Genomic DNA, 57,671 nt, shown 5'->3' on the forward strand with positions numbered 1-57,671 from the left:
TCGGCAAACAGACCGTAACCGGCGAGGAAACGGTCTCCGCACCGGTCCGCAAGGAGCGGATCGAATACGAGGGGCCCGAGACCTGAATTGTCTTTTGTGGACACAGTCATCCGGGCCAGTCATTTGACTGATCCACTGCCGCACACGTTCGGGAATCCTGTTCTCGGTACACACCGTGAATGGGAGGAACCCGATGCCGCTCAACCTCTTCGGTATCGCCTTCGGGCTCGCCGGGCTGGCCGGCACCTGGACGGCCGCGGCCGCGGCCGATCTCGTGCCGGCCCTCGTGGGCGACGCCCTGTGGTGGGCGGTGCTCGTGGTCTGGCTCGCCCTGCTCGTCCGCTATGTCACCAAAGCGTCCCGGGACGACCTGCGGCATCCGATTCTCGGCCCGTTCGCCGCGCTGGTACCCACCACCGGCCTGCTGATGGGTGGCCGCCTCGCCGGCACCTGGCTCACCGGCGGCCGCGTCGTCATCGCCGTCATGCTGGTGCTCGCCACCGTCTTCGCCGGCTGGTTCGTCGCGCACCTGCTCAGCGGCGGCCTCGACATCGACACCCTGCACGCCGGATACCTGCTGCCCACCGTCGCCGCCTCGCTCGTCGGCGCCCAGTCCGCCGCGCTCGCCGGCTGGCGCGCGATCGCCGTCGGCGCGTTCGGCGTCGGCATCCTGTTCTGGTTCCTGATCGGCTCGATCCTGCTGGGCCGGCTCGCGCTGCGCCCCGCGCTGCCCGGGCCGCTGCTGCCCACCATGGCCATCTTCTCGGCGCCGCCCGCGGTCGCCGGCAACGCGTGGTTCGCCATCAACGGCGGCCACCTGGACACCATCGACCTGCTGCTGCTCGGCACGATGGTCCCGCTGCTGCTGGTGCAGCTCTTCCTGACCCCCGGCTACCTGCGGCAGCCGTTCGCGCACGGCTTCTGGGCGCTGACGTTCACCATCGCCGCCAGCGGGACGTACACCATCCACTGGCTGGCCGGCGAGCACGCGACGGCCTGGCGGCCGCTCTCCGGGCTGGTCCTGGCGCTCGTCACGGTGCTGATCGGCCTGATCGCGTACAAGTCGTCGTCCCTGGCGCTGCGCAAGCAGCTCCGCCACCGCGCGGCGGCCCCGGCGGCCGTCTGACCGCGCCGCCTCGCCCGCGCCCGCCCGGCCACGCTGCCCCGCCCGGCCACGCCCGGCCACGCCCGCCCGGCCCGGCCACGCCCGCCCGGCCCGGCCACGCCCGCCCCGCCACGCCCGCCCGGCCGCGCTCGTTCGGCCGCGCTCGTTCGGCCGGCCGGCGGTACCGTGGCCCGATGGCGACCGACAAGTGGGCGAGCTGGCTGTTGACCCGGCGCGACGGCGGGTCCGCCGAGCTGCACAGCAGGCACACGCCGGGGCTCGAGGCGTTCCGCGACGGCGTCCTCGACCGGGCCTGCCTGGAGCCCGACGACGTGGTGCTCGACGTCGGGTGCGGCACCGGGCTGATCGCCTTCGGCGCCCTGGAGCGGCTCGGCCCGGGCGGCCGCGTGATCTTCAGCGACGTCTCGCAGGACCTGCTCGACGTGTGCCGCGCGCGGGCCGGCGACGATCCCCGGTGCTCGTTCACCCGCGCCGAGGCGCACGACCTGGCGGGCGTCGGCGACGCCTCGGTCGACGTCGTGACCACCCGGTCCGTGCTGATCTACAGCACCCGCAAGGCCGAGGCGCTCGCCGAGTTCTTCCGCGTGCTGCGGCCGGGCGGGCGGCTGTCGATCTTCGAGCCGATCAACCGGTTCCTCGCCGAGCATCGGCCGGGCGAGCTGTTCGGCACGCCCCGGGCGACCGGCGTGGCGGATCTGGTCGCCAAAGTGGTCGGGCATTTCCGCTCGGCGTCGGGCGACGGCGCGCTCGTCGATTTCGACGAGCGCGATCTGCTCGACTGGGCCGAGGCGGCCGGATTCGGCGCGATCGAGCTCGATTACCGGGCACAGCTCGACGTCCCGGCGGAGCCGTTCGGCGATTGGCGGGCGCTCAAGCGGACGGCGCCCAATCCGCTCGCGCCCACCTACGGCGAGGCGATGGAGGCCGCGCTGACCCGCTCGGAGTGCGAGCGGCTCGACGCTGCGATGACGGCCCTGGAGGGCACCCCGGTGCGCCGGACGATGGCCGTCGCGTACCTGCGCGCCCTAAAGGACCTCAATGCGTGACTGCCCGATTACAGCCAGCCACAATTTCGCCATTCGTCAATGCACCAAGGACTAGCCTCCGAGTACTACGCACACGCGTACTTGAAGGAACGCGAATCCGCGACAGAATCAGTTCATGACGTACGGAAAGAAGGATCTTCCCTACCCATACTGTCTGGATTTTTCGGGAATCGTCACCCGCGTCAAGGGTGTGCGCGAGTCCACCCGGGCCGCCCTGGTGAACTCCCTGAAGGTCGCGTCCTACCTCAAGGCCGGCTCGAACCTGGTGGAGCGCAATCTCGGCTCCGGCCCGCGGGTCACGCCCAACGGGGACGGCCGCAAGCAGTACTGGTCGGGGCTGAGCTTTCTGACCGAGCGCGCGCTGTCGCGTGAGGTGGCCGAGCTGGATCCGCCGTTCCTGCGGCAGAAGGGCGCCGGGCCGTACCGCTCCACCTGGGCGAGTCACGACGACTACCTCAACGACCTGCTGACCTTCCTGCTGCACGCCGCGAGCTACGACCCCCAGTACGGTGCCGAGCTGGAGACCCGTGGCGACTGGCTGGTCGAGGAGGACAGTCTCGTCGACGCCGTCTACCGCTCGGCCTACCACGAGCTCATGACGATCTGCCGCATGCCGCTGTTCCGGCTCCAGCTGATCATGTGCGCCACGGCCGACCGCAACGACGGCATCCACTCCGCGATCGCCAACAACTACCGCGGCGCGCTCGAGCCGTGGATGAAGATCTACGAGTCCACGATCGCCGCGCGCGGCCTCCAGCTGCGCAAGGGCATCACCATCGAGCAGTTCACCAACATCCTCGCCGCGATCCTGGAGGGCTTCGCCGTCCGCCACATGGGTGATCCCGGTGCGGGCGTCGTCGAGGACAACCTGGTGGGGATGGCGATCCTCGGCATCATGAGCAGCTACCTCGAACCGGCCGATGAACCTTCCGGGCTCACCTTGCGTGAAATGTTCGACGGCACGCCGGAGAACGGGGAACCGACATGACAAGCACCACCGAGCCGGCCCCGGCCGCTCGCGAGCCCTCCTGGTGGGACCGCCAGGGCGACCTGATCATGCGCAGGCCGTTCAACGAGTGGACCTTCACCCACATGAACTGGCTGATGCCGACCGAAAGGGTGGCACGCGGCGAGTTCCGCTCCCCGCTGCCGGTCGATCCCCATCCGCTGGACCTGACCTACCGCTTCGACGACGCCGACTTCAGCCTCGCCGACCTGCACCGCCGCACCTTCACCACCGCCTTCGTGGTGCTGCACCACGGCGCGATCGTGCACGAGACCTATCCGGGCGCCTTCGCCGGCCCGCGCACCCGCATGCAATTGTTCTCCATCTCCAAATCGGTCACCTCATTGCTCATCGGCATAGCGCTGAACGACGGCGTGATCGGCAGCATCAAGGATCGCGTCACCGATTACCGTCCCGATTTCGCCGACACCGCCTATGCGGAGAACACGCTCGCCGATCTGCTCGACATGAGCAGCGGGGTCGGCGACCTGGAGACGTGGGAGGTGGCCGACAGCGGCATCAGGCAATTCGAGCAGGCCGTCATGGGCGGCGGCGACGTGGCCCAGGTGATCCGGGCCGCGCGGCGCCGCACCGCGGCCGGCGAGAGCTTCAACTACTCCACCTTCGACGCGCAGATCCTCGGCTGGGTCCTCGAGGCCGCGACGGGCAAGAGCATCGCCTCGTACGCCTCCGAGCGGCTCTGGCGTCACCTCGGCGCCGACCGTGACGCGTACTACTGGCTGACCCGCGCCCGCCCGCGCACCGCCATCGGCGCCGGCTCGTTCAACGCCACCGCCCGCGACATGGCCCGGCTCGGTCAGCTCATGGTCGACGACGGGGTCGCCAACGGCCGCCAGGTGGTGCCGCGCGACTGGGTCCGCCGCAGCCGCGGCAGCCACGAACCGCAGCTCGCGGTGGGCGCGCTCGGCCCGTCCGGCTACGACCACTACGGCTACGCCAACCAGTGGTGGACCCTCGGCAGCGAATGCTTCCACGCGTTCACCGCCCTCGGCGTCCACGGGCAGTACCTCTACGTCGACCCCACCGCCGACGTGGTCATCGTGAAGTGCAGCGCCTGGCCGACCCAGGACGACGAGAGCCGCGACAGGGAGACCATCGCCGCCCTGCGCCGCGTCGCCGACCATTTCGCCATTACGCGCTAGTCCCCTTTTTCTGTTCTTCCGGGCCGCGCCCCTTGCGGCCCGGACCTCGTTCTGCCTTTTTCTCGTCCGCGAAAGGAAAAGCCGATGCACCGTGCCCTGAGACGGGTGGCCGTCGCGGCCGCCGTCATGCTCTCGCTCTCCTTCCTCTCGGCGCCCGCCCACGGGGCCGCGCTGCTGGCCGGAACGGTTCTCACCAACGTCACCGCGACGCTTCCCACCGAATTGTCGCCGCTGGCCACCGGAAAGCGCATCTCCTATGTGACCACCAACGTGAACGGCGGCATCATCACCGCGACCGGGCTGGTGCTCACCCCGAAGACCGGCAAGAACAACAAGACCGTGGCGTGGGGACACGGCACCACCGGCCTCGCCGACCAGTGCACCCCGTCGACCAGCCAGTCCGTCTTCTGGCCCGAGGCGCGCGCCGCCATCGCCGAGCTGCTGCGCCGCGGCTGGACGGTCACCGCCCCCGACTACCCCGGTCTGGGCACCCCGACCGCCCACCCGTACCTCATCGGGCTCAGCGAGGCGCGGTCCATCATCGACAGCGTCAAGGCCGCCCGCCGCCTCGACGCGGCGCTCACCGCCCAATACGTCGTGGACGGCCACTCCCAGGGCGGACAGGGCGCCCTGTTCGTCAACGAGATCGCCCCCTCGTACGACAGCCCGCTGGTGCTGCGCGGCACGGCGGCCATCGCCCCCGTCTCCAACGCCGACCTGTTCGCCCCGCTGATCCCCGGCACGGCGGCGCAGGGCTACCTGGTGATGGGCCTCTACGGCCTGCAGGCGATCGACCCGACGGTCAACCCGAGCACCCTGCTGGCGCAGCCCGCCCGCGACCGCGTCTCGGTGCTCCAGTCCGGCTGCCTCTACCAGATCCTCGACGCCTTCGCCCCGCTGACCGCCGAGCAGCTGCTGGTGGGCGGCGCCCTGCCGGACGCCGTCGTCACGAAGCTGGCCCGCCACCTCAACCCCGGCCAGGCCGCGTCCAGCGCACCCATCCTGCTCGTCCAGGGCACCGCCGACGAGGCCGTCCCGTACGTCATCACCGCCGGCCCGCTCATGTCCCAGCTCGGCGCCTACAGCCAGCCGGTCACCTTCCGCGAGCTCGACGGCGCCACCCACGACGGCGCGGTCTTCCAGAGCACGACCCTGGTCGCCGACTGGATCGCCGTGCGCTTCGCCTGACCGGCCCACCCCACCATGACGGCATCCCGGGCGCATCCGCCCCCCGCCCGGGATGCCGTCGCCGCCGGCTACTTGACGCAGCGCGCGACCAGGAAGACCGGCATCCGGGCCGCCGGGCTGTCCCCCCACTGCGCGGGCGCCGGCGGCTCCGCCATCGCGGTGACGCCCAGCCCGTGACGGCTCAGCGTGTTCACGTACGTGGCGAGCCTCCGGTGGTTGGCCCCGACCTGCCTGCGCAGCGTGGCCCGCTCGTTGTCGGTGATCCAGAAACGCTCGTCCGCGTACGCGCTGCCGAACGGCCACGACCCGGCGACCTCCGCCGTGCCCGCGAAGCACGGGTGCAGGATCGAGAACACGAACGACCCGCCCGCCCGCAGCAGCCGCCCCACTTCCGCGAGTGCCCCGTCGAGATCGTCGATGTCCGACAGCCCGAAGTTGCACACCACCGTGTCGAACGCGCCGGCGGGCAGGACGTCCATCCGGGCCGCGTCCGCGAGGACATAGTGAACGGCCGGCGGGCCGAGCTCGCGCGCCTTGGCGAGCAGCGCGGCCGACACGTCGACGCCGGTCACCTCCGCCCCGCGGGCGGCCAGCTCCCGCGACACCCGCCCGTGCCCGCAGGCCAGGTCGAGGACGCGCAGGCCGCTCACCGGCCCCGCCAGCTCCAGCAGGGACCGCAGCACCGGATCGTCCGGGTCGGAGAAGCCCGCGTCGTAGAAGTCGGCCACCGCGTCGTATCGAGCCATCACCATACGAACGACCGTAGCCGCCCGCTCACTCAGCGGCCGCCCCGCCACACGCCCTCGGCGGTCGGGGTGATCTCGGGGATGCTCACCACCACATCGAACGCGTCGGCGACCGGAACCTCCAGGTAGGAGTCGAGCAGGCGGATGCGGTCCGGGCCGGGGCGGCCGCGCAGGGGACGCAGGTCGGCGATGGCGGGGCGCGGGCCGAGGAAGTCCTCGACGCTGCCGGGCACGGGCGGGTCGAGCGGCACCGTCACCGTCTCGGCGCCGGCGGGGGCGTCGGGGGCCGGGCGGCGGGTCGGGGTGGCGCCGCCGTACGCGGTGAGGCCGATCGCCACGTAGTCGTCGCCCAGCTGCTCGGCGAGGTGGCTGCCGAGCACCCGCAGCCCGGGGAAGACGCGCTGGATGTGCGTGTTGGCGGCGGCGACCACGACACGCTCGTGTCCCTGGGCGCGGACCCAGTCGACGGTCTCGGCCATCGCCGCGTCGCGCACGTTGAGGGCGAAGTCGCCGGCCGCCTGCGCGCGGAGCATCTGGTCGAGCAGGACGAGCAGCCGGAGCTCGTGGCGGGCCTCGGCGGCACCGCGGTGCTCGACGGCGAAGCGGGCGCTCAGCTCGGCCAGGCGCACGGTCAGCGCGTCGCGCTCCGGCTGGGGCAGCGCACGGTAGGCGGCGAGCGCGGGCATCGTGTACGCGCTCGCGAATTTGTCGGCTGTCCGGCGTACGGCATCGATGTCGTGGATCGTCGCCAGATGGTCGAGGGCCGGGGTCATCGACGCGAGGTCGCCGGGAAGGTCGAGGCCGTAATAGGCGACCCCGCGGCGACGGGCCCAGGCGAGCATGTCGCGCATCTCCGCGTTGCGGCCGAAGCGGTACGTGAGAGCACCGTCCGGGAACGCGCCCTCGCCGTCCCACGCGGTGACCGCGAGGCCCTCGCTGAAGCCCGACTCGAGGACGAGCGCCGTGAAGCCCAGCTCGTCCACCAGGTGGTGGAGCAGCTGATGGCGTACCAGATGGTATTCGCGGACGTGGTGGGCCGACTCGCCGAGCGCCACCACCGGGGCGTCGCCGATCAGGTCGCCGAGCCGCGCGGAGGAAATGTTCACCGCACAGACCCTAGCGTTGGTTGATTGACCATGGCCGCTCCGGATAGGACGAACGCATGAGACGACTTCTCGCTACCGCGCTCGCCGCCGCCATGGTGGTGGGACCCGCGACGCAGGCCGCGGCCCACGACCGGCGTGACCTGCGCGTCGCCACCTACAACTTGTCACTCAACCGGCCCGCGCAGGGGCTGCTGCGCGAGCACCTGGCCAACCCCGGCGTCGACGACGTGTACCGCCGGCAGGCCAAGAACGTCGCCGAGGTGATCCAGCGGGCCCACCCGGACATCGTGCTGCTCAACGAGTTCGACTACGACCCGGTGGCCGCGGGCCTGTTCGCCGACAACTTCCTGGCGGTGTCGCAGAACGGGGCGCCCGCGCAGCGCTACCCGTACCGCTTCGTGGCGCCGTCGAACACCGGCATCGCGTCGGGCTTCGACCTGAACAACAACGGGGTCACCGACACGACCCCCGGCGATCAGGCGTACGGGGACGACTCGTACGGCTTCGGCCTCTTCCCCGGCCAGTACGGGATGGCCGTCTACTCGAAGTACCCGATCGACGCCAAGGCGGTGCGCACCTTCCAGCTGTTCAAGTGGAAGGACATGCCCGGCAACCTGATGCCCACCGAGTTCTACTCGCCCGAGGAGCAGGCGGTGCTGCGGCTGTCGTCCAAGAGCCACTGGGACGTGCCGGTCAGGGTGCGCGGCCGGACCCTGCACTTCCTGGTCTCGCACCCGACCCCGCCGACGTTCGACGGCCCCGAGGACCGCAACGGCCGCCGCAACCACGACGAGATCCGCTTCTGGGCCGACTACGTGACCCCCGGCAAGCGCTCCGCCTACATCTACGACGACAAGGGCCGGCGCGGCGGCCTGCGCCCCGGCCAGGACTTCGTCATCGCCGGCGACCAGAACGCCGACCCGCTCGACGGCGACTCCTACGACGGCGCGATCAACCAGCTCCTCGGCCATCCGCTGATCAACACCCGGGTCACCCCGTCGAGCGCCGGCGCGGCCGAGGCGGCGGCCCTCCAGGGCGGCGCGAACGCCACCCACGAGGGCAACCCGCGCTACGACACGGCCGACTTCGCCGACACGGCCCCCGGCAACCTGCGCGCCGACTACGTGCTGCCGCGCAAGGGCCTGAAGGCCACCGGCTCCGGCGTGTTCTGGCCGGTCCAGGCGGACCCGCTGTCCCGGCTGAGCGGCGTGTACGACCCGGTGTGGGCGCCGGTCAACGGCTTCCCCACCTCGGACCACCGGCTGGTCTGGCTCGACCTGCGCTCCTTCTAGCGCGTTTATTACCATCGCCGTCATGGCGACACGGCTCGTGCAGATCACCATGAAGGCTCGCGACGACTCCCGGCTGGGCGCCTTCTGGGCGAAGGCGCTCGGCTGGGAGGTCTCCAGCGAGGGCCCCGGCGTGACCAACCTCGAACCGCCCGGCTTCGTCTACCCCGACCCCGTCGCCGTCTGCGTCGACCTCGTCGTCTCGGCGGAGCCCAAGACGGTGAAGAACCGCGTGCACCTCGACCTCGCCACCCGGTCACCGGCCCACCAGGCCGAGCTGGTCGAGCGCCTGCGAGACCTCGGCGCGACCCTCGCCGACGTGGGCCAGGGCGACGTCCCGTGGGTGGTCATGGCCGACCCCGAGGGCAACGAGTTCTGCGTGCTCGACTGGCACGACCCGGCCCAGGACACCGGCCCGATCGCCTCGGTCGTGGTCGACTGCGCGGACCCGGCCGCCATGGCCCGCTTCTACGCCGAGGCGACGGACTGGACCGTGCACAGGGTGACCGGCCACAACGCGGTCCTGCGCTCGGCGAAGGGCGTCGGCCCGTACCTGCAATTCCTCCGCACCCCCGACCCGAAGACCGTGTGGAACCGCGTCCACCTCGACCTGCGCCCCTACCCGGGCGACGACCTGGAGGCCGAGGCGGCCCGGCTGCGCGCGCTCGGCGCCACCCCCGTCGACCTGGGCGACAGCGACATCCACTGGAAGGTCCTGACCGACACCGAAGGAAACGAGTTCTGCCTCCTCACCCCCGGCTGACGCCCCTCCGCGGAGTCCTCACCCGGCGTCGAACGCCCCTCCGAGGCCCTGTTGCGCCGGTTGGAGGCCCCGGCCGCCGGCCCGGTCATCGAGCCCTACGCCGACGAGCTTGGACGAGCTCCCGCCCCTCATGCGGCGGACCTAGCCACCGGGGCACCGGTTGTCGCCGCCGCTGTGTTCCTGACAGACATAGGGGGTGGACGTGGACGGTGAGGGCCGTGACGGGGCGGGCGAGTTCTGCGCCGCGAACGGAAGGGCGAACACCGCGAGGACGACTGCCAGCACCACGTACACCGTGCCGGCCCGGGCCATCCGGTTGACGAACGCCACGACGGCGATCAGCACCGGCCCGCCCACGGCCACGCCGGCCAGCAGGGCCGCCGCAACCGCCGCGCGATGGTGCAGGGCGTCCAGCCGAGCGCTGTCCGACTGGTCCTCGGCCCACGCCTCCAACCCGATCCCGAAGCAACGCCACAGCAGCGCCAGCACCGCGACGACCCACCCGATTGTCAACAGCGCCACCGCGGCCAGAGCCCGCTGCCGCGTGACCGAAGCATTAGCCATGCGGCCAAGCTATTGCCGCCACAGGGGCCCGGCATGAGCCCGGACACTCAGAACCTCGAAGTGGCGTGGATCGAAAGAGTCGGCCATCGCTCGGCGCTGCCTTCGCCCCGCGCGGAGTCAAGGTTCCTTGTCTCGAAGTCGAGCTTCCTTGACTCTGTGTCGGGGCACCTTGTCATCATCGGATCGGCTGGGCCGTGGTCGACGGCCGGGGCGTCGGAAGGGTCGTTCGCCATCAGGGCGCTTTTACGCGCCGGCGCGGCCCTCCTGGCGGGCCTGTTCCAGCAAGCGCTCCAAGTGGCGGCGCCGGCGGCGGGAGTTCCAGCGCAACATCAGAACGAGGGCAGCGGCGGCGGCCAGAACGAGCAGCTGGGGCCACGGGATGACCCACGTCGGTGCCGAGACGGGGGTGCCCTCCGAGAGGGTGACCGTCGTCGAGACGCGGCCGATGCCCCACACGCCCTCGACGCGGGACGAGGCCGTGGTGGTGCCGCCGGGCAGGAGCTCGCCGATTTCCGCGGTGGTGGTGGAGTGGCCGAGCAGCGAGGAAGCCGACACGCGGGCCTGAACCGGCAGGCGCACGTTGCCGGTGTTGGCGGCCGCGTAGGTGAGCGTCACGGCGCCGGCGCGGAACGGGTTCCACGAGCGCTCGTAGCGTGCCTTCAGCGATGAAGCGGCCGTCGACGAGTGCAGGGTGCCCGAGGCGCGCAGCAGCACGCGGAAGCCGACGCGGCTCTCCACCTGGACGGTGCCCTGGCGGCCGGCGATGGTGGCGGCGATGCCGGCGGGGTGGTCGCCGGGGGTGGCCTTCGCGGGGACGGTGATGGTGAAGGGGACGACCTTTGTCTGCTTCGGGCCGACGGTCACCGTGTCCTGGACGGCGATCCACGTGCCGCCGTCCACCGAAGGCCGGCCGGAGGGCAGCATGGTGAAGCGGCCCTTGTCGGTCAGGTAGCCGTCGGCGGCCTTCAGGGCGAAGACCGCCGTCGTGTCACCGAAGTTGCGGACGGCCAGGTGCTCGGTGACGGTGGCGCCGGGGTGGAGGGTTCGCTCGATCCAGCGGCGGCCGTCGGGCCCGGCCTTCGTGGCGGGCTGGACGGTCCACGTGACTGATGCGGGCGCCGCCACGACGGGAGCAGCCGGAGCGGCGAAAGCGGCGGGAAGGGCGGATGCGGGCGCCGCCGTTGCCGGGGCGGTGGGCACGAGCAGGGCGGCGGCGAGGGCGGCAACGGCGGCGCGGCGCATCGGGTTCTCCTTACTCGAATTACTCGAAGAGGGACAGGGTCAGCTTGGCGTGGTAGGAGCCGGCGGCCACCTCGGCGGGCGTGCGCAGGTTCAGGTCGGCGTTCACGGTGTAGGCGCCGCCGGTGACCTCCGCCGAGTCGTAGGTGGAGACCAGCAGTTCCTGGTCGACCAGGCCGACGTTGTTGCCGGGCTGGGTGGGCTCGTCGAGGACCGTCACCACCTCCTCGCCCTCGGCGACCAGGCCGGTGTCGCCGCCGTCGATGAGGCGGGGCTTCCAGCCGAGGTGGTCGGCGGTGATGGCGGGCTGGCCGGACGGGCCGGTGAAGTCGCTGACGCTGCCCAGGACCGCCCAGGCCGAGCCGTCGGGGATCTCCTCCAGCGTGCGGGTGTCGGTGACCGTCACCGTCGGCAGCGTGCCGGTGAACTGCCGCACCAGTAGGCCGGAGCCTTCCTCCTGCAGGGCCACCGCGTTGCCCGCCACGGTCAGCGCGAGCACCCCGGGCTCCTTGATCTCGGTGATGTCGACGGTGACCTCGACGTCGGCGTCGTCGCCCGGTTCGGCGTGCGCCGCCGCCGGGAAGAGAGCGAGCAGCGAGCAGGCCACGGCCACGCTCAGGCAGGTTCTTCTGTTCACGGTTCTCCTTTTCGAACGGGGTGAGGCCTTACGCAAGGCAGGTGAGGGCGGGATAGGCGGCGGTGACGCCGTTGGCGGACGCGGTGCCCGCGGCCACCGAGGAGGTGCGTGCGGCGAAGGCCTGATAGGCGTTGCCGCCGGCTTCGACGCCGGCGACAACCCTTTGGCCGTACGGGGTGACGAGCGCGATGTCCGTCGCGGCGTCCCCGTCGTTGCGGGCCTGGACGGCCACGTACGCCTTCCCGGCGATGCACCGCGGCTGGGCCGTGACCGTCAGGGTGGGCCGGCTCTCGTCGGCGAAGGCGCGCCATTCGGTGACGGCCACGGCGGAGTACGTGGTGCCGTTGCCGTCGGCGCTGATCGTGGCGCGCAGCCGCGACGTGGTGACCGGGTCGAAGGTGACCTTGTTGAACGCGGTGGTGCTCGTCCCGTACGCCGACGGGTTGACGACGTCATGCCACGCGGAGCCGTCCCAGTACTGGAGTTTCCAGCCGTCCGGTTCGGCGACGCCGTCGCCGGTGCCCTGGTTGCTGTCGCGCCAGAACTTGAGCTCGGCGCCGGTGAACCGGATGGGCCGGGACCAGTCGTACTGGATCCACTGGGTCGCCGGGCGGCTGCCCGACCAGGTGCCCCAGATCTGCGCCTGCGACGGGTTCGCCGGGTCGGCGTCGTCGTTGAGCGCGGTGACGCTGTTCCATCCCGCCGTGTACGAGGCGGTCGGCACCGCGATCGGCCCGACGTTGCCGGTGAGCGGCGCGGACAGGTCGGCCGGGACGACCACCGACTTCGCCGTCTCCGTGTTGCCCGCCCGGTCGACCGCGCGGAACGAGACGGTGTGCTTGCCCGCGTCCGGGGCGGCGATCGGCCCGCTGTACGGGGTCCAGGCGCCGCCGCCGATCGTGTACTCGACGCGCGCCGGCCCCGAGGTGGCGTCGGTGGCGGTGACGGTCACCTTCCGGTCGGCGACCGTGCCGGTGCTGGCCGGCGCGGTCGCGTCGATGTTCACGGCGAGCGTCGAGGGCGCGGACGTGTTGCCGGCCCGGTCGGCCGCGGTCGCGGTGACCGTGTGCCGCCCGTCGCCGGAGACCGTGACGTCGGCCTGCCGCACCGGGCTCGCCTCGACCGGCGCGGCGCCGTCGACCGTGGTGCGGATCGTCATGCGCCCGCCCCGGTCGTCGACGGCGGCGGCCCGCACGCGCACCGCCGACCGGTACCAGCCCTCGGTCCCGGCGCTGCCGCTCGGGGTGAGCGTCAGCGCCGGCGCGGAGACGTCGCCTTCGGTGTCGGAGGGCGAGACGACCGTGACCGTGGCCGTGACCCGCCCCGCCGCGTAGCCGAGCACGCTGCCGGAGACCGTGAAGGTGCCGGGCTGCGCGACGTCCGCCGCGGTGACAGCGTCCCAGGAGACCGGGATCTGCAGCCCGTCGACCGGCACCGTGGCCGGCAGCTCGGTCTCGCCGACCTCGACCGTGATCGGCGGTACGGCGAGCGAGGCCGGTTGCGACGCGAGGACCTTCCACTCCTCCACCGCGACCGCCGAGTACGTCGAGCCGTTGGTGGACGCGTCGAACACCGCCCGTACCTGCGTGGTGGTCACCGGGTCGAAGGTGGTGGCCTGGAAGCCCTGCGTCCCGGTCGGATAGCCGCTCGGGTTGGGCACGTCCGCCCACTGCCCGGTCGCCGCGTTCCAGTACTGGATGCGCCAGCGCGCCGGTGCGGCCACGCCGACCCCGGTGCCCTGCGGCTGGTCGTTCCAGAACTCGATCTGTGATCCGGCGACCCGCATCGGCTGGTCCCACGTGTACTGCACCCACTGCTGCGGCGGGTTGCTGCCGGTCCATGTGCCCCACATGTCGGGCGGCAGTGGGTTGGCGCGCACGATCTCGTCGTTGAGCGCCTTCACCCAGTACTGCGTCGGCACCGGCTCGTTCGAGACGGTCACCTTGGCGGCGTGGGCGATGTTCGCCCGCGGGGTGCGGTCCGGCTGCTTCACCGGGGTCTGCACGACCTGCTTCATGCGCGGCGGCGACTGGGTGTCGTCCCACTCGACCTTGTCGATCGCCACCGAGCGGCGGAAGTGGCCGCCTCCCACGGCGTCGGCGGTGTGGTAGGCGAGGTACCACTGCCCCTCGTACTCGATGATGCCCGGATGGCTGGTGGTCGAGGAGACCGGGGCGAGGACGGTGCCCCGGTACGTCCACGGCCCCTGCGGCGAGGACGAGGTCGCGTAGGCGATGCAGGCGTGGTAGTTCGCCGGGGTGCACGGTGACGTGGGGCCGGCGTTGTTGCCCGCGTACGCCAGGTAGTAGGTGCCGTCGCGCTCGAACAGCCACGGCGCCTCGAAGTAGCCGGTGAGGCCCGTGACGGCCCGCTGCGTGCCGACCGGGGTCTTCATGTCGGCCTGGAACTCCAGCATGCGCAGCTGGCCGAAGGTGCCCCAGTAGACGAAGACCCGCTGCCCCTCGACCAGGATCGTCGGGTCGATGTTCTCGATGTCGTTGGCGGAGGGCACGCGCTGCGAGATCAGCGGCCCGCCGATGTGGTCGGCCCACGGCCCGGTCGGGGTGTCGGAGACGGCCACGCCGATGGCGAACTTGTTGGCGGCGGTGCTGTCGCGCTCGCTGACCGGGACGTACCAGTAGTAGCGCCCGTCGGGTCCCCGGACGACCTGCCCGGCGTAGGCGCGGCCGGGCGTGGCCCAGGGGAAGACGGCCTCGGGGCGCATGAGCGACGGGAAGTGGGTCCACTCCCCCGCCGCCACGTCGGAGGTGCGGAAGGCGCCCCACTCGTTCATGACGAAGTCGTTGACGGCCGGCCCCGCCTCGTCGTGGCCGGTGTAGAGGTAGAGCTGCCCGTCGGCCACCAGCGGCGCGGGGTCGGCGGAATAGTAGGAGCCGTCGGCGAGGATCGGGTTTCCGGCGTGGGTGAAGGTGCGCGGTTCGGCCGCCTGGGCGGCCGCGGCGGGAGCTGCGAGGAGCATCCCGGCCGCGACCAGCCCCGCGACCGCTGCGGAAAGCGGTCTCAAGGCGATTCCTTCTAGGAGCAGGTGAGGGCGCTGTACGGGGCGGGCACCGTGGTGCCCCCGGCCTTCGCGGTGGCCGTGCCCGCGGCGATCTGCGCCGCCCGTGAGCTGAAGGACTGGTAGGCGGCCTTGCCGGGCGCGACCCCGGTGACCGTCCTCGTCCCGTACGGCGTGATGAGCTCGATAGTCAGCGGCTGGTCGCCGGTGTTGCGGGCGGTGACGGACACGTACGCCCTGCCCGCGACGCACTGCGCCTTGGCCTCGGCGGTCACAGCGGCCCCACCGGCGGGGACGTCGTAGACCTCCCATTCCTGCACGCCCGGAGCGCCCTTGCCCTCCACGGTCCCGGAGGACGTCAGCACCGCCCGCAGCCTCGTGGTGGTGACCGCCTTGAACCCGACGGTGTTCCACTCGGTCGCGGAGGTGCCGTACGCGGTCGGGTTCTCGACGTCCTGCCACGTGCCGGCCGCGGTCCAGTGCTGGAGCTTCCAGGCCGACGGCGGGGCGACGCCGTTGCCGTCGCCGTCCAGGTCGCTGGTGAACCAGACGCGGGTGCGGTCGACCGTGACGGGCGCGGCCCAGTCGAGCTGGATCCACTGCTCGCCCACCTGGGGCCAGGTGTTCCACACGTCGGTGTTCGGCCCCACCGGCCCGGTCGGCGGCACCCCGTCGACCAGGTTGTCGGCGGTGACCCAGCCCGGCGTGTACGACGCGGAGGCCGTGCCCGTGCGGGCCACGTTCACCGGCGCCTGGCCCGCCTCGACCTCGAGTGTGCCAGCGGCCGACGTGTTGCCGGCCCGGTCCACCGATCGGTAGCCGACCGTGGTGGCCGCCGACCCGATCGGCACCGCGCCGGCCGCGGTCGTCCAGTCCTGCGTGACGACGCCGCCGGAGGTGAGCCGGTACTGCACCGCCCCGACGCCGGACAGCGCGTCGGACCCGGTGATCGTGACGGTCCGCGCCGCCTTGTCGTACGTGGCGGAGGCAGTCGGCGCGGTCCGGTCGATGCCCACGACGAGCGACGTGACCGCCGAGACGTTGCCCGCGTCGTCCGTGGCGCGCGCCCGGACCGTGGTCGACCCCTCGGTGGTGACCGTGACCGGCCCGGTGTAGGCCCGGTACGAGCCGTCCTCGATCGCGACCTCGACGGCCGGCGAGTCGTCGCGGTTGTCGGTGGCCGTGGCGGTCACCTTCACGTCGGACGTGGTCCAGGCGCTCGCCGGGTCGGCCGTCAGCGCCGTCACCGGCGGCGACGTGTCCTGCGGGCCGCCCGCGCCGACCGTGACCGTCGCGGTGGCCGTCTTGTCGGTGCCGGCGACCTGCCCGGTCACCTCGAAGGTGCCCGCCGCGGCGTACGAGGCCGGGTCGATCGGCCGCCAGGTGACCCCGATGCCGCTCTGCCGCGAGCCGTCGTTGTAGCCGACCGTCACCCCGGACGGCAGGACGGGCGCGACGCCGACCGCGGTGGTGACGGCCACCGGGTCGATGGTGTTGATCTGCACCGGGGCGCTGCCCCGGACCCACACGTGGGCCGCGGCGGTCAGCGTGGTGCCGGCGACGAAGCCGCTGATCGTGAAGTCACCGATCTCCGCGAGCCTCGCCGGGTCGATCTCGCCCCAGGCCACCGCGACCGGCAGCCGCGCGCCGTCGGCGTACGTCACCTCGACCGTGGCCGGCAGGGCCGGGGCCACGCCGGCCTGGGTGCGCACGTCGACCGGCTGGATCGAGCTCGCCGGCGAGGCGAAGACCCGCCATTCGGTGACGCCGACCGCCGAGTACGCCGTGCCCGCCGCGTTCGGCAGCGCGTTGAAGGTGGCCCGCAGCCGGGTGGTGGTGACCGGGTCGAAGCTCACCTCGTTGGTGCGCCCGCGCACGGCCGGGTCGAAGCCGGTCGCGCCGGTCACGTCCCGCCAGGCCGCGCCGTCCCAGTACTGCACCTTCCAGCTTCTCGGCACCGCGACGCCGCTGCCGCCCGTGGTGCTGTCCGACCAGAAGTCGATCGACGCCCGGTCGACGCGGACTGCGGACGGGAAGTCGTACTGGAGCCAGCGGGTCGCCGGCTCGTTGCCCGTCCACGTGCCCCAGATGTCGGCGTTGGAGCCGCCGGCGAAGAACGGCGGCTTGTCGTCGTTGACCGCGTTGACGTTGTTCCAGCCGGCCGTGAAGCCGGCCGACGCCGTCGCCGAGGTAGCGATGTTGATCTCGCCCTCGGTCAGCGCCGTCGCGTTCACCACCACGTCCTTCGTGGACGTCACCGTGCCGCTCCGCGCGGTCAGCCGCAGCACGTGCCGGCCGGCCTCGGTGAAGCGCGCGATCGTGGTGGGCGAGCTCGCCGGGTCGAAGGCCACCGAGCCGCCGGCCGGCGCGTCCACGACCGACCACGACGAGGTCAGCGCGGTGCCCGGGGTGCCGTCGTCCTGGGCCAGGCCGAGCAGCCGCACCGAGCCGTCCTGGGAGTAGGTGGAGTCCACCCAGGCGTCGGCCAGCGGCTTCGCGTCCTGCGCCTCGGGTGCGGCGACGCCGCTGTCGTACGCCTGCACCTCCTTGATGCCGGTCTTCGCGCCGGCCGCGTGGTGCACGGTGATGCGCAACTTCTGCGCGGTGACCTCCGGGAAGCGGACCTGGTTGAGGTTGCCCCGCGGATAGGCCGGGAACCGGCTCTGGCCGGGAACCGGCTTGAAGACGCCGGACCCGTCGTCGTATTCGACGGTGAACTGGGCGGGCGGCGCGTATCCCTGCACCGTCGCGGTGGTGGTCGTCTTGTAGAAGTGCACCCGGACGTCGTCGATGGCGCGCGGGCCTTGCAGATCTATGGTCAGCGCGTCGGTCGCGGTGGGCGACCCGGCGGTGCCCCAGAAGGGCTCGTTGACGGTGGTGCCGTTGACGGCGCCCGCCGGCGCCCGCCCGGAGGCGGAGAAGGTGGCGGTGACCGGGCGGCCCGCGGCCACGTTCGCCTCGGTGTTCATGCCGGCCTTGGCCATGATGTCGGTGACCCGGTCGCCGGCGGCGTAGGTGACCTGCTGCGGGGCCTTCACCGAGATTTCGGCGCGGTGAAGGATCTGGATGCCGGGCGCCGCCTCGACCTGACCGGTGGCCGGGTCGTAGACGAGCTTGCCGAGCTTGTCCGCGGTGAAGGCCAGCTGCCCGTCGAGGTAGACGGAGTAGCCCTCGGGGGTGTCGCCGTAGTGCCGCTCGCCGCCCGGCGCGTCCCAGACGACGGTCAGGTCCCGGTCGCGGTACCGGATGTTGTTGGCGGTGAAGTGGTCCCAGCCGATGTCGATCGGGTCCAGCTCGATCTTCGCGTCGGAGCGCGGGCGCAGGCCCATCGCGTCCTCGATGACGGTGAAGTTCGTCGCGCCCAGGATCGTGTGGTGGATCCACGAGCGGTAGCCGATGCTCTGGTTCGCCGCGGAGCCGTCGGCCCAGAACTCGTTCTGGTCCGGGTACCGGTTGTCGCCGTTGTTCTGGTAGTGCGCCCAGGCGTTCCAGTAGAGCAGCTTCTTGTACCACTGGGCGTCGATGTACTGCGTCGGGTAGTCGCGCAGCACCGACGAGAGCATCCGGAACGTCACCGTCGAGTTGATGACGGAGAAGTTGTTGCTGCCCGGCTCGCCCGCCGCGGCGGCCGCCGCCTTGTCGGCCTGGTTCGCCGTGGTGAACGGGAAGATCGGGTACTGCGCGTCGTCCGCGAACAGGCGCAGCGCCTCGGCGTACGGCTGGTCGTAGTCGGCGTCGCCCGGCTTGGGCATCAGGCCCACCGAGAACGGATAGTAGTTGTTGATCTCCTTCCACGGCACGAGCGCGTCGGTGGCGACGTGCCGGTGCTTGAGCAGGTTGCCCTTGAGCCCCATCTCGTCGGAGGTCTCGCGCGCCGGCTCCCAGAGGTTCTCGAGGACGGCGGTCTTGATCTGGGCGGCGAAGGCGTCCATCTCGGCGGCCTTGGTGGCGTTGCCGGCCGTGCGGTACGCGGCGGCGGCCGCCTTCGCGTTGGAGTAGAGGTATGCGTTCTCGGTACGGTCGAGGTTGCCCGGCTTCCAGTGGAACGACACCGCGTCGGCGTCGTTGCCGGTCATCGCGCCCCAGTTGTACTCGATGAGGCCATTGCCGTCCTGGTCGTACGCGTCCTGCAGGCCCTCGACGTCGTTCTCCGCGTACTCGGCGAGCCGCCCGGCGATCGCCGCCGGGCCGCCGTGCAACTGGTAGGAGCGCCAGGCCGCCTCGGAGATGTACTCGGTGTAGCTGTTCGACCAGTTCGCCGGGTCGCCGGGGTTGTCGACGAACTTCGCGCTCTTGGCGACCTCGCCGGCCGACACCCACGGGCCGTACGAATAGGCCGGGTCCCGGAAGTACTTGAGGTCGTCGACGAACATGCCGGTGGTCAGCACGATGGCGTTGTTGTAGCCGAGCACGCCCTCCATCGACGTCGGGAACTGGTAGTCGTTGCCCGGCAGGTCGGCGTCGAGGAAGTTGAACCGCATCAGCCACCAGCGGTAGAACAACGTCTTGTCGATGTTGTTCTCCGGTGTGTCCAGGTAGGGGACGTTCTCGGCCCACCACCGGTTGTACGCGGTGACGTGCTCCTTGTACGCCGCCGCCGGCGCGAGACCGCGGTACTTCGCGTACTCGGTCGCCGACGCCGGGATCTCCTTGGTGACCAGACCCAACTGCAGTTTGGTACGCACGGAGCCGCTCGCCGGCACCGCGACCGTCCGCTTCAGCGTGCCGTCGACCGGCGCGAAACCGTCGCCGGAGAAGCGCGGGAAGAGGTCGGTGAGCTTGTTGAAGGCCCGCACGGCGCCGGTGAGCTCGCCGCCGTCGCCCTCCACCGTGCGGGCGAACGGCGAGCTCGCGGTGAGCGTGACGTCCTTCGCCCCGCTCGTGCTCGTCAGCTCCAGGTCGGTCACGAGCACGTTCTGGTCGGTGATGTACTTCGTCTCGGTGACGCGCAGCCCCGCGGCGGTGTTCGCGAAGACGGCCCGCCAGTAGCTCGGCGTCTGCTTGCGCTGCGCGGCGTCCTCGGTCAGCGTCACGTCGGCGCCCCCCACCGAGGCGGTGACGGTGTAGCCGCCCTGGCCGCCGGCGATCGACTCGATGTAGGCGAGCTCGCCGCCGAAGCCGAGCACACCGGGCTGGTGGGTCTTCATGAAGGCGGCGCGGCCGCGGCTGAACAGGTACTGGTTGGCGTCGCCGTTGGATCCGCCCGGCTGGTTGCCGGTGCGGGCGAGCATGCGGTCGATCCAGAAGTCGTTGCCGGTGTCACTGCCGGCCCCGGCCGCCACGTCGGCGTCGAAGACGGCCTGGAGCTGGTTGCGGGGGTGGTATCCGGTGCGCTCGTCGGGAACGGGGTCGGCGTCGCCCTTGAAGACGGGGAAGGGCGTGCCGGAGTTGGGAGCCGCCTGCGCGGCGGCGACGGGTGTGAGGACGGTGAGCAACAATCCCGCGGCCAAGGCCGCCCTGAGCAACGGTGTCTGCACGGACGGGGACACCTCTCTTCGGAACGGGTACGGGGTGGTGCCGGCTGTCAGTCGCCGTTGACCGGCAGCCAGACGCGCATCGTGGAGGGCCCTCGGCGGGCCCAGCGGTGGTACGGCCGCAGCGGCACCTCGAGCACCTCGTCCTCTGTGGACGGCGTGCTCACCCCGTACGGCCAACCGGCGTTCTCGGCCGGCAACCGGCGGAACGTGGCGACGACCTCGCCGTCCCGTTCCACCGGAGGCGCCGACAGGTCGAGCCGCAGCGCGTCGACGCCGAGCCCGTCCGGCAGGTCGACCGACTCGGCGCAGAGCACCTCGGGGCCGCGCTCGACGGCGACGCAGCCGCGCACGGCGTCGATCCGCGGGTTGGGCACGGTCACCCGCGGGCGCACCGGCAGGTCGAGGACGACGACCTCGCCGGGGGCGAAGCGGCGCCGGATCTGCACGGTGCCGGCCGGCACTCCGCGCTTGCCGCCCCCGTCCTCGACCGTGGCGCCGTCGGCCCACTGCGGCACGCGCAGGCTCAGCGTCCACGGCGTCTCCGGCGCCCGCACGACGCGGACGGCGATCCGCCCGTCCGCCGGATAGTCGGTGTCGATCTCGAGGGCGACGGCCCGGCCGCCCGGCAGCGTCGTCTCCAGCGACGCCGCCGCGTACTGGTGGATCTGGACGCCGTCCTCGTCGGTGGTGGCGAGGTAGGCGCCCAGCCCGGCGAAGGTGCGGGCCAGGTTGGTCGGGCAGCACGAGACGGCGAACCAGGGCGCCCGCAGGCTGGACGCGGCGCGCGGCACGATGGCGTCCGCGGGCGGCTCGGTGCCGGGCACGCGCTGGTGCAAGGTGTTCGTGTAGAAGAAGCGCGCGCCGTCGTCGGCCGGCGAGGTGGCGATGACGTTGAACAGCGTCCGCTCGATCAGGTCGGCGTAGCGCGGGTCGCCGGCCGCGAGCAGCAGCCGCCAGCTCAGCATGACCGAGCCGACGCTCGCGCACGTCTCCGAGTAGGCGCGGTCGGCCGGCAGCACGAAGTCGTCGCCGTACGCCTCGTCCTGGTGCCGCGAGCCCACTCCCCCGGTGATGTACGTGCGCCGGGCGACCGCGGTGCTCCACTGCCGGGCGACCGCCTCCAGCAGGTCGGTGTCCCCGGTCTCGACGGCCACGTCGACCGCCCCCGTGGCGAGGTAGTTCGCGCGGACGGCGTGGCCCCGCAGCACGCCGGCCTCGCGGACGGGCACGTCGTCCTGGAAGTACGCGCGGCCGAACTCGATGTCGTCGAGCACCTGGTGGCCGCGGCGCTCGACGAACAGCCGCGCCTGGTCGAGGTAGCGGCGGTTGCCGGTGACCCGGTACAGCTCGGCGAGCGCCGGCTCGATCACCGGGTGCCCGCAGACCGACGGAATGCCGTCCGGCCCGAACGTGTCGCAGACGTGGTCGGCGGCGCGGATCGCCACCCGGGCCAGGTCGTCGTCCGGTCCGTACGCCCGGGCGGCCGCGACGCCCGCCTGGATGAGGTGGCCGAAGCAGTAGAGCTCGTGGCCCCATTCCAGGTCGCTGTAGCGGGGCTGCTGGCCCGGGCGGCCGAAGTGGGTGTTGAGGTAGCCGTCGGGCTCCTGGGCGGCGGCGACCCGGCGGACGATCGCGCGGTAGCGTGCGCCGAGCTCCGGGTCGCCGGCCCGCCCGTACTCCCAGGCCATGGCCTCGAGAAGCTTGTAGATCTCGCTGTCGGAGAACTCGCGGCCGCGGCGGGCGCCGGGCAGCCGGCCCTCGACGGCGGCGTCGAAGTTGGGCAGCCAGCCGGCGCGCTCCAGCCAGTGCTCGATGTGCGCGAGCGACGCGGCGCGGTTGGTCTCCTGCCGCCGCTGCCAGAAGCCGGGGCGCAGGGTCACCTCGCGCAGCCCGAGCGGGCGCAGGCGGCCGGTGCTGGGCGCGGCGGGCGTGCCGCCGCGCAGGGTCCAGTCGGTCCGGGTGGGGAGTGCTTCGTTGACGGTCACGTGTTGATCAACCCTTGAGTGCGCCGGACATGAAACCGCGGACGTAGTGCCGCTGGAGGGCGAGGAAGAGCACGATGCAGGGCAGCGCGAGGACGACCACGCCGGCCTCGGTGGCGCCGTAGTCGACGATGCCCATCACCTGCTGGCGCATGTTCGCCACGGCCAGCGGCAGGGGCAGCTTCTCGGAGTCGCTGATCAGCACCAGCGGGGTGATGAAGTCGTTCCAGGCGGCCAGGAAGGCGAAGAGGCCCACGGTGATCAGGCCGGGCTTCACCGCGGGGATGAGGATGTGGGTGAGCGCGCGGAAGCTGCCGCAGCCGTCGACCTCGGCCGACTCCTTGAGGTCGCGGGGGATCGCCTCGAAGGAGATGCGCATCATGAAGACCGCGAACGGGAGCTGGAACATGGTGAGCACCAGCGCCAGCCCGAACAGCGAGTTCTGCAGGCCCAGCTCGTTGAGCAGCACGTAGAGCGGGATCAGCAGGGTCGCGTACGGGACCATGAGGATCGCCAGCGTCACCAGGAACAGCGCGTTGCGGCCCGGGAAGCGGAACATCGCGAAGGCGTACCCGCCGAAGGTCGCCACGCCGAGCGTGAACAGCACGGTCATGGCCGAGACGAGCGTGGAGTTGAGCAGGTACTGCCCGATGCCGGCCTGGTAGTCGGCGAGCGTCTCGTAGTTGCCGAACCCCCAGCCTGAGGTCTGTGCGGTGCCGGGCTGCGGGCTGACCGACGCGTACGACGCCCAGACCAGCGGGAAGAGGAACAGCAGCGCCAGGGCGCCGGTGAGCACGTACTGCGGCATTCTGACGAATCGCACGGTCAGCTCTCCTTGTCGCGCAGGCCGCGGAATTGCAGGGCGTTGAGGACCAGCAGCGCGACCAGCACCAGAATGGACAGTGCCGCGGCCCGGCCGAGGTTGTTCTGCCCCTGGAAGGCCATGTTGTAGACGAGCTGGACGATGGTGATGGTGCTGTTGTCCGGGCCGCCCTTGGTGAGGATGTAGAACTGGTCGAAGGCGAGCAGCGAGCCGGTGACGCAGAGGATCGTGCAGAGCGCCAGCGACGACCGGAGCAGCGGCAGGGTCACGTACCGGAAGGTCTGCCACCGGTTCGCGCCGTCGAGCCGCGCGGCCTCGTACACGTCCGCGGAGATGCTCTGCAGTCCCACGAGCAGCAGGAGCATGTAGAACCCGGCGAACCGCCACACGATCAGCGCGACCGTCGACCAGAGCGCCTTGCCCGGCGTGCCGAGGAAGGACACCGGGCCGAAGAAGCCGAGCGGGCTGCTCTGCGGCGAGTAGAGGGCGTAGAACAGCAGCGACGCCGAGGCGAGGCCGAGCGCCGAGGGGATCAGGAACGAGGTCCGGAGGAAGCCGGTCCAGCGCGTCGACTCCTGCACCAGCAGCGCCAGGCCGAGGGCCAGGCCGAGCAGGATCACGGTGGTGACGACGGTGTACTTGAGGGTGAACCACACGGCCGGCCACAGCAGCCGGTCGTCGAGGACGGCCTCGTAGTTGGCCGGGGCGTTCCAGCCGCGGTTGCCCGCGAACAGGCCCCAGTCGGAGACCGACATCCGGGCCACGATGATGATCGGCACGACGAAGAAGAGCAGGACGAAGACGGCGGTCGGGGTCGCGTAGCCCCAGCCGGCGAGCTTCTTCGAGTTTCGGCGCCGTTTTGTTTGTTTCGCGGCTTCGGGACGAGCCGCGACGGCGGGTACAGCCACAGGGTTGTCCTCCCTCGGCGGCGCCGGCCCGTGCCGGCGCCGCCGCTCACGTCACTGGCCCAGGACCTGGGTGATCGCCTCGTTGTCCTTGGTGAGGCTCGCCCCGTCGCCGTACACCTGATTGCGGAAGAGGGTCACCCACGGGCTGCCGGGCGCGTTGAACGCCTGCTGGAAGTTGACCGCCACCGGCGTCTTGCTCTGCGGGGCCGCCGCCACCTTGTTGATGGTCGCGACCCGCGGGTCCTTGGCCGAGTACTGGTTGTCGGCCAGGTCGGTGCGCGACGGCGTGGTGTTGTTCGCGGCGAGGACGTCGACCTGGCCCTGCTCGGACATCATCCAGGCGAGGAAGTTCCACGCCTGCTGCGCCTTCTTCGAGTCCTTCGAGACGCCGATGCCGTCGCCGCCCACGAAGGTGGAGCCGCCGCCGCTCACGCCCGGGATGGCGGTGACGCCGACGTCCACGGTCTTGGAGGCGGTCGGCAGCAGCGTCGCCGGGTACGGCATCACGCCGATCTTGCCCTCCTGGAACGCGGCGACCCAGGTGGCGCCGGTCTCGTCCTTGGAGCCGGCTGCGATCGCGCCGGCGGCCTGCAGGTCGCGCCAGGTGCTGTAGACCTTCTGCGCCTCGGGTCCGTCGAGCAGCGACTTCTTGCCCTCGGCGTCCATCACGTCGGCGCCGCTGGCCCAGACCATCGGGAACCAGGTGAACACGCCGCAGCCGCCGCAGTTGCCGCCGAAGTAGGTGCCGTTCACGCCGGGCTTGTCGAGCTTCTGGACGGCGAGCGCCTGCTCCTTGAACTCGTCGAGCGTGGTGGGGCCCTTCTCAGGATCGAGCCCGGCCTCCTTGTAGAGCTTCTTGTTCCAGAAGACGACGGACAGGTCGAGCACGAACGGGAGCACGTACTTCTTGCCCTCGAACGTGCCGGCCTGGAGGTGCCCCTGGTTGATCTTGTCGGCGTACGGCAGCTTGCCGATGTTGGTGGTCAGGTCGGCGAAGAGGCCGGCCTTGGTCCAGTTGGGCACGTAGACGATGTCGGCCGCGAACAGGTCGGGCAGGTTGCCGCTGCCGGCGGCCGCGCCCACCTTGGCCACGTAGTCGTCGTTGGGGACGATCGTCAGCTTCACCTGATTCTTGTGGCTCTTGTTGTACGCGTCGACGAGCGCCTTCGCCTGCAACTCCAGCGGCGCCCGAGTCCAGAGCGCCAGCTCCGAGCCGTCGTCGACGCCCTCGGCGGTGACCTCGGCCAGGGCGGCGGTGGGATTGTCGTCGCTGCTTCCGCCGCAGGCGGCGATCGCCGGCGTCATCAGTCCCGCGAGGGCAGCGAACACGAAGCCTTTCCATATGGTCCGTCGCACGGAAGCACCTCCACGTTTTCGGTGCGTTTTCGGTCATGGCCCGTTTCGGGTACCCTTGCACCCACCATCAGTGCTGGTAGTGCGCGGTATTCGGCGTGGCCGAAAACGTTTTCAGGAACGTAATACGGAGGAAATGTGTTGTCAAGAGCTTCGATGGGCTCACCGTCCGCCTCGGACAGTGCCGCCCAGACCGGCCGCGCCGTCACCCTCCGCGACGTCGCCCAGCTCGCCGGCGTGTCCATCGCGACCGCGTCGAAGGCCCTCAACGGGCAGCCCCAGGTGCGCGCCACCACGCGCGAGAAGGTCGTCCGGGCCGCGGAGCAGCTGTCCTTCTCGCCCAACACGCTGGCCCAGGGCCTGATCACTCAGCGCAGCGGCACGGTCGGCCTGCTCACCTCCGACCTGGAAGGCCGCTTCTCGATCCCGATCCTGATGGGCGCCGAGGACGCGTTCGGCTCCGACCAGACGTCGGTCTTCCTCTGCGACGCCCGCGGCGACAACGTCCGCGAACGCCACCACCTGCGCGCGCTGCTCTCCCGCCGCGTCGACGGCCTGATCGTGGTCGGCGCCCGCCCCGACGCCCGCCCGTCCCTGGGCGAGCTGCCGGTGCCGGTCATCTACGCCTACTCCCCCTCCGACAACCCGGCCGACCTCTCCCTGGTCACCGACAACGTCGGCGGCGGCCGCATGGCCGTCGACCACCTGATCCGCCACGGCCGCCGCCGCATAGCCCACATCACCGGCGACGCCACCTACGGCGCCGCCCGCGACCGGGCCACCGGCGCACTGGACCGCCTGGCCGAGGAGGGCCTGGCCCTGGCGGGCGACCAGATCTGGTACGGCGCCTGGTCCGAGGCGTGGGGCCGCGGCGCCACCCGCATGCTCCTGCAACGCGACCCGGGGGTGGACGCCATCTTCGCCGGCTCCGACGAGATCGCCCGGGGCGTCCTCGACGTGCTGCACCAGGAGGGCCTGGACGTCCCCGGCAAGGTCGCGGTCATCGGCTTCGACAACTGGAACATCCTGGCCGCGAACGCCCGCCCGCCGCTGTCCACCATCGACATGAACCTTGAACAGCTCGGCAGGCTGGCCGCCCAGCGCTTGTTCGCCGCCATCGACGGCGAGCTGGGCTCCGGCACCGAGACCATCCCGTGCCGCCTGATCACCCGCGAGTCGACGGCCCCCCTGGACTGACGGCCCAGCCCGGCCGCGAGCTGCTGATCACCGCGCCGGCGCTCGCCCGCACCGCTCAGGCGACGAAGGAGCGCAGTTCGCCGAGGGCGATGTCGAGCTCCTCGCCCGCGCGGGCGAAGTCGTCCAGGCCGTAGCAGGCGACCAGGGCCTTCTCCCAGGCGAGCATCATCACCGCGCACTGCATGCGCAGCGCCGGCGAGTCACCCGGCAGGCCGAGACGCTCGCCCTGGGCCTCGGCCAGCGCGGCGACCCACAGGTCTTGCTGCTGCAGGTGCCGACGGCGCAATGCGGGCTCGGAGCGGTTGAGGCGCATCACGGTCGCCATGGTGGCGGGATCGGCGGTGACCGAGGCGACCGCCACCTCGAAGGCCACCCGCAGCGCGCGCAGCGGCGACTCGCCGGCGGGGCGGCGCCTCAGCTCGTCGGCGATCGACGGGCCCAGCGCCTCGATGGGCTGGAGGACCGCGTCCTCCTTGGTGGCGAAGTAGCGAAAGAACGTTCGCTCTGTCACCCCGACCGCGGCGGCGATCGCGCTCGCGGTCGTGGCGGCGAAGCCGACCTCGCCGATCGACTTCATGGCGGCGGCCGTCAGCTCCGCCCGGATCGTCTCGCGCATGCGAGCTCGGACACTCTGCGGCTTCTCCCCTGTCACGATGCCCAGCCTAGCGCTACAGTCAGCCACTGACACATTGTCAGTCGCTGACACTTAGGAGCGTCATGACCGAGAAGATCACCATTGGTGAGTACACCGTGACGGTCCTGGAGGACGGGACCTCCAACATGCCGCCGTCGGCCTATCCGGGCGCCGACTTCGCCCGGTTCCCGGGCCTGCTGGACGGGCACGGGGTCTACCCGATCCGGCTCGGCGCCCACCTGGTGCAGGGTCCCGCCGGCACCTTTCTCGTCGACGCCGGCGCGGGCGCACTCACGATCCCCTTCCCCGCCGAGTTCGCGGAGGCGAACGGGCTCCTCGACCCGCCGAAGAACCTGGCGGAAGCCGGCCGCCTGCCCGAGTCGCTCGCCGCCGCCGGGGTCGCCCCGGAGGACATCACCGCCGTCTTCGTCACCCACCTGCACCTCGACCACGTCGGCTGGCTGATGAAGGACGAGAAGCCGTTCTTCCCCCGCGCCACCGCCTACTACGGCGCCGAGGACCGGGCGTTGCTCGTCGGCGACCCGCCCACCCGGGCGCTGATGGAAGCGGCGGACGAGGCGGGCATCCTGCGAACCTACGAGCCGGACGACCACGAGCTGAGGCCCGGCATGACCGTGATGCACGTGCCCGGCCACACTCCCGGGCACGTCGTGATCGAGCTCGCCTCGGGCGGCCGGAAGCTGTGGTTCACCGGCGACCTTCTCCAGTTCCCGGCCCAGCTCACCGACCGGCACATCCACTTCATGACCGACGTCGACCGCGAGCAGGCCACCGAGGCGCGCGCCCGCCTCTTCGAGCGCGCGCGCGACGAAGGAATCATCATCGCGCCGGCGCACCTCGGCGACCCCGCCTTCCGGAGGATCGCCGAGGACGGCACCTGGACAAGCTAGATACTCGGATAGCCGCAGACGGCGGCCGATCGCCTCGGACGGCGGCCGGTCGCGTACCGGTCGTGTGCCGGTCGGCTGCCGGCGGCGCGCCCGCACGGTGGCCGCTGCGGCGGAACAGGGCGTACGGAAGCGTCCGCGAGGCTCGACAGGTAACGGCGGCCGGCAGTCGGCCGCTCGAACCTGGAGGACTCATGCGCAAGATTCTCAAGTCTCTGGCGATCGTCGCGGGCGGTCTGGCGCTGGCCGTCGCGCCCGGTGCCGCGGCCTCGGCGGCCGGTCCGGCCTCGCTCGCGCTTCCCAGCCCGATCTGCACCGGCGTCGTGGTGGCCAGCTCGGGCGGGTACGGCGTTCCCGTTCCCGCGTACAACGGCAACCAGCGCTGTTACATGCAGAACGGCGACGGCAAGGTGGACACCCCCAGCCTGAGAACCATGCAGACGGCGATCAACATCTGTTACATCCAGAACGGCAGGCTCTCCCGGTACGGCATCACGCAACCGCTGAGTCTCGCTTCGCCGGACACGTACGGCCCGAAGACGAAGGCCGCGGTCACCGCCGTGCAGCGGTGGCACAGCATCTCGCCCGACGGCGGGTGGGGGCCGCAGACGCGAGCCGCGATGCAGTGGCCGGACAACAACGCGCTCACCTGCCGCAACGTACCGCTGGGCTGAATCATTCGCCGGGGCCGCTCCACAGGCGTGGGGCGGCTTCGTCGTGCCAGATCCGTCCACACACCGAAAAAGCCCGGACCGGAACAAATGCCGCCCCATGGGTCACCCCGCTCGGCATTCATGGCTATCGTGGGGCGATCGCAACACCGGTGAACGGGGGTTCTGGTGGACGTGATGCTGTTCGGCCATGTGTGCGTCGAGGTCCGCGGCCGGAGTGTGGACCTCGGACCGCCCGCGCAGCGGGCCCTGCTCGGCCTGCTCGCCCTTTACGCCCCGGCCGCGGCGCCGTACGGGACCATCGTGGCGACGCTGTGGCCGGACGATCCGCCCCGCTCGGCGCGCGCCACCGTGCAGAAGTACGTGCAGCGCCTGCGTGCCGCGCTCGGGCCCGAGTGCCCGCCCCGGCAGCGCGGGCACGTGCTGCGGACCTGCGGCGACACGTACGCGCTGACGATCGGGCGCGAGCGCGTGGACGTCTCCCGGTTCCGCGCCCGGTTCGCGCACGTGGCGGCCCTGCGCGCGGCGCGCGACCCGGCGTACGAGGCCGCGCTGGCGGACGTGATCGACCACGCGGACGACCCGGTCGCGCTGGACGTGCCGCTGCTGGGCGCGTCGCCGCGGGTGCTCGCGGTCAAGGCCGAACAGGCCAAGCTCGTCGACTGGTACGCCGACCTGCGGATCGCCGCCGGGCGCGCGGACGAGGTCGTCGGGCTGGTGCGCGAGCAGGCGGCGCTGCGGCCGCTGGACGAGGACTCGCAGGCCCGGCTCATCGCCGTGTACCGGCAGATCGGCTGCCGCTCCGCCGCGGTCGACGTGTACCTGCGGGCCCGCCGTCATCTCTCCGACATCCTGGGGCTCGACCCGGGGCCCGAGCTGGAGGACGCCTATCGAAGCGTGCTGGCCCCGGTCAGCGCGGCCGGCCTCACCGCCCGGGCGTGACCATCACGGCTCGGCGCGGTCGCCGAGCGCCCCTGACCTCGCGGCACGGACGCGACGACTACTCGAAGAGCTTGGCCGCCGTGATGACGGTCTGGACGATGCCGTAGCCCAGCAGGACCGTGACCAGGGCCCACGACAGGACCAGGCGGATCGTGGTGCTCATGCGGCGGCCTCCTTGGCGGTGGTGGGCGCGGGCTCGTGGTAGCGGGCCGGGACCGGGCGGATCATCAGGTTGGCGAGGAAGCCGACGGCCAGGACGCCGACCATCGTGAGCAGGGCGGGCTGGTACGCGGACGAGGTCAGCGTGCCGGGCTTGCCCTGCTGGTCGAGGAAGCCGTTGACGATGAGCGGGCCGGCGACGCCGGCGGCGGACCAGGCGGTCAGCAGGCGGCCGTGGACGGCGCCCACCTGATAGGTGCCGAACAGGTCGCGCAGGTAGGCCGGCACGGTGGCGAAGCCGCCGCCGTAGAACGACAGGATGACGCCGGCCAGCAGCACGAACAGGGCCGTGGCCGCGTCGCCGACCAGGGCGAGCAGCAGGTAGAGGACCATGCCGACGCCCAGGTAGACCATGTAGATGGGCTTGCGGCCGATCAGGTCGGAGGTGGACGACCAGGCGAAGCGGCCGGCCATGTTGAACAGCGACAGCACGCCGACGAAGCCACCGGCGGCGGCGACGCTGACGCTGGAGACGCCGTCGGAGCGGAAGAAGTCCTGGATCATCGGGCTGGCCTGTTCCAGGATGCCGATGCCGGCCGTGACGTTGCAGAAGAGCACGATCCACAGCAGCCAGAACGCGCGGGTGCGGATGGCGTTCGCCGCCGACACGTTCGCGGTGGTGACGAGCGGCTTCTCGCGTACGGACGCCGGGTCCCAGCCGTCGGGCCGCCAGCCCTCGGCGGGCACCCGGATGTTGGCCACACCGAACATCATGATCAGGAAGTAGCCGATGCCGAGCGTGAGGAAGAGCAGCACGAGCGCGTGGCCCGAGGCGACCGACGTGGCGACGTTCGGGTCGTAGCCGGAGTCGTAGAGCGACAGCAGCTGGCGGGACGCGGGGCTGGCGATCAGCGCACCTCCGCCGAAGCCCATGATGGCCAGGCCGGTGGCGAGGCCGGGACGGTCGGGGAACCACTTGATCAGGGTGGAGACCGGGGAGATGTAGCCGATGCCGAGGCCGATGCCGCCGAGCACGCCGTAGCCCGCGTACACCAGCCAGAGCTGATCAGTGGCGATGCCGAGCGCGCTGACCAGGAAGCCGGATGCCCAGAAGCAGGCGGACACGAACATGGCCTTGCGCGGGCCGTTCGCCTCCACCCAGGTGCCGCCGACGGCCGCGGAGAGGCCGAGCATGACGATCGCGATGCTGAAGATGATGCCGATCGCGGTCTGGCTCGTGTCGAAGTGCGCGATGAACGAGTTCTTGTAGACGCTGGTCGCATAGACCTGGCCGATGCACAGGTGCACCGACAGCGCCGCCGGCGGGATGAGCCACCGGCTGTAGCCGGCAGGCGCCACGGTGTGCTGGCGGTCGAGCGCGGTGAGCAGGGACAACGGTACCGCCTCCAACCCATTGGGGATCGAGATCGATCCTTGTCTCAATCGTTTGCAGCGGCAACCTGAGAGCTAGATCAAATCTCGCTGGTACGGTCGCCGCCTGAGGAGGTGCGCGGTGCGGCGTTCCCTGCTGGTGGTGCTCACGGTCTCGGCGCTGATCGCCGCGCTGCTCGGACTGGTCACGAACTACGCCTCCGAGCGGATGCCGCCGTTCTTCGAGGAAGATCCTTGGCGGGTCTGGCTGGTCCTCGCCCTGCTGGCCGAGGCCGCGATCATCATGACGCTGATCGCGACCCGGCTCCAGGCGACGCCCGTCCCCGCGCCGCCCTCCCGAGACGCCCTCCGCCGAGCCAAGTTCGCACACATCCTCTGGCAGGACGTGCACCACCTCGAGATCAACGAGGAATGGCGCGACAGCCACTTCACCGAGCTGGAGGCCGAGGTCGAGGTCGAGGCTCCCGCGCGGAGCTGGTTTCGCCGGCGCGCCGGCGCCCTCAGGGTGGAACGGCTGCCGTCGCTCACCGACGCCCTGCGGGCGAGCGACGAACGGCTGATCATCCTGGAGGGCGAGCCGGGCGCCGGCAAGAGCATCGCACTGCGGCACCTCTCCGGGCGCATGGCGGACGAGGCGCGGCACCGGCCGTCCGAGCAGGGCGTGTTGCCGATCTACGTCAACCTCAAGGACTTCGCCGTGCGCGGCGGCGTCACCTCGCGCGACGTCGAGGCGTTCGTGCTGGAGAGCCTGAACCCGAGCCGCAGCCGTGACATCGACCGCTACCTCAACGATCGGTTCGAATCCGATCGTGAACGTGGCCGCTGGCTCTTCCTGTTCGACTCCTTCGACGAGATCCCGGCGATCCTGAGCGCCACCGAGGCCGGGCCGGTGATCGACGACTACATCGACGCGATCGCCGGCTTCGTCGGCCTCGGCAAGAGCCGGGCGATCATCGCCAGCCGCGAGTTCCGCGGGCCGGGCCGCGGCGGACGGCCACTCTTCCGGGTGATGCCGCTGAGCCGCGAGCGCCGGGAGCGCTTCATCCGCAACGCGGACCTGGACGCCGGCGCCGAGCAGACCCTGCTGGACGGCCTGGACGGCATGGAGTTGCAGGTCCAGCAGCTCACCGACAACCCGCTGTTCCTCAGCCTGCTGTGCGAGTACGTCCGGGACACCAGCGTGCTGCCGCAGAGCACCCACGCGGTGATCGAAAGCTACGTGCGGTCGCGGATGAGCCGTGACCAGGACCGGATCGAGAACCGCTTCGCGGTGGACGTGGAGGCCACCCGGCTGGTGGCCGAGGAGATGGCCTTCGTCATGCTCGCGGAGCCGGACCTCGGGCTCTCCACGGACCGCGCGGTGATGGTCGCCCGGCTCGCGGACCGGACCATGCTCTCGGCCGACGAGGTCGACTCGGCGATCAGTGCCCTGCTGTACTGCCATCTTGCCCGGTACGCCGACTCGGAGGGGCGCTCCCGCATCACGTTCTCGCACCGGCGCCTCCAGGAGTACTTCGCGACGTGCGCGGTCATCCGCGACGAGAGCTCCGTGACACCGGTCCAGCTGCTGACCGACGGCCGCTGGCGGGAGACCGCCGTCGTCATCCTCCAGACGCAGCGGTCGGAGCACTCGGCCGACCTGCTCACGGCGATCGAGCACAGGCTGTGGGCGGCGCTGGACGACCGGTCGGCGGTGTGGCCGCCGGGAACGCTGTACCTCCTGGACCTCATGGCCGACGCGCTCACGCCCGAGGACATCGCCCAACACCCGGTGAGCCGGGTGGCCACCAGGATCCTGGGGCGGGCCTGGGCACGAGGGGGCCGCCTGGACCGTAAGTGGGTGGTCGAGCTCTGCGCCGCCTCGGGCGCGGAGAAGGCAGCGGGCTTCCTCGAGCGGGCCTTCGCCGGCGAGAGCGTCTGGGTCCGTGACGAGGCCTACCGGCAGGTGCGCAGAGTGGGACCGGCCGCGGCACGGCTCGAGCCCGCGCTCCGGCAGATGCTCGTCGACATGAGCGTCGGGGGCCGGCTTCGCCGGGAGCGGCGCTCCACGCGCATCCAGATCCAGCGGCTGCCGTTCACCGGCCAACTACCCGGTGCCTTGGACCTGCTCGTCGTTGCGCCCTTCGCCGCCTTTCTCGCCGGGCCGCTCGGGTTCGCCCCGCTGATCGCTCTCGCCCCGGAGACCGGGCGGCAGGGATTGTGGTTCAACGCCGCGGTCGCGGCGGCCGGCCTCCTGTTCGCGACCTGGCTTCTGCGTTTGGGCATGTCCAGCCCCGGAGTGGTCGAACGGCGTATCCGGACGAGGATCGGCGGCCTCGCGATACCTCCGTACGTCTTCGTCGCGCTCTTGTTCGGAGCGGGCATGATCACGGTGTCCACAGGGGTGCTGGTTCTCACGGGAGTGGGCAGCGTGCTCGCCCGGATGGTGCGCGAGGGCTCACCCGCGTCGATGGTGGCGAACACCGCCGCGGTCGCCGTCGCGTTCGGGCTGTGGCTGTGGCCGGTGGGAGCACTGTGGGCTGCCACCGAGGGTCCCTCCACGCAGCGCCGCCTCTGGCCCCTGCTCTCCCTGGCGTTCGCGCGCGAGGCGGCGAGGGAGATCACCGCGTTCTTCCGGCGCCTGGGCAAACGTCACAGCATCCGGCGCATGACGGTGCGGGCCCTGATCGGGCTGGCCGTTCTCGCGGTGCCCGTGGGATGGCTGGTCGCGATGTTTCGTTACCCGCGCGTCGCGACCGTCACGCTGTGGGTGGTCGTACCCCTTGCCTGCCTGTCGATTGCCCCGGTCATCGTCCTCGCGGCCAGCGAGATGTGGAGTCACCGATGCAACCGCCGCATCGTGCGGGATTTCGTGACGGGCGTGGGGCGCGCCGGGCCCCGGGAGACTCAGTCGGCGCTCGACCGGCTGCGTGACCAGGACGGCGTTCACCGGCTCCTGATGGAGATCCGGCGTCACAAGCTGCACAAGGATCCCGAGATGGCGGAGTTCCTGGCCTTCCTCGGCACCGCGTTCGAACGGCGTAAGCGCCTCCAGGGGTACGCCGGGAAGCGGCCGGACTGGCTCGACTGGTGGCGGTCGCACGGGTCCGATCACGCTGTCCTGTCCCGGCCGTCCTCGGGCACCATGGACGAGCTGGGCCGCCTGTTGGAGGAGGCCCAGCGCGCCGATGCGTTCCAGGAGTGACGGGGCGGTGTCCCCGCCCGTGCGCTCAGCGGACGATCGTGGGCCTGCCGGGCTGGTGGAGCCAGGCGTCGAACAGGGCGGTCAGGTCGCGGCCGGACACGCGTTCGGCGAGGGTCTCGAAGTCGGCGCTGGTCGCGTTGCCGCCTCGGTACTTCGCGCCCCACGCGGTGAGGATGCGGAAGAACGTGGCGTCGCCGACGCGGTTGCGCAGGACCTGCAGGACCATCGCGCCGCGCTGGTCGGTGGCGAGGGTGGCGTGGTCGGGGCCGGGGTCGGTGAGCGGCCAGTTCCAGAACGCGTCGTCGGGGGCGAACGCCCCGTACAGGCTGTCGAAGGTCTCCTGGGCGCTGTGCCCGCCGTGCTTCTCGCTCCACAGCCACGGGGCGTAGGTGGCGAAGCCCTCGTTGAGCCAGATGTCGTTCCACCGGCGCAGGCTGACGTTGTTGCCGAACCACTGGTGTGCCAGCTCGTGCTGCACGATCGCGTCGGCGAAGTCCTGGCTGTAGAGGATGCCGGCCGAGTAGGTGGGCCGGGTCTGGGTCTCCAGCGCGAAGCCGAAGTCGGCGGCGGTGACGATGCCGCCGGCCTCCCGGAACGGGTACGGGCCGAAGTACTTCGCGAAGAACCGCAGGTACTCCGGCTGGCGCGCGAGCGACGACTTGATCAGGTAGCCGGCGGTGGGCACGTCGGCCGCCGCGGTGGAGACCCACGAGGCGCCCGCCGGGGTGGCGGTCCAGCCGTCGAGCGTGTCGCCGTCGTCCTCGAACGACGTGGCAGTGCCGGGGACGGTGAGGTCGTCGAGGAAGACGCCGAGCCGCCGGGTCTCGTCCTCGCCCTCGGCGGGCGGCTGCCCGGCGTACGTCACGGAGATCTCGATGTCCTTGCCGGCGTACTCCGCGAGGTCGAAGGCGAGCTGGACGGAGTCGTCCGGCCCGAAGTTGTAGGAGCTGTCCGCCCACCATTCGCCGGTGGTGCCGGTGGGGCCGCAGGACCCGTCGGCCTGCCGGGTCACGTAGTGCGCCAGGAACGGCCAGGTGCCGTCGCACAGGTGCCCGGCCCAGCGCCGCATGTAGCCCTCGCGGTCCGGCAGGGTGGTCCAGTCGTCCTGCCCGGCCGTGCGGGCCTCGACGAACAGGTACGACGTGTCGGAGGTGTCGAGGTTGGCCCAGAACGAGAGCTCGCCGCCCGCGGCCGGGACGGAGACCGTGCGGGTGAGCCGCCGGTAGAAGGTGTCGCCGGTCAGCGGGCCGGAGTAGAGCAGCCGCCCGCCGGTGCGGGGTGACCATTTGGGCCGGTCAGCGTTGCCGTCGATGGCGTCGGTGAAGGTGATGCCGTCGCGCTGATAGGTGGTCATCGCGAGCCGGCCGGCGGTGACCGTGGCGAGGTAGGACGCCATCGGCTCGGCCGCGTCCCAGTTCCAGGTGGTGCGCCCGCCGCTCGTCGTGCTGCCGAGGGACCGGCCGTTGGCGACCGCCTGCGTGCCCTCCGGCACGGTGACGTGGAACGTGTAGGACGCCTTGTCGGCGGGGTGGTCGTTGACCGGGAACCAGGTGGCGGCGGCGTGCGGCTCGCCGGCCACGGTGAACCCGTCGGCGGTGCGCAGGAAGCCGGAGACGCCGATCGCGGGGTCGTCGATCGGCTCCGGCACGCCGTCGTAGCGGACCACGACGGTGAACGGCGACCCGGACGGCAGCCCGCGCGCCGGCGTGACGACCAGCTCGCCGCCCTGGCGGGTCCAGGCCGCGCGGGCACCGTTCACGTCCACCGACCGCACGGTGAGGCCGTCGAGGTCGAGGTCGAAGGCGGACAGGTCCTGGGTGGCCGCCGCGGTGACCGTGGCGACGCCGGTGAGCAGGCCGGGGCCGGGCTGGTAGCCCACCGCCAGGTCGTAGTGGCGGACGTCGTAGCCGCCGTTGCCGTCGTCCGGGAAGTACGGGTCGCCGATGCCGGGCGCTCCGGGTGTGAACGCGAGCGTCATGGCGAGCAGAGATCTCATCACGCGCGCCGACGTTAGTGACGTTCCGAGCGCGGAAACCGACAAAACGACGGCCGATTTGTTGTCCTTTGTGGTGTGCACAACCGCGTGAGCTGAGACGAAGCTGAGGATCATGTCAAAGATTTTTGACCTGACGTCAGGGATCTTTTACATTGACTCGCATGCCACTCGAGGAGAAACGGGCCTGGAGCCTCGCCGTGACGAGCGTGCTGGGCTACGTCATCTACCTGCTGCTTCTCGCGGCCGGCGTCGGATACGTCCGGGCCGCGCTGTGGACCGTGGGCGGCGGCATCGTCGTCAACATCGTCATCGGGATGTTCTTCGGCCGGGACCGCCGCACCGACCAGCGCGACCGCGAGATCGGCCGGTTCGGCGACCACATCGGCCAGTCGCTGGTGGCCGCCGGCGCGGTCAGCGCGATGCTGCTCGCCTTCGCCGAGGCGCGGTACTTCTGGATCGCGAACGTCATCTACCTGTCGTTCGTGCTCTCCGCCGTGCTCGGCTCCATCGCCAAGATCTTCGCCTACCGCCGTGGGTTCCACCCGTGGTGAAGGCGACCCGCATCACCAACTCGATCCGGTCGCTGCGCTTCGCCCACGGCGAGATGACCCAGGCGCAGCTCGCCGACCGGATCGGCGTCACCCGGCAGACCGTCATCGCCATCGAGCAGGGGCGCTACTCGCCGTCCCTCGAGGTGGCCTTCCAGATCGCCCGTGTGTTCGGCGTGAGCCTCGACGACGTGTTCCAGTACCCGGAAGGTGAGCCATCGTGAAAGCCATCGTTCAGGACGTGTACGGCGACGCGGACGTGCTGCGCGTCGCCGACGTGCCGAAGCCCGAGATCGGCCCCGAGGAGGTGCTCGTCGAGGTGCGCGCCGCCGGCGTCGACCGGGGCGCCTGGCACGCGATGACCGGCCTGCCGACCGTGGCCCGGCTGGGTTTCGGCCTGCGCCGGCCGCGCCGGCGCACCATCGGCATCGACCTGGCCGGCCGGGTCGCCGCCGTCGGCGCCCGGGTCACCGAGTTCCGGCCCGGCGACGACGTGTTCGGCTGCGGCACGAGCACCTGGGCCGAGTTCGCCAAGACCAAGCCCTCGCGGCTTTTCAAGAAGCCCGATCACCTGACGTACGAGCAGGCCGCGTCGCTGCCCACCTCCGGCGCCACCGCGCGGCTGGCGCTGGGCAAGACCGGCGGCGACGTCCTGGTTCTGGGCGCCGGCGGCGGGGTCGGCTCCTTCGTGGTGATGCTCGCCAAGGCTCGCGGCGACCGGGTCACGGCGGCCAGCAGCAAGCCGGAGGCCGTCCAGCGGTTCGGCGCCGACACGGTGCTCGACTACACCCGGGAGCCGCTCGCCGGCTCGTACGACCTGGTCGTGGAGACCGGCGGCAACCGGCCGCTGTCCGAGCTCCGCAAGCTGCTCAAGCCGCGCGGCACCCTGGTCATCGCCGGCGGCGAGAACGGCGGCCGCCTCCTCGGCGGCCTGGAGCGCAACCTCCAGCTGATCGCCGTGTCGCCCTTCACCCGGCAGCGGCTGCGCGCCCCGATCTCGCTGACCCGCCGCGCCGACCTGGAGGCGCTGGCGCTGCTCACCGATCCCCCGCTGGAGGGCGCCTACCCGCTCGAGCAGGCGCCGGCCGTGATGCGGCGGCTCGTCGAGGGCCGCATCACCGGCAAGGCCGTGCTGACGACATGATCGACGGATGTTGACCCCCACACCCCTGATGGAGCTCGTCACCGGGTTCTGGAGTTTCAAGACGTTCGCGGCCGCGGTGGAGCTGGACCTGTTCACCCGGCTCGCGGGCGGGCGCACGCTCACCAAGGACCAGCTCGGCCTCCCCGAACGCCCCGCCGACCTGCTCCTGGCCGCCTGCGCCTCGCTCGGCCTGCTGGAGCGCGACGGCGAGGGCTACCGCAACTCGCCGCTCGCCGAGGAGTTCCTGGTACGCGGAAAGCCGTACTACTTCGGCGGCCAGGTGACCTACTGCGACCAGCGCACCTATCTGCCGTGGCACCGCATCGGCGAGGCGCTGCGCACCGACCGGCCGCTCACCTGGGACCCGCAGACCCAGGAGTCCATGTTCGACACCGCCGATCCCGCGATGCTGTCGACGTTCTGGGACGCCATGTACTCGACGTCGATCTTCACCGCCCGGGCGCTGAGCGACGCGGTGCCGCTGGCCGGGCGCCGCCGGCTGCTCGACGTCGGGGGCGGCTCCGGCGCGTACCCCATCGAGCTGTGCCGCACCCACCCGCGGCTGCGAGCGACGGTCCTGGACCTGCCGCACGTCTGTGAGATCGCCGCCGCGAAGGTGGCGGCGGCCGGCCTCACGGACCGCGTCGCGACCGCGCCGGGCGATTTCCTCGCCGACGCCGAGCTGCCCGGCGGCCACGACGTCGTGCTGCTCAGCATGATCCTGCACGACTGGGACGAGGCGGCGAACCGCGCCCTGCTCGCCAAGGCACACGCCGCGCTGGAGCCCGGCGGCCTCGTCATCGTCTCGGAGCTGCTGCTCGACGCCGACCGCACCGGTCCCGCCCCGGCCGCGCTGATGGGCATGAACATGCTGGTGGAGACCGTCGGCGGCCGTAACTACTCGGACGCCGAATACGAGCGGTGGCTGACGGACGCCGGCTTCACCGAGGTCCGCACGGTGCGCTTCGACGCCCCCGGCGCGAACGGCGCCGTGCTGGGGATCAAACCCTAGCCAGCAGCAGCCGTACGACCTCCGGGTCCTCGACATGCGCGTTGTGCCCGAGGCCCGGCAGGTCGAGCGGCTCCACGCCGAGCGCGGCGAGCTGGCCGGCCGTCACCATGTGGTCGTGCTCGCCGCGGGCCAGGATCACCGGCACCGGCGCGGCGGCCAGCAGCTCGGCCATGGCCGGCGCGCCGACCGCGAAGGCGCGTGGGTCGAAAGTGGACCGCCAGCCGCCGTCGGTCTCGGCGACCGCGACCTCCGGCGCCGCACCCTGTAGCCCCGCGATCCGCAGGAACCGGCGCTCCGCCTCCTCGCGCGTCGCGAAGACCTGCGCGGGACGCTCGGCGAGGGCGGCCGCCTTCGCCAGCTCGGCCGGCGTCCACGACACCTTGATGCCGAGCCCGATGACGGCCCGCACGCCCGGGCACGCGGCGAGATGCAGGGCGATCACCCCGCCGAACGAATGGCCGACGACGACCGTGCCGCGCGGGTCGACCAGCCCGGCCACCGCGTCGGCCACCCCCGCGAACGTGTAGTCCTCGAGCGGCGCCGAGGCACCGTGCCCGGGCAGATCCGGCGCGATCCAGGCCCGCGCGCCCGGCTCGTCGGGCAGCCCGCTCCACACGTCGCTGGTGGCCCCGAGGCCGTGGAGCAAGAGGACGGTCGGCGGCTCGGTGCCGCCCGTGCGAATGCGGAGCGCGGTCATCCGATAAGCATTGCGTACTTCAGGCCCACCCGGCACGCCGGGGCGGCCCTCGCCGGAGTCAGTCGCGCAAGGTGGCGATCGGATCGGCGGCGGTGGAGGTCCAGCCGCCCCGGCGCAGGCGTTCGGCGCCGTCGAGCAGGAGGTCCAGGGCGAAGCGGAACTCGAACTCCTCGTCGCAGCCCGGGCCGACACGGGACAGGTCGCCCTCGGTGGCGGCCATGGCGATCGCCAGGATGTGCGGGTAGCGCTGGGAGAGCTCGGCCGCCATCGCCTGCTGCTGCTCGGGGGTGGGCGGGGGCGCGTTCTCGTCGCGGGGCTCGTCGAACAGCTCGGGGCTGAAGCCCCAGATGCGGTTGCCGAGCGCGTGCAGCACGTGGTGGGTCAGGTCGGCGGAGAGGCCGCCGTCCAGCAGCACGCCGGCGACGGAGTTCATGTACGCCAGCACGGTGGGCGTGCGGCGGGTCCGGGACTCGATCGCCTGCCGTGCCCACGGGTGGCGCAGCACGGCCCGGCGCGCCGACAGCACACGCGCGCGGACGCCGTCACGCCAGTCGAGGCCCGGGCCGGGCGTGTCGAACTCGCCGATGACGACGTCGACCATGCCGTCGAGCAGCTCCTCCTTGTCGGCGACGTGCTTGTAGAGCGCCATCGGCACGACGCCGAGCTGCTGTGCGAGCCGGCGCATGCTGAGGCCGGCGACGCCCACCTCGTCGGCGAGCGCGACGGCGGCGCGCAGCACCCGGTCGCGGTTGAGCGGCGTGCGCCGAACCGTCGCCAAACGGCACCTCCCTTGACAGGTGGACAGCGTACACCTTAGCGTCGGGCCCACCGGTGTACGCCGTACACCTTCGGGAAGGGATGCACCATGAGAGCAGCCACCGCCGGAGTCCTCTACCTGCTCACCTTCGCCCTGTCGATCCCGACGCTGACGCTCTACGAGCCGCTGCGCGACCACGCGGATTTCGTCCTCGGCGCGGGCGACGCCGGCACCGTGACGCTCGGCGCGGTCCTGGAGGTCTTCCTCGCGATCGCCTGCGTCGGCACCGCCGTGGCGCTGGTCCCGGTGATGCGGCGCTACCACGAGAGCGCCGGCCTCGGCTACCTCGCCGCCCGGGTCGTGGAGGGCGCCCTCATCCTCGTCGGCGTCATCAGCGTGCTGACAGTCCTCACCCTGCGGCGCGAGGGCGGCGGCACGGCCGAGGCGGGCTCCCTGCTGACCGCGGGCCGCGTCCTCACCGAGGTCTACGACGGGACGTTCCTGCTCGGGCAGAGCCTCATGCCGGTGCTCAACGCGCTCTGCCTCGGCTGGGTGCTCTACCGGACCGGGCTCGTGCCGCGCCTCATCCCGCTGCTCGGCCTCGTGGGGGCCCCGCTGCTGCTCGCGTCGGACATCGCGGTGCTCTGCGACGCGTACGGCCAGAGAAGCTCTGTGGCGGCCCTGGCCGCCCTGCCCATCGCCGCGTGGGAGCTCACGCTCGGCGTCTGGCTGATCGTCAAGGGGTTCCGGGAGCCGTCCGGCGCTCAGGGCAGCTTGTCGAGCCCCAGCACCCGGTCCATGACGCGGAACCGGTAGGCCACGCTCAACGTCACGAACCACAGGCCCAGCATCGGGAAGACCACCTCGAAGGTGGGCTCGGCGGGACCGGCGAGCCCGAAATATGTCCACAGCACCGGCACGAACAGCACCGCGAAGAAGACGGCGACCAGGCCGGCCACCAGATAGAGCGGCCGGCGGTCGCGCACGGTCGGGGTCCACGCCGAGAAGAAGCGGTGCGGCGGGAAGAGGAAGAGGATGAGCACAAAGGACGCGAGGCAGAAGAACGTGGAGAGCCCCGTCTGCGCGCCGATCGTCGCGGCGGCCTCGGCGAAGTCGGTGTCGCTGCCGTACGTCAGACCGGTGTAGCGCTCGAACTCGGTGATGACCTCGGCCGGCGTACGGCCGTCGGAGAAGCCTTTCTCGATGAGGTGGTAGAACACCGCGTAGATCGCCGTGCCGAAACCGGCCGTCACCACCGCGGCGGGCACCACGAAGCGCGCCATGTTGCCGAGCAGATGCTCGTCCGGCGGCAGCGGCTTGGCCCAGAACGTCAGGAAGAACGTGGGCACGCCGACCGTCAGCAGGGTCAGGCCCACCTGCGCCGGCGAATAGGGGAAGCCGAGCCCGAGCATCGTCACCGCGAGGATCACGAGACCCTGGGACGCCACCCGCGCCAGGAAGACGTAGAGCGAGACGCCGATTCCATTGAGGATCCGGCGGCCCTCGCGCTGCGCCGGCAGCAGCGCCGCGAACGAGTCGTCGACCAGCACGATGTCGGCGACGTCGCGGGTCACCGCGCTGCCGCTGCGCATCGCGACGCCGACCTGGGCGCCCTTGAGGGCCCGTGCGTCGTTCACCCCGTCACCGATCATCGCCACGTAGTGGTGGCGGCGGCGCAGCGCGGCGACGATCCGCTCCTTCTGCTCCGGGGCCACGCGACCGAAGACGGTGGTGCGCTCGACGAGGCGGTCCAGCGCCGCGTCGTCCAGACCGTCCAGGGCATGTCCCGGTACGGGCTCGCCCGGCTCCAGACCGGCACGCGCGGCCAGCGCGGCGACGGTGCGCGGATCGTCACCGGAGAGCACGATCAGCCGTACGCCGTCAGCACGGAACCGGGCGACGGTCTCGGCCACCTCCGGGCGCAACTCGTCGGCCAGCGCCACCAGCGCGACCGGCTGCAGCGCCGGCAGCACGGGCCGGCCCTGATCGTCGTGCAGCCGCTGCCCGAGGCCGTCGGCGCGGGCGAGCAGCAACACCCGCAGGCCCCGGCCCGTACGGCTGGTGACCTCGTCCTCCGGCACCGGCCACCGCAGGCTGCCGGCCAGCGCGTCGGGAGCGCCGAGCACCCAGGTGACGGTCTCGGTGGTGACGCCCGACCAGCGCAGCGACGACGCGAACGGCACCTCGTCGAGCACTCGCAACGGCTCCCCCGGCAACGACGCGGCCAGCGCGACGGTCGTGAGGTTGGGCGTCGTGCAGCTGCGGGCGAGGGCGCCGAGCGCCTCCCGGGCCTCGCCGGGGTCGTACCCGCCGAGCGGCACGATCTCGTCGACGGTGAGGTTTCCGGTGGTGAGCGTGCCGGTCTTGTCGGTGCAGACGACGTCCACATTGCTCACCGACTCGACGGCGTTGACCTGCTGCACGAGCGCGCCCTGGCCGGCGATGCGCGAGGCGCCGGCCGTGTAGGCGACGGCGATGAGGAAGAACAGGCCGTACGGGACCAGGCCGGAGAGCACGGCGCCCATCTGCACGACGCGGAGCACGCTGAAGCCCTCGAGCGCGGCCTGCGCGAGGATCGTCAGGCTCATCAGCAACGCCAGCGCCATGACGAGCCGGACGACGAACTCGATGCGCCGCTGCAACGGGGTCTCGTCGGTGGTGGCGCGCCGGGCCTCGGTGGTGAGCCGGCCCGCGTAGCTGTGCGGGCCCACGTCCCGCGCGTGCTGGAAGCCCTCCCCCGCCACGCAGAGACTGCCGGAGCGCAGGTCGTCGCCGGGCGACTTGACCACCGGGTCGGACTCGCCGGTCAGCAGCGACTCGTCGGCCTCGAGGCGCCCGCCGTGCTGGAGCGGGCCGTCCACCACGATCTGGTCGCCGGCGCGCACCCGCAGCAGGTCTCCGCGCACCACCGCGCCGGGCGGCACGGACACCTCCCGGCCGTCGCGCACGACGACGACCATGGCCCGGTCGAGCAGCTGGAGCCGGTCGAGCTTGCGCTTGGCCCGGATCTCCTGCAACGCGCTGATCACGGCGTTGATCAGGCCGAGGCCGACGCTGATGAGCGCGTCGCTGTAGCGGCTCAGCGCCAGCAGCGCGATGCCGATCACGAACAGGATGATGTTGAAGAACGAGAAGACGTTGGTCCGCAGGATGGTGGCGTAGCTGCGGCCGCCGCCCTTGCCGGTGACGTTCGCCTCGCCCCTGCGGCGGCGCGCCTCGGCCTCGGCCTCGGACAGCCCCTCCACCGGCACCGGCCGTACGTCGAGGTCCATGATCAGCCGCCCGATCAGCCCGGATGATTACGGTTTGACCATACACAGGGCGTCACTCTCCCGCCCGCGCTTCGCTACTCGGCCGTTCCCGCCTTCGCTGCGCCGGCCGCTTACTCGGCCGCGCCGGGCCCGGCCAGGCCCATGTCGTAGGCGAAGATGACCGCCTGGATCCGGTCCCGCGCGCCGATCTTGGCGAGCACCCGGCCCACGTGCGTCTTCACCGTCGACTCGGAGAGCACCAGCCGCTCGGCGATCTCCCCGTTCGTCCAGCCGCGCCCGATCGCCACGAGGATCTCGCGCTCCCGCTCCGTCAGCCCGCCCAGCCGCTGATCGTCCTCGGCCGCCCGCCCCTCGCCGGGACGAAGCCGGACGAACTCGTCGAGAAGGCGCCGGGTCAGCGCCGGCGCGATCACCGCGTCGCCGGCCGCCACGGCCCGGATCCCGGCGAGCAGCTCCTCCGGATGCGCGTCCTTGAGCAGGAAGCCGCTCGCCCCGGCCCGCAGGGCGGCGTGCACGTACTCGTCCAGATCAAAGGTGGTCAGCATGAGGATCCGGGTCCGCCCACCGCCCCGCACGATCCGGCGGGTCGCCTCGATGCCGTCGAGCCCCGGCATGCGCACATCCATCAGCACGACGTCCGGCCGCAGCTCCGCCACCAGGCGCACCGCCTCGGCGCCGTTCCCCGCCTCACCGGCCACCTCGGTGCCCGCGTTGCTCTCCAGCAACATCCGGAACGCGAACCGCTGCAACTGCTGGTCGTCGACGATCAGCACCCGGATCACGCGCCGCCCTCCTCTGCCCTCAAGTCGGCTGTCACGCTCCAGCCGCCGCCGGGCATCGGGCCCGCGCTCACCGTCCCGCCGTAGATCGCCGCGCGCTCACGCATCCCGGCCAGGCCATGCCCCTCCCCGGTCCCACCGTCCCGCCGCCGCGGGTCGTCCGGGGGCGGACCGCTGTCCCGGACCTCGATGCGCAGCCGGCCCTGCTCGGCGACCAGCTGCAGCCTCACCGTGGTGCGCGGCCCCGCGTACTTCAGCGTGTTGGTGAGCGACTCCTGCACGATCCGATAAGCGGCCACCTGCACCCCCTGATCCAGCCCCGCGAGGTCGCCCGACGTGCGGTACTCGATGCCGGGACCGGCGGCCCGCATCCGCTCGCAGAGCGCGTCGAGGTCGCCGATGCCCGGCTGCGGACTCAACTCCGGCTCGTCCTCGCTGTCCCGCAACACCCCGACCGTGCGGCGCAGCTCCGCCAGCGACTTGCGCCCCGTGTCCCCGATCAGCTTCAACGCCTCCCGGCTGCGCTCCGGGGCGCTGTCCACCGCGTACGCCCCCGCGTCCGCCAGCGAGACGATCACCGACAGGCTGTGCCCCACGATGTCGTGCATCTCGCGCGCCACCCGGGTCCGCTCCGTGGCCGTGGCCAGCCGGTCCCGCTGCTCCCGCTCCACCTCCAGCCGGTCGGCCCGCTCGCGCAGCGCCACCACGTACGCCTGCCTCAACCGCACCGCGATCGCCAGCGCCCCCGCCGCCGTGTAGACGCTCGCCAGGAAGAACAGGATGTCCGAGACACCCATGCGGTCCGCCAGCCGCCACGTGGCCGGCACGAACGACACCAGCACCACCGGCACCGCCCACACCAGCCGATCGAACCGCCCGTACCGCACCAGGCTGTACAGCGCGATCGCCACCGCCGCGTCCGCCCGCAGCAGCACCCCCGCCGCGCACTGCGCCACGAAGACCAGCATGACCACGTGAAAGGCCACCATCGGCGCCCGCCGCCGCCACCAGAGCGGAACGAGCAAGGCCAGCTGCAGCGCGACCATCTCCCCGGCCGGCAGGTCGGAGAACGCCACCGGCCCGTCCCCGTGCCGTACCCCGCCCAGATCCGGCAGGCAGAAGTTGAGGAAGAGCAGAACCACCAGCCCCGTGTCGAGCACCCAGGGCCGCCGCACATCGAACCGCCGAACCGCCTGCCCGACCCGGATCAGCGCCGTGTCGCCCCGCACATCGCCGCTGCTCACGTGCCCATCCTCCCTCGGCACCACGCTGCCTTCGGGGCCGCCGCGGTTTTCCACAGAAGCCGTGTCCACAGCCCACCCGCACGATCAAGCACCGATCCGGCACACTGAGGTGATCTCAGCGAGCTTCGGATAGATATCGGTATTCGAAGTGGGTGAGGTGGAGTGCTGCGGCGACGACGTCGCCGATTCTTGTCGGGCTGATGGTGCTGTGCCGGAGTGTTTTCCAGCGGCCGGTCAGCATGGCAAAGCCCCGCTCGCCTTGCCAGCGCAGGCCGCTTAAGAGCCGGTTCACCGTGCGGTTGGCGATGGCGAGGGGTTTGCCGTCGGCGGGTTGCCGGTCGGGGTCTTGATGCCGTGACCTGCGCCTTCGTAGCCGGCGTCGGCGAGGGCGGGCAGGTCGAGTTCGGCGGCTGCCCAGTTCAGGGCCGCGTGACGCCCAGTTCCCGGGCGCAGCTCAGGTCGTGAAGATGGCCCGGCAAAGCGTCGGCTGTCCAGATCGGAAGCCCGTCCGGATTGATGATCGCTTGGATGTTGGCGCCGAAGTCGCGGTGCAGCCGACGCGACCTAATGAAGCAGTGCTCATACCAACTCTCAGCGGGCACGACATCCCATCAGCGCTCACGCTGCACGCACCAACCAGCCGGGGCACGATCTCCCATCAGAACTCAACGTCCCGGGCGGACCAGTGCTCACCAGCCAGCGGGCCACCTACCAGAAACACCCCGAAAAGGTAGCTCCCAAGACTCATTAGGGCGGGCCCGGTGCACTCGGCGTTCTGCGATTCACCGATCACGCCGGCCGGGCGACGCCGCATCCGCCCGCACAGGCCCGGACCCCACTGACCGCCGCCCGCCGCACCGGATGCCATCGAGCGCGGCACACCACCGATTGCCCGCTCCCGCGCGGGGCCGGCCCTGCCATCTCACCCACCGGTCTGCACAAGCGTGCGGCCGGGCATCTCACTCATTGCCGCAATAAGCCACCTCTTCACCTGAACAGCGCCACCGACCACCCGAGGCATCGGCGCCGTCGCCACCATGCCCGGACTCGCGTTGGCGCAGGCAGCTGGGCGAATTTCTTCAGCATCAGCCGCACATCGAAAGGCCGCCCTTCTTGTGCGCTGAAGCGAAACCGCTCCACAAGCATGCACCGCTCCTTCGGGCCGTCCTCTCCGTGGACCGAAACTGCGGAGCTCCTGGGCTTACCGTGGCCTGAACGGGGCGAAGCACCTGCTCACCTGGGCCCGCGAACCCGCGGAATTCAGCAATGAGGGATTGCGTAAGCTTGCGCGGCCGGCCGGCGTGGTGCAAGAGTCGGCCATTGCTGATCCGTGCCAATTCGCGTCTTCGCCATGACTTATTGCCCCGCGGACGGGCCTCGTCACGCCAATATCCGATCATGCCATATTGTTGATTTGAACTCGCCGGCGCCACAATGCGAGCGTAATCTGAATGAACGCAAACAAGGCGATACGGCATCGCTGCGATCATCAACATCAGGAGGGAAAAATCGCATCGAGATCTCGGCCACTTCGAGGACGGGCGCAAATGCCGACTTCCCAGACAAGCAAGCCCTCCGAGGCGACCACTCAGGCATCCGACCGCTTGAGCCGATAAGCCGCCCCCACCAACGCCAGAGCCGTCCACCCGAGCAAAACCAGCAACCCCGCCCCCGCGCTCAGCGCCCCATCCCCTTGAGTCAGCGCATAGAGCGACGCCCCCGCATTGCTCGGCAGATACGGCGTCACCGCGTCCGACCACGAATCCGGCAGCAACGCCATCAGCCCAGGCACCAGCAGGAACGTGCCCACCAGCGCCGAGATCCCGCCCGCCGTCGAGCGGAGCAGCACCCCCAGCGCCACCCCGATCACCCCGGCCAGCCCCAGGTACACCCCGGCACCCAGCAACCCTCGCACCACGCCCGCATCCGACAAGCTCACCGCCGAGCTCGTGCCCGACAGGATCGCGCTCGTGGCCAGGAACGCCACCAGCGCGCCCACCGCGCCCACCACGAACGCGATCACCCCGTACGTCGCCGCCTTCGCCCACAGGACCGGGAGCCTGCGGGGCACCGCCGCCAGCGTCGAGCGGATCATGCCGGTCGTGTATTCGGCCGAGGACGTCAGCACGCCCAGCACTCCCAGGGCGATCAGCGCGAACGTCACGCCGAACAGCGCCATGCTGTAGCCCGTCGCCCCTTCCGCGCCGGGCGCGTCGTTGCCCGTGCGGGCCTGCGCCGCGGCGATGACGCCGAAGCCGATCAGGAACAGCAGGGCCAGCCCGAGGGTCACCCAGCTGGAGCGCAGCGAGCGGAACTTCGTCAGCTCGGCGCGGGCCACGCGGCGCCGGGTGACGCCTTCGTACGTCGCGGAGATGCTCATGCCGCCCTCCCGGCGTACTCGACCGCGTCGTGGGTCAGGTTCATGAAGGCCTCTTCCAGGGAGACCTCGTGGCGGGTCAGCTCGAAGATCGGGATGCCGTGCTCGGCCGCCGTGAAGCCGATCTCGCGTGGGGTGCGGCCGGTGACCGTGAGCTGTTCGGAGCCGGGCCGGCCGGTGATCTCGACGCCGGGGCCGGCGAGCAGGCTGCGCAGCCGTACGGGATCGGCCGTCGACACCAGCACGGCGTCGCCGCCCGCCTCGCGGACCAGGTCGCGCACCGTCGTGTCGGCCAGGACCCGGCCGCGGCCCACGACGATCAGGTGCTCGGCCACCAGGGCCATCTCGCTCATCAGGTGGGACGACAGGAAGACCGTGCGGCCCTCCGCGGCCAGCTTGGTGAGCAGGTTGCGGATCCACAGGACGCCGTCCGGGTCGAGGCCGTTGACCGGCTCGTCGAGCATGACGGTCGCCGGGTCGCCGAGCAGCGCGGCCGCGATGCCGAGCCGCTGGCCCATGCCGAGCGAGAACGCGCCGGCCCGCTTGTGCGCCACCTGGTCGAGGCCGGTCTGCCCGATCACCTCCTCGACGCGGTGCCGGGAGATGCCGTGCGTGTGGGCCAGGACCATGAGGTGGTCGTACGCCGTACGCCCGGGATGAACGGCCTTGGCCTCGAGTAAAGCGCCGATCTCGCGCAGCGGCGCCGGATGGTCGGCGTAGCGGCGCCCGTTGACCGTGACCGTGCCGGAGGTGGGCCGGTCCAGGCCGACGATCATGCGCATGGTGGTGGACTTGCCGGCGCCGTTCGGGCCGAGGAATCCGGTCACCGCGCCCGGACGGACCGTGAAGGTCAGCCCGTCCACGGCGATCTTCTGGCCGTACGCCTTCGTGAGCTCTCGTGCTTCGATCATGTGTCCAGCGTCGCCGGACCGGGAGCGGGCGACGTCGTACCGCGGTTCGATCTTGCCTCGGCCCGGTGGTACCGCGGTACCACATCGCGGGATCCCGTGATCGACTTCGGTACCGTGGGGGCGATGACCGGGACCTGGAAGACCACGATCACGGCCCTGGTGGCAATGGCGGTCCTCACGGCGGCGGGATGCTCGACCGCCCCGCGGACACCCGCCGAGCCCGCGCCCACCTCGGCGGCCGGCGGCACGGCGGGCGGCGCCGCGGAGCAGTGGGTGGGCACCTGGGCGGTGGCCGTGCAGCGCGGCGGCCGCGAGTTCGGCAAGCAGACGGTACGCCAGATCGCGCACACCAGCATCGGCGGCTCCGGCGTCCGCGTCCGGCTGTCGAACGTCTTCGGCACCGGCCCGCTGACCCTCGCGAACATCCACGTGGCGCTCAGCACGGGCGGCGCTGCCATCGACCCCGCCACCTCCACCGCCGTCACCTTCGGCGGCTCGCCCACCGTGACCATCCCGGCGGGCCAGGCGGCCCAGAGCGACGCGATCGGCTTCACCCTGCCGGCGGGCGGCGACGTGGCGGTCAGCGCGTACCTGCCGAACGGCAGCGGGGCGACCACGCAGCACGCCTACGCCGGCCGGCACAACTACGTCGGCTGGAACGACCAGACCACGAACGCCACCATCCAGGACGCGCAGACCGTGGACAGCTACTTCTTCCTCGCCGGCGTCGACGTCCGCAACCCCGAGGCCGAGGGCGCCGTGGTCACGCTCGGCGCCTCGATCACCGACGGCCGCGAGTCCACGCTCGGCGCGAACCGCCGCTGGCCCGACCTGCTCGCGGCCCGGTTCACCGCGGCCGGGCGCACGGTCGGCGTGCTCAACACCGGCATCAACGGCGACAAGCTGCTCCTGGACGGCGGCGACCAGAGCGCGCAGACGCGCTTCGACCGCGACGCGCTCGACCAGCCCGGCGTGAAGTGGATCATCTTCTCGGACGCGGCCATCAACGACCTCGGCGACGAGCGCCCCACCGGCGACCAGCTGATCACCGCGCTGAAGAGCCTGATCCGGCGGAGCCACGACGCCGGCGTCAAGATCTTCTGCTCGACGCTGACGCCGTTCGAGGGCACCGGCTACTGGAGCGCCGAGGGCGAGACCGGCCGTACGGCGGTGAACGCCTTCCTCCGCTCCGCGGGCAGTGGCTGCGACGCCGTGGTCGACCTCGACACCGCCACGCACGACCCGAACGACAAGACCCGCTACCTCCCCGCGTACGACAGCGGCGACCACCTGCACCCCAACGACGCCGGCATGCGGGCGATCGCGAACGCCGTGGACCTGAGCCTGTTTCGCTGACCGGCCCGCCGCACGTGACACCTGGGGTGTCGCGTGGGTGACTGTGGCCGCCGTCCCGGCAGGCGCAGTGTCGGCTGTCAGGAAAAACTAGCGGGAGGTGCTCGCCGTGGAACCACAGATCCGCTGGGCGGTGCTGCCCGCCGACCGGTCCGCAGCCCGCAGCCGCACGCGGGCGCGCCAGGTGCGCGTCGGCGACCAGCTGCTCGTCTGGTCGCAGGAGGGCGACCCGGCTCCCGAGGCCGCGCGCCGGGGCACGGCCGAGTCCGAGCTCTCGCTGGTCACCCAGGTGGGCCGCGCCTTCCAGGACGCGCACCCCGGCGTGCCGGTCGTGCTCGACCACGGCCGGCACCTGATCGTCGACGCCGGCGTGGCGCTGCGCGAGCGGGCCGACACCTGCTGGCGGGTGGAGCCGCTGCCCGCGGACGGGGTCGCCGTCGACCGCCCCGAGCGCCGCGCCGGAGCCGCCGACCCCGAGGTCGAGAAACTGCTGCTGAGCGCCACGCGCCCCACGTACGAGAGCGATCTGACCTGGATCTCCCAGCTGGACACCCGCCACTCGCTGAGCGCGGGGTTCCGCCAGGCGGCGGACCGCGCCGAGGCGGCCCTCAACGCCCTGGGGTTCGCGACGTCGCGGTTCGCCGTGGTCGTCGGCGGCGGCCAGAGCGAGAACGTGATCGCCGACCGTCCCGGCACCGGCGAGGGCCCGCGCGGCGTCGTGCTCGTGACGGCCCACCTCGACTCGGTCAACCTGGCCGGCGGCCCGGAGGCGCTCGCCCCCGGCGCCGACGACAACGGCAGCGGCGCCGCCGGGGTGCTGCTGCTCGGCCAGGTCCTCGCCACCCGCGCCTGGCGCAACGACGTGCGGCTCATCCTCTTCGGCGGCGAGGAGCAGGGCCTGTTCGGCAGCCGGCAGTACGTCGCGGCGCTGCCACCCGCCGAGCGCTCGCGCATCCGCGCCGTGCTCAACATGGACATGATCGGCGTACGGAACAGCGCCGAACCCGCCGTGCTGCTGGAGGGCGCGCCGGTCTCCCGCGGCCTGATCGACGACCTGTCTGCGGCCGCCGCCACCTACACCCGGCTGCGCGTGGAGACGTCGCTCAACCCGTTCGCCAGCGACCACGTGCCGTTCATCGCCGCCGGCGTCCCCGCGGTGCTGACCATCGAGGGCAACGACAGCGCCAACGGCACCATCCACAGCGAGAACGACCGGCTCGCCAATATCGACTTCGACCTGGCCCTGGAGATCCTGCGGATGAACGCGGCCGCCCTGGCCGGTTGGCTCGTGCCCGGGTAGCGTTACCATTGCCGCGTTTTCATGCGGCTGCGGCTCCGGTGAGGTCGAGACAAACATGCGGTGGTTCCGGCGCGGGTCCGGCAAACAGAAGGACCCCGGCCAGCAGCACGCGATCGTCGAAGACCTCCGTCAGCGGTACGGCGCCCACGTGCCCGGCACGTTCCAGGGCCAGGCGGGCGAGGCCGCCGCCCAGCTGTCCGGCGACGACGGCCTGCTCGCCGCGGCCGCCATCCTGCGCGAGTTCGCCGACGCCGCCCACGCCGACGTGGCCGCCCAGGCCGCCGCGCTGGGTTTCGCCGCCGACCGCCGCAACTATCGTCCCCTGTGGCGCGACACGGCCGGCCGCCTCCGCTGGAACCTGTGGACCCTGCCCGGCGGCCTCCACCCGTACATCCACGTGAACGCCGCCGCGGCCGCCCTCGGCACCGACGCCAAGCGCGCCGTGCGCGCCCTGGACCCGCTGCCCACCCTGGCCCACCTCTTCGAGATCCTCGACCTCACCCTCGACGGCTGGGAGTTCGCCCGCGTCCGCCCCGACACCGACGCCGCCACCCTCGCCCACCGCCTGATCGCCACGGCCCGCGACCTGCGCGCCGCGATGAGCGACGAGCCCCCACTCCCCCAGCCGGTCCGCGAGTGGATGCGCCGCAACAACACCATCAACGTGTACGACCCGTCGTCCCCCGCGGTCGTCGGCGGCTTCAACCCGGGCAAGGAGATGCGCGAGGCGCTGCTCGCCTGACCCGCGCCGCTCACGCCCGAGCGGCGCGCGCCCCGACCCGGTCGTTGATCGCCTGGTGGATCTCGTCGCCCAGCCGCTCGAAGAACGCCGCCCGAGCCTCCCCGCGGAGCGCGTCGCGGTGTCCGGCGAGCTCCCGAATCTCGACGTCGAGCGCCTGAAGCTCCTCGTCGACCCGGTCGCGCAGCTTCGCCCACTGTTCGCAGTCGTCTCGCAGCTCGGGCACGTCGGGCAGCCACTCGGCGAGCACCGCGCGCTCCCGCTCGGCCGACTCGGGGTCGTTGAAGAACCGGATCTTCTGCGTGAGATGCTCGACGAGGGGCAGGCTACGACGAAGCGCGGTGTGCTTGGACTCGGCCGCCCGCAACGCGGCGTGAGCCTCGCGGTAGGGCAGGCCCACCGCCTCCGCGGTCGCGTACGTGCCGCTCAACGATGACGATGGCGATCGCGCCGGCGAAGCCGCCCACGCCGGCGAGGACCAGGTTGAGATAGTCCACCCAATCGTTCTGGGGATCGACCTGAAGAACAGCAAGCAGCACGCGCACAGGGTAGGAGTGCCCCGCACGACCCCGCACCGGCGGCCACGCTGTGTGGATTCGTGTTCACTGTGTGCTGACTCTCCGACTTAGACTGGCGGGGTCGCTCGACGGCGGCGCTCAGCGGCGGAGGTGGTCGGCGTGGGTGGTGGCAGGTCGCGGTGGATCTGGGCCGGGCGGGGCACGTTCGCGCTCGTCGTCGCCGCCCTGATCGTCTATCTCGCGGTGTCCGGGCTCGACAGGGCCGACAAGCTCGCCAGTGCGATCGGGGTCGTGGTCGCCGTCGTGGCGCTCGGCGCCCCCTACCTGAGGCGCCCGGCTCCCCCGGCCGACGCGGAACGCCCCGCGGACCCCCGGCACGGACCTCCGCCGGGCCCGGCACGGCCGCTCGAGACCGGCGCCCGTCAGCCGCTGGTCGTGGCCCGATCGGTCCGGGGCCTGCAGATCGGCAACGGCAACGTCATGGTCATGAACCGGTTGCCGCGTCTGCTCGCCTTGATGATCAACCTGCCGAGAAGGTCGCGGCCGCCCAGGGCCGCGAGGCCCGAGGACTGACCGTGAGCGATCCGAAGCACGCGACGCGCCTCAGGCTGATGTGGCTGTGGCATCGCGGTGACGGCCTCGTCCTGCTCCTCCACCGGGCGGCCGTGCACGGCGACCAGGTCGTCTCCCACTTCTGGCGCTCCGACCTGCTGCCCGACAGGGCCGGCTTCGGCGATCAGATCCCGCAACTCGACAGCGAATGCCACCGGGACCTCCTGGCCGGCGACGCGCCCGAGCAGGCACGGGTGGTGCTGCGCCCGCGTGGCCTGGTCCTGCCGCTGTGGCGCATCGGCCCGCAGGAGGTGCTCGGGGCGCTGCCGCCGGTCAGCGAGTTCGTGCACGGCGTGACCGAGGCGACCGACACCGCCGACCTGTACTCCTCGGGGCTCCACCCGGCGGGTCCTCCCCTCGGCACCCCCTTCGACGAGACGATCTCGCTCACCACCCGCGACCTGGGTCCCGCGGACGCCACCGTCGGCGTGACCCAAGCCGCGATCATCGAGCTGGTACGGGTGCGAGCGGCGCAGGTCGGCGACGGCGGCGTGCAGGTGGTGACCTTCATCGCGAAGGCACGCACCATGACGATCCGATTCGACAGCGTGCTCGAGTCGTCCGCCGTGCGGCGCGCCGTGCAAGCGCTGAGGAACGACCCGGCCAACACCGCACATCGGGCGGACCTCGTCGACAGGCTGGCATCCTCCGGCAGTCCCGGGGGCGGCGACCAGCTGGTCGTCGACCGGAGAACGACCCTGCTCGGCTTCCTCCGCGAGCTGCTCCTCGGCGACGTGACCGGCGTGCAGATCGGCGACTTCAACCGCCAGGAGGTGTCGTTCTACTACCGGGTCACGGAGCCGCCCCGGGCCGAGGCGCTGCTCAGCTCCCAGCCCGGCCTGGCCGAGGAGCTGGCGGAGACGTTGTGCCCGAGCCCTGGCCGGGAGGGGCAGGGCACCGCCGCCCTCGACAGCCGCCTCCGCGACATCGTCGAACGGCTCGACTTCCACCCGGCGGGCGCCCTGCAGCTCGGCGCCTGGTACCCGATGCCCGAGCCGGGCGAGGAGCTGGTCGTCGCCGACGTCGACGGCGCCGCCATCGGCGACGTGATCCAGCTGCACGAGAGGGTCACCCAGATCCCCCACGTCGAGACGGACATCGAGCCGCCCAAGCCACCCGAGCAGCCCAAGCCACCCGAGCCACCCGAGCCGCCCAAGCCACCCGAGCCGCTCCCGGACGATCCGTGGCCTGACCACCCCGGGGGGATCTCCCTCTGACCGCGTTCGCGGTTCGGTGCCCGCGCCGGGCGGCGGAGAGTTACCGTGGCTCGGTAGTCGTCCCGCGTGCCCCGGGCGGGTCGTGCTCGTGCACACCTCGGGAGCGCCATGCAGCCAGTGGGACCACTCAGTTGCGATGACCGCGTGCTGCGCAACCTCCAGGGAGTGCTGGCCGCCGCACCGCACGCCTATGTCGCGATCGACGAAGAGGGCCTGGTGGTCGCGTGGAACCCGGCCGCGCACGCCATGTTCGGCTACTCCTTCGAGCAGGCCTGCGGCCGGCCGATGGCCGAACTGATCATCCCGCCGTCGCTGCGCGATGCGCACCTGGCCGGGCTCGCCCGGTGCGTGGCGGACGGCGGCTGCCGGATCGTGGGACGGCGCATGCAGGTCAACGCGATGCACCGCGACGGTCACGAGTTCCCCGTCGAGCTGACCGTCACGGTGACCGAGGACGCGGACGCGCGGCTGTTCCACGCGCTCGTGCAGGACGTGACGATCGGGCAGCGGGTCAGCCGGTTCGCCGCTGTCGAGGCCGCCGTCTCCCGCGGCCTGGCCGAGGCCGAGTCGAGCGACGTCGCGGCCGCCCGCGTCGCGGAGGCGCTCGGCGTGCGGATGGGCTGGCCCGTCGCGGAGTTGTGGCTGGCCGACGAGGAACGGCAGGTGGTCAGCTGCACGGCCCGGCACGTGCGCGGCGACCTGCGCCTGAACGCGTTCGGCCTCAAGGAGCTGGAACCCGGCATCGGGCTGCCCGGCCGGGTGTACGCGCAGGGCGCCCCCGACTGGATCCCGGACCTCGCCGCCGACGTCACCTCGTTCCGCAGCCGCGCCGCCGCCCGCATCGGCCTGCACGTCGCCGTCGGGGTGCCCGTGTCCAGCGGCGGGCACACCCTGGGCGCGCTGTGCGTCTACGGCGACCGGATCGAGGACCCCGAGGACACGCTGATCGCGTTGCTGTCCGGCATCGCCGCCCAGGTCGGCCAGTACCTGGAGCGCCGCCGCGCCGAGGAGCTCACCGTCGAGCTGGCCAAGACCAAGGACGAGTTCCTCGCCCTGGTCACCCACGAGCTGCGCAACCCGCTGTCCGTGATCACCGCCGCCACCGCCCTGCTGGACGAGGACCTCGAGAGCCTGACGACCGAGCAGCAGCACGAGCAGCTGAGAACCATCGGCCGCAACGCGCAGCGGCTCAGCGTGATCGCCTCCGATCTGCTCGACCTGGCCCGGCTGGAGGCCGGGCACGTGGCCATCGACCCGGTCGAGACCGACCTGAGCGCCATCCTCGGCGAAGCCCTCGCCGCCCATCGCGAGGCCGCCGCCGGCAAGAACCTCACGATCGTGGTGAACGTGCCGGAGCGGCTGGCCCTGCACGCCGATCCCCACCGCTTACGGCAGGTCGCCGACAACCTGCTCTCCAACGCCGTCAAGTACACCCCGACGGGCGGGACCATCACGGTCACCGCCGCGGCCGACGACAACACCGACGAGATCATCTGGGCGGTGACCGACACCGGCATCGGCATCCCCGCCGCCGAACGCCCCCACCTGTTCCGCCGCTTCTACCGCGCCTCCACCGCCCGGGAGCGCCGCATCCCCGGGACCGGCCTGGGCCTGGTCATCACCCGCACCATCGTCGAACGCCACCACGGCAGCATCACCCTGACCGGCACCACCGGGCCGGGCTCGACCTTCACCGTCCGGCTCCCCCGCAGCAAACCCGACACCACAGCGGCACCCGGCGCCCCGGGATGACCACCCCGCTGCTGAGGCGTACGACCGAGGTCTTCGACGTGGAGACCGGCCACTGGCACCTGCTCAAGGCGCAACTACCGGCGGGCCGTTCCAGCCTGGCCGCCGCGAATGTGCATGACCACACCGTCTTGGCGATCGGCGGCGCAACGGGAGCCGCCGCGATGCCGCAGGCCACGGCGGAGGTCCACGCGCTGAGCCTTCGGCGCTGGCACGGCGCTCATTGACCTTTCCCAGCCGGCCTTGCGGTTCCGAACCGATGTGGCGAGCCCGGACATCGGGCAGGCCAAAGCGCCATGGGCCGCCGGGTGGGCCTGGTGACATCTCGCCGAGGGCCGTCAGGAGGGGACGGGAGCCGGCTCCTCGGCGTAGCGGCGGCTCAGCCGGCGGTAGGGCGGCTGCGCAACGCGACAGTCGTGGCGAAGATGCCGATCATTCCGGTGAGGACGAAGACCAGCGCCAGGCCGCGGTCGGCTCCGGTGCCGAACCAGTCGCCTATCAGGCGGGCGCCGGCGCCGTCGGTCATGTACGGGATGAAGACGAACTGGGCTATCGGGGAGATGAGGAACGCGGTCAGCGGTGAGGCGGCCTGCTCGACGCTCTGGGCGAAGCCGAAGACGCGGCCCTGGCGTTCGTACGGGACGACCTTTTGCAGGATGGTCTGCTCGGCCGCCTCGGCGTAGGGGACGACCAGCATGTAGATGTAGAGGCCCACCGCGAGCCAGACGGTCGACGAGCGGAGCGGGAAGAGCAGGGTCACGGTCCAGAGGACCATGTTGACCATGAGGAGGAGCCAGACGGGGTTCTTGCCGAGGCCGGTGCGGGCGATGAGCAGGCCGCCGACGATGAAGCCGGTGCTCAGGACACCCCACAGCAGGCCCCACGCCTGCACGGAGACCAGGGACAGGCCGTAGGCGTCGAGCA

Annotated in this window: 50 protein-coding genes (2 of these 50 cut by a window edge); 25 read left to right on the plus strand and 25 right to left on the minus strand. The window is 71.7% G+C overall.

What is annotated here, in order from left to right; translation table 11 throughout:
* From Ade02nite_RS28630 to Ade02nite_RS28655, 6 genes are all read left to right on the plus strand, one after another.
* Positions 1-86 carry the 3' portion of a PRC and DUF2382 domain-containing protein gene (locus Ade02nite_RS28630; RefSeq protein WP_203770615.1) on the plus strand. The gene continues 571 nt to the left of window position 1, outside the view, so the window shows 86 of its 657 coding nt (coding positions 572-657); its start codon lies off the left edge, out of view; the stop codon is at positions 84-86.
* 107 nt (positions 87-193) lie between these two features.
* The gene (locus Ade02nite_RS28635; protein WP_203770617.1) at positions 194-1,126 is read left to right on the plus strand and encodes an SLAC1 family transporter; all 933 of its coding nucleotides are present in this window, start codon (positions 194-196) and stop codon (positions 1,124-1,126) included.
* 173 nt (positions 1,127-1,299) lie between these two features.
* The gene (locus tag Ade02nite_RS28640) at positions 1,300-2,172 is read left to right on the plus strand and encodes a class I SAM-dependent methyltransferase (RefSeq protein WP_203770619.1); all 873 of its coding nucleotides are present in this window, start codon (positions 1,300-1,302) and stop codon (positions 2,170-2,172) included.
* A 115-nt stretch (positions 2,173-2,287) separates the two neighbouring features.
* Positions 2,288-3,160: a hypothetical protein gene (locus tag Ade02nite_RS28645; protein ID WP_203770621.1), complete on the plus strand. Its 873-nt coding sequence runs from the start codon at positions 2,288-2,290 to the stop codon at positions 3,158-3,160.
* Positions 3,157-4,341 (plus strand): serine hydrolase domain-containing protein, encoded by a 1,185-nt coding sequence (locus Ade02nite_RS28650; RefSeq protein WP_203770622.1) that lies wholly within the window; start codon positions 3,157-3,159, stop codon positions 4,339-4,341. The genes Ade02nite_RS28645 and Ade02nite_RS28650 overlap by 4 nt, the downstream gene beginning before the upstream one ends.
* An 84-nt stretch (positions 4,342-4,425) precedes the next feature.
* A complete protein-coding gene (locus Ade02nite_RS28655) occupies positions 4,426-5,529 on the plus strand; it encodes an alpha/beta fold hydrolase (RefSeq protein ID WP_203770624.1) in 1,104 nt (367 codons plus the stop codon).
* Between the two features lie 68 nt (positions 5,530-5,597).
* Here the strand turns inward: Ade02nite_RS28655 and Ade02nite_RS28660 are convergent, their stop codons facing one another.
* The gene (locus Ade02nite_RS28660) at positions 5,598-6,326 is read right to left on the minus strand and encodes a class I SAM-dependent methyltransferase (RefSeq protein WP_275409948.1); all 729 of its coding nucleotides are present in this window, start codon (positions 6,324-6,326) and stop codon (positions 5,598-5,600) included.
* The gene (locus tag Ade02nite_RS28665) at positions 6,308-7,381 is read right to left on the minus strand and encodes an erythromycin esterase family protein (RefSeq protein WP_203770628.1); all 1,074 of its coding nucleotides are present in this window, start codon (positions 7,379-7,381) and stop codon (positions 6,308-6,310) included. Before Ade02nite_RS28665 ends, Ade02nite_RS28660 begins: the two co-directional genes overlap by 19 nt.
* A gap of 56 nt (positions 7,382-7,437) precedes the next feature.
* Between Ade02nite_RS28665 and Ade02nite_RS28670 the strand changes: the two genes are divergently transcribed.
* Both Ade02nite_RS28670 and Ade02nite_RS28675 read left to right on the plus strand, forming a co-directional pair.
* Positions 7,438-8,673 (plus strand): endonuclease/exonuclease/phosphatase family protein, encoded by a 1,236-nt coding sequence (locus Ade02nite_RS28670; RefSeq protein WP_203770630.1) that lies wholly within the window; start codon positions 7,438-7,440, stop codon positions 8,671-8,673.
* Positions 8,674-8,695: 22 nt separating this feature from the next.
* The gene (locus Ade02nite_RS28675) at positions 8,696-9,433 is read left to right on the plus strand and encodes a VOC family protein (protein WP_203770632.1); all 738 of its coding nucleotides are present in this window, start codon (positions 8,696-8,698) and stop codon (positions 9,431-9,433) included.
* Positions 9,434-9,574: 141 nt separating this feature from the next.
* On the opposite strand, the gene Ade02nite_RS28680 is transcribed toward Ade02nite_RS28675, so the two are convergent.
* The 9 genes from Ade02nite_RS28680 to Ade02nite_RS28720 all read right to left on the minus strand — a co-directional run bounded on the left by Ade02nite_RS28680 (position 9,575) and on the right by Ade02nite_RS28720 (position 25,438).
* Positions 9,575-9,997 carry a DUF6234 family protein gene (locus Ade02nite_RS28680; protein WP_203770634.1) on the minus strand — a complete coding sequence of 141 codons (423 nt, stop codon included), beginning with the start codon at positions 9,995-9,997 and terminating at the stop codon, positions 9,575-9,577.
* Between the two features lie 243 nt (positions 9,998-10,240).
* Complete coding sequence (locus tag Ade02nite_RS28685) at positions 10,241-11,239, minus strand: hypothetical protein (protein WP_203770636.1); 999 nt, start codon at positions 11,237-11,239, stop codon at positions 10,241-10,243.
* A gap of 19 nt (positions 11,240-11,258) precedes the next feature.
* Entirely contained in the window at positions 11,259-11,873 is a 615-nt protein-coding gene (locus Ade02nite_RS28690) for a hypothetical protein (RefSeq protein WP_239169121.1), read from the minus strand.
* A 28-nt stretch (positions 11,874-11,901) separates the two neighbouring features.
* Positions 11,902-14,898, minus strand: a complete 2,997-nt coding sequence (locus Ade02nite_RS28695) for an OmpL47-type beta-barrel domain-containing protein (protein ID WP_239169122.1) — start codon at positions 14,896-14,898, stop codon at positions 11,902-11,904.
* 11 nt (positions 14,899-14,909) lie between these two features.
* Positions 14,910-20,369, minus strand: a complete 5,460-nt coding sequence (locus Ade02nite_RS28700) for an Ig-like domain-containing protein (protein ID WP_239169123.1) — start codon at positions 20,367-20,369, stop codon at positions 14,910-14,912.
* Positions 20,370-20,416: 47 nt separating this feature from the next.
* Positions 20,417-22,354: a glycoside hydrolase family 127 protein gene (locus tag Ade02nite_RS28705; RefSeq protein WP_239169124.1), complete on the minus strand. Its 1,938-nt coding sequence runs from the start codon at positions 22,352-22,354 to the stop codon at positions 20,417-20,419.
* 7 nt (positions 22,355-22,361) lie between these two features.
* Positions 22,362-23,174: a carbohydrate ABC transporter permease gene (locus tag Ade02nite_RS28710; protein WP_239169125.1), complete on the minus strand. Its 813-nt coding sequence runs from the start codon at positions 23,172-23,174 to the stop codon at positions 22,362-22,364.
* A 2-nt stretch (positions 23,175-23,176) separates the two neighbouring features.
* Entirely contained in the window at positions 23,177-24,082 is a 906-nt protein-coding gene (locus Ade02nite_RS28715) for a carbohydrate ABC transporter permease (RefSeq protein ID WP_203770638.1), read from the minus strand.
* A gap of 51 nt (positions 24,083-24,133) precedes the next feature.
* Positions 24,134-25,438, minus strand: coding sequence for an ABC transporter substrate-binding protein (locus Ade02nite_RS28720; RefSeq protein ID WP_239169126.1), 1,305 nt, complete (start codon positions 25,436-25,438; stop codon positions 24,134-24,136).
* Between the two features lie 153 nt (positions 25,439-25,591).
* Here Ade02nite_RS28720 and Ade02nite_RS28725 point away from each other — a divergent pair, with 153 nt between their 5' ends.
* Entirely contained in the window at positions 25,592-26,632 is a 1,041-nt protein-coding gene (locus Ade02nite_RS28725) for a LacI family DNA-binding transcriptional regulator (protein WP_203770640.1), read from the plus strand.
* 55 nt (positions 26,633-26,687) lie between these two features.
* Here Ade02nite_RS28725 and Ade02nite_RS28730 read toward each other — a convergent pair whose 3' ends face one another.
* The gene (locus Ade02nite_RS28730; protein ID WP_203770642.1) at positions 26,688-27,284 is read right to left on the minus strand and encodes a TetR/AcrR family transcriptional regulator; all 597 of its coding nucleotides are present in this window, start codon (positions 27,282-27,284) and stop codon (positions 26,688-26,690) included.
* Positions 27,285-27,349: 65 nt separating this feature from the next.
* Here Ade02nite_RS28730 and Ade02nite_RS28735 point away from each other — a divergent pair, with 65 nt between their 5' ends.
* The 3 genes from Ade02nite_RS28735 (at position 27,350) to Ade02nite_RS28745 (ending at position 29,787) form a co-directional block, all read left to right on the plus strand.
* Complete coding sequence (locus Ade02nite_RS28735) at positions 27,350-28,177, plus strand: MBL fold metallo-hydrolase (protein ID WP_203770644.1); 828 nt, start codon at positions 27,350-27,352, stop codon at positions 28,175-28,177.
* 191 nt (positions 28,178-28,368) lie between these two features.
* Positions 28,369-28,848, plus strand: coding sequence for a peptidoglycan-binding domain-containing protein (locus tag Ade02nite_RS28740; protein ID WP_203770646.1), 480 nt, complete (start codon positions 28,369-28,371; stop codon positions 28,846-28,848).
* A 174-nt stretch (positions 28,849-29,022) separates the two neighbouring features.
* Complete coding sequence (locus tag Ade02nite_RS28745; RefSeq protein WP_239169136.1) at positions 29,023-29,787, plus strand: AfsR/SARP family transcriptional regulator; 765 nt, start codon at positions 29,023-29,025, stop codon at positions 29,785-29,787.
* Between the two features lie 58 nt (positions 29,788-29,845).
* Here Ade02nite_RS28745 and Ade02nite_RS50980 read toward each other — a convergent pair whose 3' ends face one another.
* Entirely contained in the window at positions 29,846-29,950 is a 105-nt protein-coding gene (locus Ade02nite_RS50980; RefSeq protein ID WP_438871002.1) for an MFS transporter small subunit, read from the minus strand.
* Positions 29,947-31,335, minus strand: coding sequence for an OFA family MFS transporter (locus Ade02nite_RS28750; RefSeq protein ID WP_203770772.1), 1,389 nt, complete (start codon positions 31,333-31,335; stop codon positions 29,947-29,949). Before Ade02nite_RS28750 ends, Ade02nite_RS50980 begins: the two co-directional genes overlap by 4 nt.
* A gap of 124 nt (positions 31,336-31,459) precedes the next feature.
* Here Ade02nite_RS28750 and Ade02nite_RS28755 point away from each other — a divergent pair, with 124 nt between their 5' ends.
* Positions 31,460-34,522 carry an NACHT domain-containing protein gene (locus Ade02nite_RS28755; protein WP_203770649.1) on the plus strand — a complete coding sequence of 1,021 codons (3,063 nt, stop codon included), beginning with the start codon at positions 31,460-31,462 and terminating at the stop codon, positions 34,520-34,522.
* A 25-nt stretch (positions 34,523-34,547) separates the two neighbouring features.
* Here the strand turns inward: Ade02nite_RS28755 and Ade02nite_RS28760 are convergent, their stop codons facing one another.
* Positions 34,548-36,518 carry a M1 family metallopeptidase gene (locus Ade02nite_RS28760; RefSeq protein ID WP_239169137.1) on the minus strand — a complete coding sequence of 657 codons (1,971 nt, stop codon included), beginning with the start codon at positions 36,516-36,518 and terminating at the stop codon, positions 34,548-34,550.
* 161 nt (positions 36,519-36,679) lie between these two features.
* Here Ade02nite_RS28760 and Ade02nite_RS49650 point away from each other — a divergent pair, with 161 nt between their 5' ends.
* Genes Ade02nite_RS49650 through Ade02nite_RS28775 form a run of 4 tightly spaced genes read left to right on the plus strand, consistent with a single transcriptional unit; the run spans position 36,680 to position 39,222 of the window.
* Positions 36,680-37,069 carry a hypothetical protein gene (locus Ade02nite_RS49650; RefSeq protein ID WP_239169128.1) on the plus strand — a complete coding sequence of 130 codons (390 nt, stop codon included), beginning with the start codon at positions 36,680-36,682 and terminating at the stop codon, positions 37,067-37,069.
* The gene (locus Ade02nite_RS49655) at positions 37,063-37,290 is read left to right on the plus strand and encodes a helix-turn-helix transcriptional regulator (RefSeq protein ID WP_239169129.1); all 228 of its coding nucleotides are present in this window, start codon (positions 37,063-37,065) and stop codon (positions 37,288-37,290) included. Before Ade02nite_RS49650 ends, Ade02nite_RS49655 begins: the two co-directional genes overlap by 7 nt.
* Entirely contained in the window at positions 37,287-38,210 is a 924-nt protein-coding gene (locus Ade02nite_RS28770) for an NAD(P)-dependent alcohol dehydrogenase (protein WP_203770655.1), read from the plus strand. The genes Ade02nite_RS49655 and Ade02nite_RS28770 overlap by 4 nt, the downstream gene beginning before the upstream one ends.
* 7 nt (positions 38,211-38,217) lie before the next feature.
* On the plus strand, positions 38,218-39,222 hold the full coding sequence (locus Ade02nite_RS28775) for a methyltransferase (protein ID WP_203770657.1): 1,005 nt from the start codon (positions 38,218-38,220) through the stop codon (positions 39,220-39,222).
* Here the strand turns inward: Ade02nite_RS28775 and Ade02nite_RS28780 are convergent.
* Both Ade02nite_RS28780 and Ade02nite_RS28785 read right to left on the minus strand, forming a co-directional pair.
* On the minus strand, positions 39,212-39,919 hold the full coding sequence (locus Ade02nite_RS28780) for an alpha/beta fold hydrolase (RefSeq protein WP_203770659.1): 708 nt from the start codon (positions 39,917-39,919) through the stop codon (positions 39,212-39,214). The genes Ade02nite_RS28775 and Ade02nite_RS28780 overlap by 11 nt on opposite strands.
* Before the next feature lie 58 nt (positions 39,920-39,977).
* Complete coding sequence (locus Ade02nite_RS28785; RefSeq protein ID WP_239169130.1) at positions 39,978-40,697, minus strand: TetR/AcrR family transcriptional regulator C-terminal domain-containing protein; 720 nt, start codon at positions 40,695-40,697, stop codon at positions 39,978-39,980.
* Between the two features lie 87 nt (positions 40,698-40,784).
* Here Ade02nite_RS28785 and Ade02nite_RS28790 point away from each other — a divergent pair, with 87 nt between their 5' ends.
* Positions 40,785-41,492: a DUF4386 domain-containing protein gene (locus Ade02nite_RS28790; RefSeq protein WP_203770660.1), complete on the plus strand. Its 708-nt coding sequence runs from the start codon at positions 40,785-40,787 to the stop codon at positions 41,490-41,492.
* Here Ade02nite_RS28790 and Ade02nite_RS28795 read toward each other — a convergent pair.
* From Ade02nite_RS28795 to Ade02nite_RS28820, 6 genes are all read right to left on the minus strand, one after another.
* Positions 41,441-43,948, minus strand: a complete 2,508-nt coding sequence (locus tag Ade02nite_RS28795) for an HAD-IC family P-type ATPase (protein WP_239169131.1) — start codon at positions 43,946-43,948, stop codon at positions 41,441-41,443. The two genes, Ade02nite_RS28790 and Ade02nite_RS28795, sit on opposite strands and share 52 nt — an antisense overlap.
* A 110-nt stretch (positions 43,949-44,058) precedes the next feature.
* Positions 44,059-44,730, minus strand: a complete 672-nt coding sequence (locus Ade02nite_RS28800; RefSeq protein ID WP_203770662.1) for a response regulator — start codon at positions 44,728-44,730, stop codon at positions 44,059-44,061.
* Positions 44,727-45,971 carry a sensor histidine kinase gene (locus tag Ade02nite_RS28805; RefSeq protein WP_239169132.1) on the minus strand — a complete coding sequence of 415 codons (1,245 nt, stop codon included), beginning with the start codon at positions 45,969-45,971 and terminating at the stop codon, positions 44,727-44,729. Before Ade02nite_RS28805 ends, Ade02nite_RS28800 begins: the two co-directional genes overlap by 4 nt.
* A gap of 115 nt (positions 45,972-46,086) precedes the next feature.
* Entirely contained in the window at positions 46,087-46,263 is a 177-nt protein-coding gene (locus Ade02nite_RS28810) for a transposase family protein (RefSeq protein WP_239169133.1), read from the minus strand.
* A 1,296-nt stretch (positions 46,264-47,559) separates the two neighbouring features.
* The gene (locus tag Ade02nite_RS28815) at positions 47,560-48,351 is read right to left on the minus strand and encodes an ABC transporter permease (protein WP_203770666.1); all 792 of its coding nucleotides are present in this window, start codon (positions 48,349-48,351) and stop codon (positions 47,560-47,562) included.
* Positions 48,348-49,259, minus strand: coding sequence for an ABC transporter ATP-binding protein (locus tag Ade02nite_RS28820; RefSeq protein WP_203770674.1), 912 nt, complete (start codon positions 49,257-49,259; stop codon positions 48,348-48,350). Before Ade02nite_RS28820 ends, Ade02nite_RS28815 begins: the two co-directional genes overlap by 4 nt.
* 123 nt (positions 49,260-49,382) lie before the next feature.
* Between Ade02nite_RS28820 and Ade02nite_RS28825 the strand changes: the two genes are divergently transcribed.
* From Ade02nite_RS28825 to Ade02nite_RS28835, 3 genes are all read left to right on the plus strand, one after another.
* Positions 49,383-50,615: an SGNH/GDSL hydrolase family protein gene (locus Ade02nite_RS28825; RefSeq protein WP_203770676.1), complete on the plus strand. Its 1,233-nt coding sequence runs from the start codon at positions 49,383-49,385 to the stop codon at positions 50,613-50,615.
* A gap of 106 nt (positions 50,616-50,721) precedes the next feature.
* Complete coding sequence (locus Ade02nite_RS28830) at positions 50,722-51,912, plus strand: M28 family metallopeptidase (RefSeq protein WP_203770678.1); 1,191 nt, start codon at positions 50,722-50,724, stop codon at positions 51,910-51,912.
* Positions 51,913-51,967: 55 nt separating this feature from the next.
* Positions 51,968-52,654 carry a hypothetical protein gene (locus Ade02nite_RS28835; RefSeq protein WP_203770680.1) on the plus strand — a complete coding sequence of 229 codons (687 nt, stop codon included), beginning with the start codon at positions 51,968-51,970 and terminating at the stop codon, positions 52,652-52,654.
* Between the two features lie 10 nt (positions 52,655-52,664).
* On the opposite strand, the gene Ade02nite_RS28840 is transcribed toward Ade02nite_RS28835, so the two are convergent.
* Entirely contained in the window at positions 52,665-53,081 is a 417-nt protein-coding gene (locus Ade02nite_RS28840; protein ID WP_203770682.1) for a hypothetical protein, read from the minus strand.
* Between the two features lie 247 nt (positions 53,082-53,328).
* Here Ade02nite_RS28840 and Ade02nite_RS28845 point away from each other — a divergent pair, with 247 nt between their 5' ends.
* The 4 genes from Ade02nite_RS28845 (at position 53,329) to Ade02nite_RS28860 (ending at position 56,974) form a co-directional block, all read left to right on the plus strand.
* On the plus strand, positions 53,329-53,742 hold the full coding sequence (locus Ade02nite_RS28845) for a hypothetical protein (RefSeq protein ID WP_203770684.1): 414 nt from the start codon (positions 53,329-53,331) through the stop codon (positions 53,740-53,742).
* Between the two features lie 2 nt (positions 53,743-53,744).
* Positions 53,745-54,998, plus strand: coding sequence for a hypothetical protein (locus Ade02nite_RS28850; protein WP_203770686.1), 1,254 nt, complete (start codon positions 53,745-53,747; stop codon positions 54,996-54,998).
* A gap of 144 nt (positions 54,999-55,142) precedes the next feature.
* The gene (locus tag Ade02nite_RS28855; RefSeq protein ID WP_203770688.1) at positions 55,143-56,750 is read left to right on the plus strand and encodes an ATP-binding protein; all 1,608 of its coding nucleotides are present in this window, start codon (positions 55,143-55,145) and stop codon (positions 56,748-56,750) included.
* Positions 56,747-56,974, plus strand: coding sequence for a hypothetical protein (locus Ade02nite_RS28860; protein WP_203770690.1), 228 nt, complete (start codon positions 56,747-56,749; stop codon positions 56,972-56,974). The genes Ade02nite_RS28855 and Ade02nite_RS28860 overlap by 4 nt, the downstream gene beginning before the upstream one ends.
* Positions 56,975-57,126: 152 nt before the next feature.
* Here the strand turns inward: Ade02nite_RS28860 and Ade02nite_RS28865 are convergent, their stop codons facing one another.
* Positions 57,127-57,671, minus strand: partial view of an MFS transporter gene (locus Ade02nite_RS28865; RefSeq protein WP_203770692.1) — the 3' portion only. It continues 727 nt past the right edge of the window; 545 of the gene's 1,272 nt are visible here — the last part of the coding sequence; the start codon falls outside the window, past its right edge; it ends in the stop codon at positions 57,127-57,129.

It is taken from the genome of Paractinoplanes deccanensis, from assembly GCF_016862115.1.
Lineage (GTDB): Bacteria > Actinomycetota > Actinomycetes > Mycobacteriales > Micromonosporaceae > Actinoplanes > Actinoplanes deccanensis.

Coding starts and splice junctions, on each gene's coding strand:
- Ade02nite_RS28635 (WP_203770617.1), top strand. CDS start 194: ATGCCGCTCAACCTCTTCGGTATCGCCTTCGGGCTCGCCGGGCTGGCC.
- Ade02nite_RS28640 (WP_203770619.1), top strand. CDS start 1,300: ATGGCGACCGACAAGTGGGCGAGCTGGCTGTTGACCCGGCGCGACGGC.
- Ade02nite_RS28645 (WP_203770621.1), top strand. CDS start 2,288: ATGACGTACGGAAAGAAGGATCTTCCCTACCCATACTGTCTGGATTTT.
- Ade02nite_RS28650 (WP_203770622.1), top strand. CDS start 3,157: ATGACAAGCACCACCGAGCCGGCCCCGGCCGCTCGCGAGCCCTCCTGG.
- Ade02nite_RS28655 (WP_203770624.1), top strand. CDS start 4,426: ATGCACCGTGCCCTGAGACGGGTGGCCGTCGCGGCCGCCGTCATGCTC.
- Ade02nite_RS28670 (WP_203770630.1), top strand. CDS start 7,438: ATGAGACGACTTCTCGCTACCGCGCTCGCCGCCGCCATGGTGGTGGGA.
- Ade02nite_RS28675 (WP_203770632.1), top strand. CDS start 8,696: ATGGCGACACGGCTCGTGCAGATCACCATGAAGGCTCGCGACGACTCC.
- Ade02nite_RS28680 (WP_203770634.1), bottom strand. CDS start 9,997: ATGGCTAATGCTTCGGTCACGCGGCAGCGGGCTCTGGCCGCGGTGGCG.
- Ade02nite_RS28685 (WP_203770636.1), bottom strand. CDS start 11,239: ATGCGCCGCGCCGCCGTTGCCGCCCTCGCCGCCGCCCTGCTCGTGCCC.
- Ade02nite_RS28725 (WP_203770640.1), top strand. CDS start 25,592: ATGGGCTCACCGTCCGCCTCGGACAGTGCCGCCCAGACCGGCCGCGCC.
- Ade02nite_RS28735 (WP_203770644.1), top strand. CDS start 27,350: ATGACCGAGAAGATCACCATTGGTGAGTACACCGTGACGGTCCTGGAG.
- Ade02nite_RS28740 (WP_203770646.1), top strand. CDS start 28,369: ATGCGCAAGATTCTCAAGTCTCTGGCGATCGTCGCGGGCGGTCTGGCG.
- Ade02nite_RS28745 (WP_239169136.1), top strand. CDS start 29,023: ATGCTGTTCGGCCATGTGTGCGTCGAGGTCCGCGGCCGGAGTGTGGAC.
- Ade02nite_RS50980 (WP_438871002.1), bottom strand. CDS start 29,950: ATGAGCACCACGATCCGCCTGGTCCTGTCGTGGGCCCTGGTCACGGTC.
- Ade02nite_RS28760 (WP_239169137.1), bottom strand. CDS start 36,518: ATGAGATCTCTGCTCGCCATGACGCTCGCGTTCACACCCGGAGCGCCC.
- Ade02nite_RS49650 (WP_239169128.1), top strand. CDS start 36,680: ATGCCACTCGAGGAGAAACGGGCCTGGAGCCTCGCCGTGACGAGCGTG.
- Ade02nite_RS28775 (WP_203770657.1), top strand. CDS start 38,218: ATGTTGACCCCCACACCCCTGATGGAGCTCGTCACCGGGTTCTGGAGT.
- Ade02nite_RS28780 (WP_203770659.1), bottom strand. CDS start 39,919: ATGACCGCGCTCCGCATTCGCACGGGCGGCACCGAGCCGCCGACCGTC.
- Ade02nite_RS28790 (WP_203770660.1), top strand. CDS start 40,785: ATGAGAGCAGCCACCGCCGGAGTCCTCTACCTGCTCACCTTCGCCCTG.
- Ade02nite_RS28795 (WP_239169131.1), bottom strand. CDS start 43,948: ATGGACCTCGACGTACGGCCGGTGCCGGTGGAGGGGCTGTCCGAGGCC.
- Ade02nite_RS28815 (WP_203770666.1), bottom strand. CDS start 48,351: ATGAGCATCTCCGCGACGTACGAAGGCGTCACCCGGCGCCGCGTGGCC.
- Ade02nite_RS28820 (WP_203770674.1), bottom strand. CDS start 49,259: ATGATCGAAGCACGAGAGCTCACGAAGGCGTACGGCCAGAAGATCGCC.
- Ade02nite_RS28825 (WP_203770676.1), top strand. CDS start 49,383: ATGACCGGGACCTGGAAGACCACGATCACGGCCCTGGTGGCAATGGCG.
- Ade02nite_RS28835 (WP_203770680.1), top strand. CDS start 51,968: ATGCGGTGGTTCCGGCGCGGGTCCGGCAAACAGAAGGACCCCGGCCAG.
- Ade02nite_RS28860 (WP_203770690.1), top strand. CDS start 56,747: ATGACCACCCCGCTGCTGAGGCGTACGACCGAGGTCTTCGACGTGGAG.